A 47,122-nucleotide genomic window follows, 5' to 3' on the forward strand; every position below is an offset into this window, starting at 1 on the left:
CGCTGACCTCCTGCATGCCATGCAGGCGCTCTCCCAGCTGAGCTATAGCCCCACAATGTCGCGAGTTGCCGAAGCGCTGGCTGGGTGCCTGGCGTTTCATGTTGGCTCGTCGCTGTGGACGGGGCGCATATTAAAATCCGATTGCCTGTCTGTCAAACTTATTTTTTAAAATGACTTAAAAAATTTTCTCAGATAACAATCACTTAACGCCCCGCCCCGTCGCTCACCGGTTTGATTCTGCAGGTGACGGGTTCATCACCCCGAGGACACGGGCCTACCCTGCCCCCTCACACCCTTCAGGCGATGCTTGCGAGCAGCTTTTCCCACTCTTTGTTTTCTTTCTTCGAGACACCGCCCAGCAGGTCCAGCGCCTGGCGCAAACGGTAACGCGTGAGGTCCGGGCCGAGGATTTCCATGGCATCGAGCACCGACACCGAGCTGGCCTGCCCTGTGATTGCAGCGAACATCAGCGGCATGGCATCGCGCAGCTTCAACGACAACGCCTCGACCACCGCCTGGATGCAGCCGGTGATGCGCTCCTTCTCCCACTGACGCAGGCCTTCGAGCTTCCACAGAATCAGCTGCATGACCTGGCGTACCTGGTCTGCGCTGAGCTTCTTGCTCTGCAACAGGCTGGCATCGAGCGCCACGCCTCCTTCGAAGAAGAACCCACCCAGCGGCACGACCTGGCTGAACGTCTCGACACGGCCCTGCACATGCGGCGCGATCTTCATCATGTAATCGCTGTTGAACGCCCACTTCTGCAGTCGTGCGGCGAACTGCTCGACCGGCAATTCACGCAGCCACTGGCCGTTGAGCCAGGACAGCTTGTCGATGTCGAAGATCGGCCCACCCAGCGACACGCGAGACAGGTCGAAATGCTCGACCATTTCGGCCAGCGAGAACTTCTCGCGCTCGTCAGGCATCGACCAGCCCATGCGCCCGAGGTAGTTCAGCATCGCCTCGGGGAGGAAGCCCATGCGCTCGTAGAAGGTCACCGAGGTGGGGTTCTTGCGCTTGGACAGCTTGCTCTTGTCGGGGTTACGCAACAGCGGCATGTAGCACAGCACCGGTTGTTCCCAGCCGAAGTACTCATAGAGCTTGATCAGCTTGGGCGCCGAAGGCAGCCATTCTTCGCCCCGCAACACATGGGTGATGCCCATCAGGTGGTCATCGACGACGTTGGCAAGGAAATAGGTCGGCAGCCCGTCGTTCTTCATCAGCACCTGCATGTCCATGCGGTCCCAAGGGATTTCCACATCACCGCGCAGCATGTCCGGCACCACGCAGACACCTTCGCTGGGCACCTTCATGCGGATCACATGAGGCTCGCCCGCCTGCAGGCGCTGCTCGACTTCCTCAGCGCTCAATTGCAGGGCGCGACCGTCATAGCGCGGCGTCTCGCCACGCGCCATCTGCTCGGCACGCATCTGCTCGAGCTCCTCGGCGCTGCAGAAGCAATAGAACGCATGACCGGCCTCGACCAGCTGCTTGGCATAGCGAGCATAGATTTCACCACGCTCGCTCTGCCGGTAAGGGCCGTGCGGGCCACCCACATCCGGGCCCTCGTTCCACTCGATACCCAACCAGCGCAGGGCGTCGAAGATCTGCTGCTCCGACTCCCGGGTCGAACGCAACTGATCGGTGTCCTCGATGCGCAGGATGAACTCACCGCCGTGCTGCTTGGCGAAGCAGTAGTTGAACAAGGCGATGTAGGCAGTGCCGACATGGGGATCGCCGGTGGGCGATGGCGCGATACGCGTACGAACGGTGGTCATTGGGGGTCTCGGAGGGCAATGAAACAAAGGCGCGATGTTAGCAGGGAGCAGGCATGCTGCTCCAGCCATGGCAGCGCCTGGACCCCGTGCGGGCCCAGGCAACGCGCCTCAGCTGGCGAGCAAGCGGTCACGCAGCTTGCCGACTTCGTCGCGCAATTGAGCGGCGGTCTCGAACTCCAGATCGCGGGCAGCCTGGAACATCCGCTCTTCGAGTTGCTTGATGCGCTTGGTGATGTCGGCCGGGGTCTTGAGCCGGGCCTCGGCCTGGGCAGTTTCCTCGGCCGCCTTGGCCGCGTTCTTGCGCTTCTTGCTCCGTGCGCCCGGCACGACCGCGCCTTCGAGGATATCGGTGATGTCCTTGACCACGCCCTTGGGCACGATGCCGTGCGCTTCGTTGAACGCGATCTGCTTCTCGCGGCGACGGTCGGTTTCATCGATCGCACGCTGCATGGAGCCGGTGATCTGGTCGCCATACAGGATGGCGCGACCGTTGAGGTTGCGCGCCGCACGGCCGATGGTCTGGATCAGCGAACGCTCCGAGCGCAGAAAGCCTTCCTTGTCGGCATCGAGGATCGCTACCAGCGAGACCTCCGGCATGTCGAGGCCCTCGCGCAACAGGTTGATGCCGACCAGCACATCGAAGGTGCCCAGACGCAGGTCGCGGATGATCTCCACGCGCTCGACGGTGTCGATGTCCGAGTGCAGGTAACGCACCTTGACATCGTGGTCGGCCAGGTAATCGGTGAGGTCTTCGGACATGCGTTTGGTCAGGGTGGTGGCAAGCACCCGCTCGCCCACCGCCACACGCTTGCGAATCTCAGACAGCAGATCATCGACCTGGGTCCGTGCGGGCCGCACCTCGACGGGCGGATCGATCAGGCCGGTGGGCCGCACCACCTGCTCGATCACACGCCCGGCGTGCTCGGACTCGTAAGGGCCCGGGGTGGCTGAAACGAAGATGGTCTGCGGGCTGATCGACTCCCACTCGTCGAAGCGCATGGGCCGGTTGTCCAGCGCCGAGGGCAGGCGGAAGCCGTATTCCACGAGGGTTTCCTTGCGCGAGCGGTCGCCCTTGTACATGGCACCGACCTGCGGAACGCTGACGTGGGATTCGTCGATCACCAGCAGGGCGTCATGCGGCAGATAGTCGTAGAGGGTGGGCGGCGCCGCACCGGACGGGCGACCGGACAGATAGCGCGAGTAGTTCTCGATGCCGTTGCAGTAACCCAGTTCGAGGATCATTTCCAGGTCGAAGCGGGTGCGCTGTTCGAGGCGCTGCGCCTCCACCAGCTTGTTGCTCTTGTGCAGGTATTCCAGGCGATCCTTGAGCTCGGCCTTGATCCCTTCCATGGCATCGAGCAGCGTCGAGCGCGGCGTGACGTAGTGGCTTTTGGGATAGAAGGTGAAGCGCGGCAGCTTGCGAATCACCTCGCCGGTGAGCGGGTCGAACGCAGCGATGTTCTCGACCTCGTCATCGAACAGCTCGATGCGAATGGCTTCCAGATCCGACTCTGCCGGGAACACGTCGATGACATCGCCGCGCACACGGAACGTGGCCCGGGCAAAATCCATTTCATTGCGCGTGTATTGCAGGTCAGCCAGGCGGCGCAGCAAGGCGCGCTGATCGAGTTTGTCGCCACGGTCGATGTGCAGCACCATCTTCAGGTACGTGTCGGGGCTGCCCAGGCCGTAGATGCACGAGACGGTGGTGACGATGATCGCGTCCCGGCGCTCCAGCAGGGCCTTGGTGGCCGACAGGCGCATCTGCTCGATATGGTCGTTGATCGAGGCATCCTTTTCGATGAAGGTGTCCGACGATGGCACATAGGCTTCTGGCTGGTAGTAGTCGTAATAGGAAACGAAGTACTCGACGGCGTTATTGGGGAAGAAGGCCTTGAACTCGCCGTACAACTGGGCAGCGAGGGTCTTGTTGGGCGCCAGCACCAGCGTGGGCCGCTTCACCTGGGCAATGACGTTGGCAATGCTGAAGGTCTTGCCGGAGCCAGTGACCCCGAGCAAGGTCTGATGCGCCAGGCCTGCATGGATCCCTTCGACCATCTGCCGGATGGCCTCGGGCTGATCACCTGCAGGCTCAAAACGGGTCACGAGCTGGAATTCGGACATGGAACGACCTCTGCCACCTGTAAATTTAGCCAGTAGTTTATACCCATTTGCGCGCAACCCAGAATGCTTTCATGGGTGGCGCGACCGGCTGCTGTGCAGTGGACCTGGCAGATCGAGCAATGGTTGGAAAAAATTCACCCCAAAACCCGTAAAAGCTGCGCCAGACTGTCGCAGCGCAGCGGCGCTGTCTCTATACTGACTCCCCGTTTGTGCACCGCTTCAGTGCATGTCGGCTGAAGGGTGCGCGCGCTCCCATCCTTCAATCAGAGCCAAGGTAAAATGAGCCTGTTTTCCGCTGTTGAGCTGGCACCCCGCGATCCCATTCTGGGCCTTAACGAAGCATTCAATGCCGACCCTCGGACCGACAAGGTCAACCTGGGCGTGGGCGTGTACTCCGACGAACAGGGGCGGATTCCACTGCTGCGCGCAGTGATCGAAGCCGAGCGCCAGCGCACCGCCCAGCAAGTGTCGCGCGGTTACCTGCCTATCGACGGTATCGCCAGCTATGACCAGGCCGTGCAGACGCTGCTGTTCGGCGCGCAATCGGCACTGCTGAGCGCAGGCCGCGTCGTCACCGTGCAGGCCGTAGGCGGAACGGGCGCGCTGAAAATCGGCGCCGATTTCCTCAAGCGTCTGAGCCCTGAGGCCGTCGTCGCCATCAGTGACCCCAGCTGGGAAAACCACCGCGCGCTGTTCGAGACTGCCGGTTTCCCCGTACAGAACTACCGCTATTACGATGCTGCCAGCCACGACGTGAACCGTGCCGGAATGCTCGAAGATCTGCAGAACCTGCCGTCGGGCTCGATCATCGTATTGCACGCCTGCTGCCACAACCCGACGGGCGTGGACCTCAGCCTGGATGACTGGAAAAACGTGCTCGAGGTAGTCAAGGCCAAAGGCCACGTACCGTTCCTCGACATGGCCTACCAGGGCTTTGGCGACGGCATCCATGAAGACGCCTTCGCCGTGCGCCTGTTCGCCGAGTCGGGCCTGGACTTCTTCGTCTCCAGCTCCTTCTCCAAATCGTTCTCGCTGTACGGTGAGCGCGTCGGTGCACTGTCGATCGTCACAGGCTCCAAGGATGAAGCGACCCGCGTGCTGTCGCAGGTCAAGCGCGTGATCCGCACCACCTACTCCAACCCCCCCACGCATGGCGCGAGCATCGTCTCAGCTGTGCTCAACAGCCCCGAGCTGCGGCAGATGTGGGAAACCGAGCTGGGCGAGATGCGTCAACGCATCCACGGCATGCGCAAGCAGATGGTCGAGCTGCTGGCCGAGTATGGCGCGCAGCGCGACTTCAGCTTCGTGGGCCGTCAGCGCGGCATGTTCTCTTACTCCGGCCTTAGCGCTGAGCAGGTTGCAGATCTGAAAGAGCAGTTCGGCATCTATGCGCTGGACACCGGGCGCATCTGCGTGGCGGCGTTGAATCAGGCCAACATTCACGTCGTCACCAAGGCGATCGTCGAGGTTCTGAAGCCCTGACCGATGCACGGGGAAGGTTGACTTCCCCTTTGCAATCAGTAAGATACGCGCACATTCCGCGATAGCTCAGTCGGTAGAGCAAATGACTGTTAATCATTGGGTCCCTGGTTCGAGTCCAGGTCGCGGAGCCAGATAGAAAAAAACCTCCAGTTGCGTGAGCACTGGAGGTTTTTTTATAGCCTGACTTCAGCGCAGGCCGTGCGCATTGGCCGGACGTACCCTGGCCGGCCGCACCTAGCCGGCCACACCCATTCGGTAGAACACCCCGCTGCTCCACACCCCCAACCACTCCTGACCGTCGATAAGCCTCGGCACCGCCAGCTCGACCATCTGGTAGAACACATTGCGGTGGATCAAGGCGTGCAGATTGCCGTGCACCCGTACATACGGCGAGGGCTGTCCATCGAGCGGATCGGTGGTGATATCGATCGGGTGCTCCGGCCCCGCATCGATCTGCTCATCGACCTGGGTGGTGAAGCGCAGCACTTGCTGCTCGCCCTCTCCGATGACCTCCAGCAGAACGGCCACGAACGGCGCATCATCGACACGGATGCCAACCTTTTCAACGGGCGTCACCAGAAAGTAGTCATCGCCATCGCGGCGCAGGATCGACGAAAACAGCCGCACCATGGGCTTGCGGCCGATAGGCGTACCCAGGTAGTACCAGGTGCCATCGCGCGCAATGCGCATGTCGATGTCGCCGCAGAAGTCAGGGTTCCACAGGTGCACGGGCGCACGCCCCGAGCCCTTCGGGACCTGCGCCAGCAATTCACCGGCCTTGCCAGAATCAGTCATGCTGCCCTCAACGACTCATGCCTACGAGGCTTTGAGCGTACTCGCGCATGGGCGCGCCAAGCAAATCCTCAGGCCGGGTGTCGTGCAGCGTCAACAATCCGCCACGGCTCTTGATGCGCACTGAGTCGATGAGGTAACGGGTACCGGTTTCGATGAGCATCATCTGCACCACGCCAGAATCCCAGCCCAGACGGTCGACGGCTTGCTCGTCGTACCATTGATCGCCGTTGCCGATACGGTCGTCGGTACGGGCGTAGCGGGTATAGAGCACGTAGTGCGCACCCAGTGACCGCGCTTCGTTCAGCGCCTCTTCCAGCCCCAACGGGCCTTGGGCACGACGCACCAGCGGGAAATACTCGACGAACGCCTTGAACGCCTCCTCCGCCACCACATTCTGCCGGGGCTGCGGGCCTTTGCCCGGCGGTACGAAGGCACCCTGGCCGATGAAGATGAACGAGTCCGGCTGCAGACGTACCGACAGCGTGCGTCGAGTGTCGCTGTGATCGAGCAGGCCGGCGTCGCTCAGCTGATAGCGCACCCCCTCGCCCATGTCGCTGACCTTCATGCAGCCGCCTAGCGCCAACAGCGCCAGCAGCAAAAACAGGCTCCGCATCGTTCCTCCCCGTGTCGGTGTCGAAAAACCGACGATCAGGCGGCTGATGCAGCTTTTGCGCCATGTCCGGACGCGGAGCGCAGTTTCATGCAGCGGGTTCGGCGTCGCGCTTGCGCTTGTTGCCCATGCGCACGCCAATGTCCATGAGGAACTGGAAGAAACCTTCCTGATCTTCCAGCACATTGCTCCAGAAGGGCGAGTGGTAGAGGGCCACCGCGCCATGCACCAGAGCCCAGGCAGCGCAGTAGTGGAAATAAGGCGGCACGTCTTCGAGCTTGCCCTCGCTGATCCGGCCTTTGATCAGCAGGGTGAGCCGTTCGAAGTTGGAGGCGCGGATGCGGTGCAGCTCCTCGACCATTTCAGGCACCTGATTGCCCTTGACGACCTTTTCCTCCAGCCGATCGAACAGGCGATAGCGCTGTGGATCACGCATGCGGAACTCGAAATAGGCGCGCGACAGCGCTTCCTGATCACGGTCCACGTCATCGGAGTGCAACAAGGTGTTGAGGTCACGCTCGTAGTCGAGCATCAGGCGCAGGTAGATCTCGGCCTTGGATTTGAAGTGTTTGTAGATGGTGCCTTTGCCGATACCGACCGCATCGGCAATCATCTCGACGGTGACGCTGTCTTCACCTTGTTCGAGAAACAGCTTCAGGGAGGTGTCGAGGATTTCCTGCTCGCGGCGGCGAAATTCACGGACCTTACGAGGTTCTTTCTGCATGGGGGAAGACTGGCTGAAAATCGAAGCGGATTATTATGCCTAACTAGCCGCAAAAAGCACGGAACATCGACCATCGATCACTTTCCCGATCACCTTCATAGGGCTGAACCCGCCCGGGCGTGGGGCCGCAACACGCCCGTTGCTCGACCATTCGGCAGCTCGATGCCCAGCTGATTAAAAAACAACCAATGAACACTGGCACTGCGCCAATCCTGACCAATACTGAAAGTGTTGGCGCGTGGCACCCCCCAGCCATGCGCCAATGAAGGTGCCAAGGACCGCGCACCTTTGTTCAACTCCTAATGGTCTTGACCCGGATTCCGTCCCCCCAGAACCCGGGTTTTTTTTGCCTGTCGGGTCAGACCTGGTCGGCCACGCGGGCCAAGGGGAACAACCGCTTGAAGTTGTCCGTGGTCTGCGCAGCCAGCCCCTCATAGCTTTCGCTGCGCAGCGAGGCGATGAACTCGGCGACCTCGCGCACGTACTGCGGCAGGTTGGGCTTGCCGCGGTGCGGAATGGGCGCCAGGTAGGGGGAATCGGTTTCCACCAGCAGGCGGTCGGACGGCACCTTGCGCGCCACCTCGCGCAGCGCTTCGGCATTGCGGAAGGTGACGATGCCCGACAGCGAGATGTAGTAGCCCAGGTCCAGCGCCGCCTTGGCCATCTCCCAGTCTTCGGTGAAGCAATGCAGCACGCCGGCTTGTGGCAGGCTGAACTCGCCGAGCAGGGACAATGTATCGGCCTTGGCGGCACGGGTGTGGACAATCACCGGCTTGCCAGTGCGCCGTGAAGCCTCCAGGTGCAAGCGAAACGACGCCTGCTGCACCTGCGCAGCCTCAGGCTCGTAGTGGTAGTCCAGACCGGTTTCACCAATGGCCACCACATGGGGATGCGCCAGCTCGCCCAGCAACCAGTCCAGTGCCGGGGTTTCACCCGGCGTCAGGTCGAGGGGGTGGATACCGACCGAGCAGTCGACGTCGGCGTACCGCTCGCTCAGCGCCTTGACGGCAGCGGCGTTGTCGGCGCTGACGCCGATGCACAGGAAATGCCCTACCCCGCGCTCGCGCGCAGCATGCAGCGCGGCGTCGAGCGAGCCCTGATGGGCGCTGAGGTCCAGACGATCGAGGTGGCAGTGAGAATCTACAAGCATGGCGAAACAGACATCCGTTGATCAGTAGAGAGGGTCATCGCGTGCCGGGCAACTGCGCCCACTGGGCCAGCAGCGCCTCCAGCAGCAGCGCACGGTTGAGGTTGGCTTTGCCCAGCACCTTCTGGCGCTGGTCCAGAATCCAGGTCTGGGTGTCGAGCACACTGGCCTGGCGACTCTTCTGCGCCAGGTACTGCACGACCTTGCGCATGTCGGCCAGCCCCAGACCTTGCTCGTCCTGGGTCAGCTGATAGCGCAACACGCGCTGGGACCATTCGCAGAACCAGTCGAACAGGCGCAACAACGGCACGCCATTCCAGGCCTCGGCAAGCTGGCTTGGCGACTGTTGCTGCTTGAGCAACTTCTTCACCCCTTCGACCACCAGCGCACGCTGCTCGCGCACCCCTTGCTGGTGCAAGCTCAAGGCCATCAAGGCAGAGCCCGAGGCCAATGCCAGCAACTCCTGGCGCTCGTGTTCTTCAGCATCGGGCAAGGCCGACGCCAACCAGGCCTGGCTTTGCGCCTGGCTCGGCAGCGGGCAGGCGATCTGCTGGCAACGGCTCTTGACCGTCGGCAGCAACCGGCTGGGCTGATGACTGACCAACAGCAGCACGGTATCGCCCGACGGTTCCTCGAGGCTTTTCAGCAAGGCGTTGGCCGCATTGATGTTCATGGCCTCCACGGGCTCGATCAGCACCACCTTGCGCCCGCCCAACTGCGCGGTCTGCACGACAAAGGCCACCAGCTCACGGACCTGGTCGACCTTGATCGGCTTGTCGGCCTCTTCCGGTTCGAGGATGAAGTTGTCCGGGTGCGTGCCGGCCTTCAGCAACAAGCAGGACTTGCACTGGCCACAGGCGTCGGTATCGCGCGGTTGCTGACACAACAGCCGTGCCATCAGACGCTCGGCCAAGGCCCGCTTGCCCGTGCCCTGAGGACCGTGCAGAAGATAGGCATGGGCGTGCTGGGCACGGCCTGCCAGTTGCTGCCAGAGCGCCTCCTGCCAGGGATAGGCCTCAGCCACGGCAGCGGTCCAGAATGCCGGGCAACAGACCATCGAGGGCACGCTGCACCGCGTCCAGCGGCTGACCCGCGTCGAGCAGACGGTACCGTTCGGGTTGCGCGGCGGCACGGTCGAGGTAGGTCTGGCGGACGGCTTCGAAGAAGTCGCGACCTTCGCGCTCGAAGCGATCGAGACGACCGCGCGCTGCAGCACGAGACAGCCCCACCTCCACCGGCAGATCGAAAATCAGCGTCAGGTCGGGGCGCAGGCCCTGTTGCACGAACGCCTCCAAGGTCGCAATGCGCTCCATCGGCAGACCTCGGCCGCCGCCTTGATAGGCGTAGGTGGCATCGGTGAAGCGATCACAGATCACCACCGCCCCACGCGCCAGCGCCGGCAGGATCACCTGCGCCAGGTGCTGGGCGCGGGCGGCGAACATCAGCAGCAGTTCCGTGTCAGTGGCCATGGCTTCATCGCCAGGCTCGAGCAACAGCTCGCGAATGCGCTCAGCCATCGGCGTACCACCCGGCTCACGACTGAGCACCACATCCACACCCTGCTCGCGCAGGCGCGCGGCCAGGTATTCACGGTTGGTGGTCTTCCCGGCGCCTTCTGGCCCTTCGAGGGTAATGAACAAGCCGCTCACAAGCAGTCCTTAATGAGTGTTTTCGGGCACCGGCGCCGGCTCAGGGGTCGCTTCGCCGGACGGTGCGGCGGCGTCGGATTCTGTTTTGACGCCAGGAGGTGTGCTTTCTTGCGGTGACGCCGGCACCTGATCGGCAGGTGCGCGCTCGACCGGTGCCGATGACGAACTGCCCGGTGCTGCAGGGCTGGAACGGTAGTCGGCGCGACGTTTGAGCTGGAACTCGCGAACGGCCGAATTATGGTTGTCCAGGTCGTCGGAGAACACATGGCTGCCATCACCACGTGCCACGAAGTACAGGCTGGTGCCATCGGACGGGTTGAGCGCCGCGTGAATTGCCTCGCGGCCGACCATGGCAATCGGCGTCGGCGGCAGCCCGGTCATGGTGTAGGTGTTGTAAGGCGTGGGCGCGCGCAGGTCAGCGCGGGTGATCCGGCCGTTATAGCGCTCGCCCATGCCATAGATGACGGTGGGGTCGGTCTGCAGCATCATGCCAAGGCGCAAGCGCCGGATGAACACCCCCGCGATCTGCCCGCGCTCTTGCACGATGCCGGTTTCCTTCTCGACCAGCGAAGCCATGATCAGCGCCTGATAGGGATCGCGGTAAGGCAGGTCGGCGGCACGCGCAGCCCATTCCTTGGCCAGCACCTCGTCCAGGCGCTGGTAGGCCTGCTGCAACAGCTCGACATCGGACATGCCGCGCACGAAACGGTAGGTGTCGGGGAAGAAGCGACCTTCGGGGAACACACCGGCATGACCCAGCTTGTCCATGACCTCGGCATCGCTCAGGCCATCGAGGGTGTGTTCAAGGGTTTCGTGGCGCGCCAGCGCCGAGCGCACCTGACGGAAATTCCAGCCCTCGACCAGGGTGAGGGTGTATTGCACCACATCACCCCGACGCCAGGCCTCGAACAGCTCGCCCATGGTCATGCCGGGCTTGAGCCGGTACTCGCCGGTGTGCAGCGCGGTGCCGGCCATGTTGAAGCGCCAGTAGAGGCGCAGCCACACCGCTTCATCGAGCAGCCCGTCACTCTGCATACGGTAGAACATGCGATTGGGCGTGGTGCCGCTGGGCACATCGAGCATGCGCTCTTCAGTGAGCTGCAGAGGCTGGTCGACCACCGAGTGCACTTTCCAGGCCGCCCAGCCAAACGTCAGGCCGGCCAGGAGCAGGCCTATTTCCAGGAGCAGGAGGAGTTTACGTCTCACGAATCAGGTTTCCAGTAGCGTACGGGCAACGGCCTGCAGTTTACGGGTGAGCGGCCCTGGCGACCAGTTCAGCGTACCCAGGGCACGAACAGGCCAGATGCCATAGACGCTGTTGCAGACGAACACTTCGTCAGCCTGCTGCAGTTCTTCGATCGAGACATCGCGCACCTTTATCGCAATGCCCAACACGCCGGCCTGCTGCAGGAGCGCTGCGCGCATCACACCCGCCACGCCGCAGCGGGACAGATCAGGCGTGATCAACTGGTTGTCGCGCACCAGAAACAGGTTGCTGTAGACACCTTCGACCACCCTGCCCTGCATGTCGCGCACCAGGCCTTCGGCATGCTCAACGTCCTGCCATTCGGCACGGGCCATGACCTGCTCCAGGCGATTGAGGTGCTTGAGGCCGGCCAGCAGCGGTTGTTCGGCCAGGCGTGTCTGGCACGCAAACAGGCGCACGCCGGCTTCGGCATGGGCCTGAGGGTACTGCGGCAGAGGGCCAGCCTGGAGCAGGCGCCGGGGCGCAGCAGCTGGCGCGCCGGCATAGCCGCGCGCGCTGTCGCCGCGGGTGAGGATCAGCTTGACCACACCGTCGCCAACGGCCCTGGCATAGCGCACGACTTCATCACGCACCAGGGCCAGATCCGCAGGAATGAGCAGGCGCTGGCAACCCGACGCCAGGCGCGCGAGGTGCGCGTCGAGCAAACTCGGACACCCTGCCCGCACGGCGATGGTCTCGAACAGGCCATCGCCGTAGGCCAGCCCCCGATTCTGCAGGTTCACTGCAGTTGCGGGCTGGCCATCGAGCCAACTGTGCATCAGCCAACGAACCTGCGGAACACCAGGGCCCCATTGGTACCGCCGAAGCCGAACGAGTTGGACAGCACGACGTCGATCGGCATGCTGCGGGCCTGATGTGGCACGAAGTCCAGGTCACAGCCTTCGTCCGGCTCATCCAGGTTGATGGTCGGGGGGGCCATCTGGCTGTTGATCGCCAGCACGCTGAAGATCGCCTCGACGGCGCCGGCAGCACCCAGCAAGTGACCGGTCATCGACTTGGTGGAGCTGACCGCCACCTTGTAGGCGTGCTCGCCAAACACCTGCTTGATGGCCGACACCTCGGCAATGTCGCCAGCAGGGGTGGAGGTGCCGTGAGCATTGATGTAGCTGACATCCTGCGGGGCAACACCGGCATCGCGCAGCGCGTTGACCATGCAGCGGGCCGCACCCTCACCGTCTTCGGGCGGGGACGTCATGTGGAAGGCGTCACCACTCATGCCGAAGCCGACCAGCTCGGCGTAGATGGTCGCCCCGCGTGCTTGCGCATGCCCGAGCTCTTCGAGCACCAGCGCACCGGCGCCGTCAGACAGCACGAAGCCATCACGGCCTTTGTCCCACGGGCGACTCGCACGCGCAGGCTCATCGTTGCGGGTCGACAAGGCCCGCGATGCACCGAAGCCGCCCATGCCCAGACCACACGCGGCCATCTCGGCGCCGCCGGCGATCATCACATCGGCTTCGCCATAGGCAATGTTGCGCGCCGCCATGCCTATGCAGTGCGTGCCCGTGGTGCAGGCGGTAGAGATGGCATAGTTAGGACCCTGCAGACCCAGATGGATCGACAGGAATCCGGAAATCATGTTGATGATCGAACCCGGCACGAAGAACGGCGATATGCGCCGCGGACCTTGCGCATGCAATGTCCGACTGGTTTCTTCGATGTTGGTCAGCCCGCCAATCCCTGAACCCATGGCCACGCCAATGCGTTCCCGGTTGGCATCGGTGATGTCCAGCCCGGCGTTGCGTACGGCCTGGAACCCGGCCGCCAGGCCGTATTGGATGAACAGGTCGAGCTTGCGAGCTTCCTTGGGCGACAGATACTGTTCGACCTCGAAGCCCTTCACCGAGCCGCCAAAACGGGTGGAGTAAGCCGCAAGGTCCGTGTGTTCGATCGGACCGATACCACTACGGCCAGCCAGAATGGCCTGCCATGTGCTTGGCACATCGGTACCCAGTGGCGACAGCATCCCCATACCGGTAACCACGACGCGTCTACGCGACACAGAACTCTCCTTTTCAAATACCTACTGTTCTTGCAAAGAAAAAACCGCACGCCAGTAACGGCAGTGCGGTTTTTCCCGACAAGAAGCGTCGACTGCGAACGTCTTAAGCCTGGTGGCTGTTGACGTAGTCGATTGCAGCTTGAACGGTAGTGATCTTCTCGGCTTCTTCGTCCGGGATCTCGGTCTCGAATTCCTCTTCCAGAGCCATCACCAGCTCAACGGTGTCAAGCGAATCGGCACCCAGGTCATCGACGAAGGACTTCTCGTTGGTCACTTCCTCTTCTTTGACGCCCAGTTGCTCGGCGACGATTTTCTTGACGCGTTCTTCGATGGTGCTCATACCTAGTTTTCACTCCTAATGGACATATGTCAGGCAGCTGACCGGTGAGTAATTTTATAGAAAGACGCCCGCTTTTCAAGCGTAATGCGCCACCTCGTGGTCACCCGACCCACTGCCTGGAATCTGGTTGCAGCTTTATAACGGATTTTAGCTTCGCAGTATGACTATTTTTTGAAGCGATCCGTCACATTGCGCCGCAGTTTACATGTACATGCCACCGTTCACCGGCACCGTTGCGCCGGTCACGTAGGCTGCACCTTCCGATGCCAGGAAGGACACCACCTTGGCGATTTCCTCTGCCTGGCCCAGGCGACCCAGAGGGATCTGGGTCTGCAGTGCCTCGCGCTGCGCCTCGGGCAGCTCACGGGTCATGTCGGTGTCGATGAAACCGGGTGTCACCGAATTGACCGTGATGTTGCGCGAGCCGACTTCACGTGCCAAGGCACGGCTGAAGCCTTCGAGCCCGGCCTTGGCAGCAGCGTAATTGACCTGGCCGGCGTTGCCCATGGCACCGACTACCGAGCCGATGCTGATGATACGGCCCCAACGGGCCTTGGTCATGCCACGCAAAACACCCTTGGACAGACGGTAGAGGCTGTTGAGGTTGGTGTCGATGACATCGAACCACTCGTCGTCTTTCATGCGCAGCATGAGGTTGTCACGGGTGATGCCGGCGTTGTTGACCAGGATGGTCGGCGCACCGAACTGCTCGCCGATGGCGGCCAGCACGCTGGCAACCGACTCGTCGCTGGTGACGTTGAGCGCCAGGCCAGTGCCGGTGATGCCATGTTCCTTGAGGGTTTCAGCGATGCGCTGAGCGCCGGAGTCGGACGTTGCCGTGCCGATCACCGTGGCGCCCTGGCGGCCCAGCTCAAGCGCGATGGCTTGGCCGATGCCGCGGCTGGCGCCGGTTACGAGGGCAACTTTACCTTGCAGGCTCATGCAAGCTTCTCCTAGATCAGGCCAACGCCGCGCGGGTGGCGGCGAAAGCGTCGGGGGTATTGAGGTTGTAGGTGGTCACGCCATCGGCGCACCGTTTGTTCAAGCCAGCCAGGACCTTGCCCGGGCCGCACTCCACCAGATTGACCGCGCCTTGTGCGGCGAGGGTCTGCACGCACTCGACCCAGCGCACGGGCTGGTACAGCTGCGCCAGCAGGTTCTGCTTGAGCGTGTCCAGATCAGCCGCCACGCCGGCGCTGACGTTCTGCACCACAGGGATCGCAGGCGCTTTCCAATCGATGCTGTTGATTGCCTCGGCGAAACGCTCGGCCGCAGGCTTCATCAGCGCGCAGTGCGAGGGCACGCTGACGGCCAGCGGCAGTGCACGTTTGGCACCGGCAGCCTTGCACAGCTCGATGGCGCGATCGACGGCCGCCTTGTCACCGGCGATGACGACCTGGCCTGGGGAGTTGAAATTCACGGCACTGACCACTTGGGCTTCGGCAGCCTGGGCACAGAGCTCGATCACCTTCGCGTCATCCAGCCCGAGAATCGCGGCCATGCCGCCCTGCCCGGCAGGAACGGCCTCCTGCATCAGCTCGCCACGGCGCCGAACCAGACGCACTGCATCGGCCAGGCTCAAGCTGCCAGCGACGACCAGCGCGCTGTACTCGCCCAGGCTGTGGCCGGAGACGAACGCGGGCCTGGCACCGCCCTGCTGCTCCCAAAGACGCCACAGGGCAACCGATGCAGTGAGGATGGCGGGCTGAGTCTTGTCAGTCTGGGCCAACTGCTCCTCGGGACCTTCCTGGATCAGTGCCCACAGGTCATAGCCCAATGCCGCCGAGGCTTCCTTGAAGGTCTCGATGATACTGGGCTGCTCGGCGCCAAGCTCGGCGAGCATGCCCAGCGATTGGGAACCTTGCCCAGGGAAGACGAATGCGAGGGATGCAGACATTGAACACGCCCTTATGAAGAGGTCATGGATAGACATGAACAGGCGCCGGGCCTGGCATGCAACTTGGAAACTTGGATGCAGACGCCGACCAAGCGGTCACATTTAACCACTTCATCGACCTGTTGCCTGAGGCAGGTGGTTGTCGAGAAGCCCCTGCAAGCGCGCTGGCAGGTTCATGCGGACCTCGATCAGGGCGCGCTCAACGGCGCTTTGAAAGCCTTGCAGCCCTGCTGCACCGTGGCTCTTGATCACGATGCCCTGCAAGCCCAGCAAGCTCGCACCGTTATGCCGCGCGGGCGCCAGGTCCGCCTTCAAGCGTCGTAACAGTGGCAATGCCAGTACGCCCGCCAGACGCGCCAGCAGCCCTTGCCGGAACAGGGCCTGCAAGCGGTCGGTGATCATGCTGGCCAACCCTTCGCTGGACTTGAGCACCGCATTGCCGACGAAACCGTCACACACCACCACGTCCGCTTCGCCGCGGTACAACCCGTCACCTTCGACGAAACCGACGTAATTGAGCGTGCGCGACTCGCCCAGCAATACCGCTGCCTGCCTGACCTGCTGATTACCCTTGATGTCTTCGGTACCGCAATTGAGCAAGCCCACCCGCGGCTGGGCGATGCCCAGTGCCTGGGCGGCGACCGAGCCCATTACCGCGAACTGGTAAAGGTGCTCGGCCGTGCAGTCGACATTGGCACCGAGGTCCAGCAACTGGCAAAAGCCGGCGCGCGTCGGAATGGCCGCTACCATTGCCGGACGGTCGATGCCCGGCAGGGTCTTGAGAACAAACCGCGACAACGCCATCAGTGCCCCAGTGTTGCCTGCGCTGACGCAGGCGTGTGCCTTGCCATCGCGCACCAGCTCAAGCGCAACACGCATCGACGAATCAGGCTTGCCCCGTAACGCCTGACCTGGACGCTCATCCATGCCGATCACTTCGCTGGCCGCGACGATTTGCAGGCGCGCGCGATCGGCAGCAGAGAGGCCGCTGACAAACGGTTCGATAAGGGAAGGTTGACCGACGAGGGCCAGGTGCAACGAGGGCGTAGCTTTAAGGCAGGCGATGCTGGCCTTGACAATGAGACGGGGACCGAAGTCCCCGCCCATCGTATCGATCGCGATGATCTGAGCGGACAAGATTTACTCGTCAGCGCCCTTGTCGATCACTTTGCGGCCACGGTACACGCCTTCTGGCGAAACGTGGTGACGCAGGTGAACTTCACCGGTGCTCTTCTCTACAGACAGCGCGTTTTCCGACAGGGCGTCGTGCGAACGGCGCATGTCACGGGCAGAGCGGGATTTTTTGTTCTGCTGAACAGCCATAATTGATTAACTCCTAAACGTTTGGGTCACGCTTTAACTGCGCCAAAACACTGAACGGGTTGGACCGCGATACCTCGTCCTTGCTCGGCTCGGGCTCATCTGCGCCGGCCGGCTGCTGGCATTCTTCCGGATGATGAGCAGGCACGATGGGCAGAGCGAGCAAAAGCTCTTCTTCGATCAGCGCCTGCAGATCCAAAGGATCTTCGCCCAGTTCCAGCACGTCATAGCCTTTCGGCAACGACTGGGTATTCGCACCCTCCTTCACCACAGCGTAAGTACATTCGCTGTGGATCGGCAGGGTGACCAGCTCAAGACAACGCTGGCAAACCATCTTGACCTCGACATCCAGCGCCGTGTGGATAACCACCGTGTGCTGTTCGTCTCGTTCAAAATCGAACTTCGCCTGCACCGTACCGACGGTGTCGGAAAGCGGGTCGCAGAGTCTTTCCAAATCAGCGAGTTGCAACGAACCTTGAAGGGTTACGCCACGATCGGCTAATTTGCGCGGGTCAACGTGAGGTGGAATCGGGTCATTCAACATAGGCGCAGCATTCTAGGGACGACCCCTGCACCTGTCAAAGGAAATTAGCCGCAAGGTGCATGCTAGGATCCAGGTACCTGCCTTGGAGTTCACCATGCTTCCTTTATTACTCGCCTCCAGCTCTGCCTATCGGCGCGAACTGCTCCAGCGCCTGCGCCTGCCCTTCACCTGCGCAAGCCCGGACCTGGACGAAAGCCGTCATCCTCAGGAGCCACCCCGCGCACTGGTCCAGCGACTGGCCGAGCAGAAGGCGCGCGCCCTGGCCGACCGTTATCCCGACCACCTGATCATTGGCTCGGATCAGGTCGCCGTGCTTGGCGATCAGGTCCTGGGCAAACCCCACAGCGCCGAACGCGCGTGCGAGCAACTGCTGGCGGCCAGCGGGCGCTCGGTAACCTTTCTCACCGGCCTGGCAGTGCTGAATACGGCCACGGGCCGCTGCCAGGTTGACTGCATCCCCTACACAGTGACGTTCCGCACCCTTGATCAAGCGCGCATCGCGCGCTATGTCGAGACCGAGCAGCCGCTCGACTGCGCCGGCAGCTTCAAGGCCGAAGGGCTGGGCATCAGCCTGTTCCAGCGCTGCGAGGGCGAGGATTCAACCAGCCTGATCGGCCTGCCGCTGATTCGCCTGGTCGACATGCTGCTTGCCGAACAGGTGTGCATCCCCTGAATGCAAGCGGGGCGAGCCGATCACTCGCCTCGCCCCGCCTGTTCGCCGCGCCCAGAGCGCATGCACCTCAACGCAGCGAAGGCCCCTGAAGCCCCATCCACATCGCCAGACGCTCAGCCATGCTGGCGCCGAGGCGCTTGGAGAAGCGGTCGAAGGGTGAATCCTGAACGGTGAAATCGACCAGTTCCTTCTCGCCTACCACCTCTCGCGCCACGTAGCCGGCACTGCCCAGGCCATCCACCAGGCCAAGCGCCTTGGCCTGTTCACCGGTCCAGACCAAGCCACTGAACAGCTCGGGATGCTCTTTATCCTTGAGCCGATCACCACGCCCCTGCTTGACCATGGCAATGAACTGCTGATGCGTGGTGTTCAGCACACCTTGCCAGAATGCCGTCTCTTCAGGCTTTTGCGGCGAGAACGGATCAAGGAAGGTCTTGTGCTCACCCGCGGTGTACAGGCGACGCTCGACGCCGAGCTTCTCCATGGTGCCGACAAACCCGTAACCCGCAGCAGTGACGCCGATGGAGCCCACCAGGCTGGCCTTGTCGGCGTAGATTTCATCCGCCGCACTGGCAATGTAATAGGCGCCCGACGCCCCCAGGTCGGCAATCACCGCATACAGCTTGATGGCAGGGTACTCGGCGCGCAGTCGGCGGATTTCGTCATAGACGTAACCAGACTGCACGGGGCTACCGCCGGGGCTGTTGATACGCAGCACCACAGCCTTGGTATTGGGGTCCTTGAAGGCTTCGCGCAGGCCCTTGACCAGGTTGTCGGCACTCGCCGACTCCTGATCGGCAATCACCCCGCGCAACTCCACCAGCGCGGTGTGATTGCTACTGCGCGCAGCGGACTTGTCCATGTCCAGGATGGGCGTGAACAACAGCAACAGGCCAAACAGATAGGTAAAGGTCAGCAGCTTGAAGAAAATGCCCCAGCGCCGCGCCCGCCGTTGCTCCTGAACGCTGGCCAGCAGCGTTTTTTCCAGAAGCCTCCAGCTTTTTGCGTTTTCCTTGTCGTTCGGCTCAGGCTTGTCGCCTGACTCAGGCGCCTTCCATTGGTCAACCATGCTCACCCACCCTGAAGATCGACGCGGTGCCGGCCAGCCAGCCACTCACGCAATTGAGAAAAATGACTGATACAGGCCTGCGGACCGAACTCGGCAAGAGCCTGCAGTGACATCGCGCCATACCCTACCGCCACCGAATGCATCCCGGCATTGCTGGCCATCTGCAAGTCGAAGGCCGAGTCACCGACCATCAGCGCGCGTTCAGCCGGCACGGCGCAGTGCGCAAGGATCTCCTCCAGCATCAAGGGATGAGGCTTGCCGCGGGTTTCATCAGCCGCTCGAGTAATGTCGAAATAGTGCTCCCAGCCGTTGGCCTTGAGCACCCGATCCAGCCCCCGCCGCGCCTTGCCAGTGGCCACCGCCAGGCGATAGCCCTCGGCACGGAAAGCATCCAGCGACTCCACCACGCCCTCGAACAATGGCGAGGGCTGCTGGTCCAGAGCCACGTAGACGTCGGCATAATGCTGACGGAACTGCGCGATCTGCGGCTCATTCAAGTGCGGGTACAGCGTGGAAATAGCCTCATCCAGGGCCAGACCGATGATGCCCTTGACCGCCGCATCACTGCTGCGAGGCTCGCCTGCCCGGTCAGCCGCTTCAGCCATGGCCTGCACGATGCGGCCGATCGAATCGGCCAGCGTGCCGTCCCAGTCGAAGATCAACAGCTCGTAGTCACGGCGCACTGAGGCGTTCCACGGTCTGCGACCAGATCTCGTCAACCGGCGCTTCGAGCTTGAGCTCACCGCCATCAGGCAACGGCACGGTCAGCGCATAGGCGTGCAGGAACAGACGTTTGCCGCCCAGATCACGGATCTCGCGACTGAAGTCTTCGTCGCCATATTTGCTGTCGCCGGCGATCATGTGCCCGGCATGCAGGGTATGCACGCGAATCTGATGGGTGCGCCCAGTGATCGGTCGCGCCTCGATCAGGGTCGCGAACTCGCCGAAACGACGCAGCACGCGGAACATCGTCAGCGCATCCTTGCCTTCATCATTGACTTCGACCATGCGCTCACCCGAGCGCAGGTTGCTCTTGAGCAGCGGTGCATTGACCTGCTTCTTGGCCGTTGGCCAGTGCCCACGCACCAGCGCCATGTAACGTTTGTCGACACCATCACCGCGCAGCGCGGCGTGAAGGTGGCGCAGCATGCTGCGCTTCTTGGCGATCATCAGCAGGCCGGAGGTGTCGCGATCGAGGCGATGCACCAGCTCCAGCTCCTTGGCATCGGGGCGCAACTGGCGCAGCGCCTCGATCACCCCAAAGCTCAGGCCACTGCCACCATGCACCGCGATGCCGGCCGGCTTGTTCATGACGATCAGCGCCTTGTCTTCATGGACGATGGCGGCTTCCAGCCGCTGCAACAGCCCCTGGGCTACGGGCGCCGGGGCGTCGCGCTCGGGCAGCCGCACGGGCGGCACGCGCACGATGTCGCCTGCCTGGAGCTTGTACTCGGGCTTGATACGGCCTTTGTTCACGCGCACTTCACCCTTGCGCACGATGCGATAGACCAGGGTTTTGGGCACGCCTTTGAGGGCGGTGATCAGGAAATTGTCGATGCGCTGGCCGGCAAGCTCCGGCGGAACTTCGATCAGCTGGACGCCGGAAGTCGGGGGGGTATGGGTTGTCATGGACGGAATCATAGCAATTTTTGATGCAATTGAAGCACTTAATCATTGCTGCTATAGTCGCGAGCGTCGCCAAAAGCGACAGGTTGGTGGTGCACATGCGGTACATCGTTGTACGCCAGCCATCAACCTACGCAATTCTCTAGGACGCGAGGCCGTCCTACGGGGCTTTCGCCAGTTAAACGAACTGCCTGGAATCGCCACCAGCGCTGTGTAGAGAAGACCGAAAACAAACGACAAGTGCGGTGTAAAGCCTGCTTCCCGATTTTTTTCGCATCATTTCCCCTCTGCCCCCGCGACGTTTCCCTGCACCGTCCGGCGACTGCTTCGGAAATACCTGCCTTGGACATGAAATGGCGTCAGCTTCACAGCGAAGCTGGCGAAAAATGCAACCCGTTGCGGATTCAGCGCGCGGCAGCACCCGAATTTTCACGGGATACGTGCAGGGTGGAGATGCATAGCCACCGGACTGTGTAGCAGATGCCTCCTGGCGTCCACGGCCGGCGACTGATTCCTCCTCCTGACTGAGTGCACAGGGTTTGTTCGAGATGTCGCCCAGCGGCGATCAGACGAGGTGAGACAGGCAATGAACGCGGACCATGCCGGCGACAACGGGCATGCCGGGCCTGATTTCAATACAGCCTGACCGACACGCAAGCACTTATCGCCAATGCCCGGTCTGTAAGGTTGATCCGGATACCGCAGACCACGTGGCACCACAGCAATCAGGACGCGTCGTCGCGACCACGGCAGGCTGGGCAACCGGCTGGTGCCGAATGTCGCTGGACACGGGGGTAGCTCGCTACCCTTTGCGCACCCAGGCACCGACCATGGAAAGTCGTGTGTGCCGAACGCCGTTTCCGGCAGCCCGGAAACCGACGGTACAACATGAAAAGAATGCTGATCAACGCAACTCAACCCGAAGAGTTGCGTGTCGCTCTGGTCGATGGCCAGCGTCTCTACGACCTGGACATCGAGTCCGGCGCCCGCGAGCAGAAAAAAGCCAACATCTACAAAGGCCGCATCACTCGCATCGAGCCCAGCCTTGAAGCCGCCTTCGTCGATTTCGGCTCTGAGCGTCACGGCTTCCTGCCGCTGAAAGAAATCTCCCGCGAATACTTCAAGAAAACCCCCGAAGGCCGCGTCAACATCAAGGATGTCCTGACCGAAGGCCAGGAAGTCATCGTCCAGGTCGAGAAGGAAGAGCGCGGCAACAAAGGCGCCGCCCTCACCACCTTCATCAGCCTTGCCGGGCGCTACCTGGTGCTGATGCCCAACAACCCCCGCGCTGGCGGCATCTCGCGCCGCATCGAAGGCGAAGAGCGCAACGAACTGCGTGAAGCGCTCAACGGCCTGAACATCCCTGCCGACATGGGCCTGATCGTCCGCACTGCCGGCCTCGGCCGCAGCAGCGAAGAGATGCAGTGGGACCTCGACTACCTGCTGCAACTGTGGACCGCCATCAAGGAAGCCTCGCTCGATCGCAAGGCGCCGTTCCTGATCTACCAGGAAAGCAACGTCATCATCCGCGCGATCCGCGACTACCTGCGCCAGGACATCGGCGAAGTGCTGATCGACAGCATCGAGGCACAGGAAGAAGCCCTGACCTTCATCCGCCAGGTCATGCCGCAATACGCCAGCAAGGTGAAGCTGTACGAAGACAGCGTGCCGCTGTTCAACCGCTTCCAGATCGAAAGCCAGATCGAGACCGCTTTCCAGCGCGTGGTCGAACTGCCCTCGGGCGGCTCCATCGTCATCGACCCGACCGAAGCCCTGGTCTCCATCGACATCAACTCGGCGCGTGCCACCAAAGGCAGCGACATCGAGGAAACCGCGCTGCAGACCAACCTGGAAGCAGCCGAAGAAATCTCCCGTCAGCTGCGCCTGCGTGACATCGGCGGCCTGATCGTCATCGACTTCATCGACATGACCCCGGCCAAGAACCAGCGCGCCGTCGAAGAGCGTGTGCGTGAGTGCCTGGAAGCCGACCGTGCCCGCGTGCAGGTGGGCCGTATCTCGCGCTTCGGCCTGCTGGAAATGTCGCGTCAGCGCCTGCGCCCATCGCTGGGTGAAAGCAGCGGCATCGTTTGCCCACGCTGCTCGGGTACCGGCATCATCCGCGACGTCGAATCGCTGTCACTGGCCATCCTGCGCCTGATCGAAGAAGAAGCCCTGAAAGACCGGACTGCCGAAGTCCGCGCCCAGGTGCCGATCCCGGTGGCCGCGTTCCTGCTCAACGAGAAGCGCAATTCGATCACCAAGATCGAGCTGCGCACCCGTGCACGGATCATGATCCTGCCCAATGATCATCTGGAAACCCCGCACTTCGAAGTCCAGCGCCTGCGCGACGACAACCCGGAAGTGCTGAACAACCTGTCCAGCTACGAAATCGCCACCACCGAAACCGAGGAAGCCCAGCCACAGGCGGCCACGCGTACCCTGGTGCGTCAGGAAGCAGCCGTGAAGACTGCTCCGCCACGCACCAGCGCGCCGGTGCCAAGCACCCCGGAAGAGCAGCCGACGGCTGCGCCGGTCGCCGCCGCGGCACCTGCGCCGAGTGTCCCGGAGCCAAGCCTGTTCAAAGGCCTGGTGAAATCGCTGGTCAGCTTGTTCGCTGGCAAGGAAGAACCCGCCCCTGCCCCGGTCGCAACGCAAGAGAAGCCTGCCACCGAGCGCACCCCGCGCAACGAAGAACGCCGTAACGGTCGCCAGCAGAGCCGTAACCGTGGTGGTCGTCGCGACGAAGAGCGCAAACCGCGTGAAGAGCGCAGCGAGCGCCCGGCCCGTGAAGAGCGTCAGCCCCGTGAGGAACGTGCCCCGCGCGAAGAGCGTGCGCCTCGTGAAGAACGCGCCGCCCGTCAGCCTCGTGAAGACCGCCGCGGCAACCGCGAAGACCGTCCGACCCGCGAGCGCGAGCTGCGTGAGCCACTGGACGCAGCACCTGCCGCTCGTGAAGAGCGCGCACCTCGCGAAGAACGCGCTCCACGTGAAGAACGCGCTCCACGTGAAGAACGCGCGCCTCGTGAAGAACGCGCTCCGCGTGAAGAGCGCGCACCTCGTGAAGAACGTGCACCTCGCGAAGAGCGTGCTCCGCGTGAAGAGCGTGCTCCGCGTGAAGAGCGTGCTCCGCGTGAAGAGCGTGCTCCGCGTGAAGAACGTGCTCCGCGTGAAGAACGTGCTCCGCGTGAAGAACGTGCGCCTCGCGAAGAACGCGCTCCACGTGACGAACGTGCACCTCGTGAAGAACGTGCACCTCGTGAAGAACGTGCCCCACGTGAGGAACGTGCTCCACGTGAAGAGCGCGCGCCGCTGGAAGAAGCCATCGCACTGGCTGCCGATGCGGCCCTGGAGCAGAGCACTGACGAGCAGCAGGCACCTGTTGCCCGCGAAGATCGCCAGCCACGTGCCCTGCGTGAAGAGCGTCAGCCGGCCACTGCCGAGTCGACTGAGGAAGCCACCGACGAGCAACTGGCTGCAGACGATGCCCAGGGCGAGCAGGAAGGCAGCGATGACGAACGTCCTCGCCGTCGCTCCCGCGGTCAGCGTCGCCGCAGCAACCGCCGCGAGCGTCAGCGCAATGCCAATGGCGAGCTGATCGAAGGCGAAGAGGAAGGCAACGACGAGCAATCGTCCGAGCAAGCCAACACCGTTGTCCCGGGTGCCGAACTGGCTGCCGGTCTGGCCGTCACCGCCGCAGTTGCCAGCAGCCACATCAGCGCTGTTGCTGAAGCTCAGGCACAACAGCAGGCCGAACGCGCCACCGACGCCGTCGCTGACGTCGACGTGCAAGTGCCTGACGACAACCTGCAAGCGCCGGTCGACACCGTAGCCGCCGAAACTGCCGCCATCGCCCCTGCCGTCGAGCAACCGCTGACTGCATCGGTCGCCAACACGGACGCCGGTATCGCGCCTGTCGTCGAGGCTGCACCACAGCCTGAAGAGGCAGCGCCTGTCGAAGGCGGCGAAGCGCAGCACCCTGTGCAGCCCGAGCGCGGCATCGAGTCTGCCGAACGCCTGAGCCCCGCGCAGGATCGCTCGGCGCAAGCCAGCGAGACCGCTGAACCTGCAGGCAACTCGGTTGAAGTGAATGAAACCGCAAAACCTGCGCAAACGTCGGTAGCGCGCGGCGAAACCACCCAGCCTGTGGAAACCCCGGTTGAGGCACCAGAAGTCGCCAAGCCCGCAGTAACACCGGTTGAAGCACTTGAAGTGGCCAAGCCCGCAGAAGCGCCGGTTGAAGCCCACGAAGTCGCCGCGCCTGCGCAAGCGCCGGTTGACGCGCAACTGCCGCTGGCCGTCGAAGCTGAGCCGTCTGCTGTCACCCGTGATGCCACGCCTGAAACCGTGGACGCTGCCCCGGCAGTGACTGACGTGGTCCAGGAGCAGGCTCCGGTGGTCGCAGAACCTGCCCCGGTCACGCTGTCGAACGGTCGCGCACCGAACGATCCGCGTGAGGTGCGTCGTCGCAAACGTGAGGCGGAAGCCGCAGCCGCAGCGGCCCAGATCGCCGCTGATGCAGCGGTCAGCCACACCACCCCGGCTGGCGACTCGGGCGAGGTGCACACACCGCACCAAGGCTGATTCTTCGGCTGACTAAAAAGCCCCGCCAGTGCGAACTGAGCGGGGCTTTTTAATGTGACTGGATCGAAGGAGCGTCTGGGCTGCAAGCGCAAGGCTGAAGGCATGGGACCCTCAACGCCTAGCCTGCCATTGCCCAGTCAATACACATTCGGCTCCATCTCCAGCTCGACGCCGAAGCGTGCCCGGATGTCGTTTTGGATCTTCCCTGCCAGTGCATACAGCTGCGCGCCGGTGGCCTGGCCATGATTGACCAGCACCAACGACTGCAGGCAGTGCACGCCCGCATCACCCTCGCGATACCCTTTCCACCCCGCCTGCTCGATCAACCAGCCTGCGGCGAGCTTTACGCCGTCCTCACCTTGGGGATAAGCGACAAGGCCAGGATGTGCAGCACGAATGCGCTCGGCACAGGCCGCAGACACCACCGGATTCTTGAAAAAGCTCCCCGCATTACCCAGCACGGCCGGATCAGGCAGCTTTTCCCGACGGATGCTGCAGATCGCGGCGCTGATGGCCTGGGCATCAGGCTGCTCGACGCCTTGCTCCTGCAAGCGCTGGCGGACGGGCCCATAGGCCAACTGTGGATCCAGTGTGCGGCGTAGTGCAAAGCGTACGCGCAAGATCAACCAGCGACCCGGGTTGGCCTTGAACACGCTGGCGCGGTAGGCGAACGCGCAGTCTTGCAAGCTGAATGCCTGCAGCTCGCCTGTCTGTCGGTCCAGCGCGGTCAAGCCGGCGAACACGTCCTTGATCTCGATGCCGTAGGCACCGATGTTCTGCATCGGTGCCGCGCCGACGGTGCCAGGAATCAGGCTCAGGTTTTCCAGCCCGCACAGGCCTTGCGCAAGGCTCCACTGCACCAGTGAATCCCAGGCTTCGCCCGCCTCGGCTTCGACCACCACCTGCTCGCCGTCGTCGCTCACGATGCGCCGACCGCGACTGGCCATGTGCAGCACCAGCGCGTCGACATCACGGGTCAGCAACAGGTTGCTGCCACCACCAAGCACCAGCACCGGCAACTGGCGCTCGGCGGCGCCAGCCAGGGCCTGGCGCACCGCATCGTCACTGTCGGCGTGCACCAGGTAACGCGCCTTGACATCGATACCGAAGGTGTTGAATGGCTTCAGCGAGACCTGCGTCTGCCAAGGCGCCGTCATACACGCCCCTTGATTTCGACAAGCAGCGACTGGCATGCCCCTTCGATCAGGTCCAGGACCTGCTCGAAGCCATCGGCGCCGCCGTAGTACGGATCGGGCACCTCGTCCAGCGGCGCGTCGTAACGGCGCAGGAACAGGTCCAGCTCTGCGCCGGCATTGCCCGGACGCAGGGCCTTGAGGTCGCGCAGGTTGCTCGAATCCATGGCCAGGATCAGGTCGTAACGGGTGAAATGCTCAGGCTTGACCTGCTGCGCGCGCTGCTTCGACAGATCGTAACCGCGCGCCAGGGCGGCTTGGCAGGTGCGCCTGTCGGGGCCTTCGCCCACGTGCCAGTCACCGGTACCCGCCGAGGCGACCTCGACCCGGTCGGCCAGCCCTGCCCGCTCCAGTTGCTGACGCAGGACGCCCTCTGCGGTGGGCGACCGGCAGATGTTGCCCAGACACACAAACAGAATGCGCATCAGTGCTCCAGCAAGCGCCGAACGCGCTCCAGGTCTTCGAGGGTATCGACGCCTACCGCCGGGGCCTCGATTGCATCAGCCACATGGATGCGCACGCCATGCCACAGGGCGCGCAGCTGCTCCAGTGCTTCGGTCTGCTCGAGCCAGCATGGGCCCCAGCTGACGAAGTCTTGCAGGAATCCGACCCGGTAGGCGTACATGCCGATGTGCCGGCGGTACGGCACGCCTTCCGGCAATTGGTCACGTTGCTGGGCGAACAGGTCGCGTGCCCAAGGCAGCGGCGCGCGGCTGAAGCTCAGCGCCAGCCCGTTCTTGTCGCTCACCACTTTCACGGCATTGGCATTGAACACGGTTTCGGGCTCGTGAATCGCTTCGGCCAGCGTGGCGATGCCTGCCTCGGGGTGCGCGGCCAGGTTGGTCGCGACCTGGTCGATGATCACCGGCGGGATCAAGGGTTCGTCGCCCTGCACGTTGACCACGATGGCATCTGTCGCCAGACCCAGAGCGGCGGCCACTTCGGCCAGCCGGTCGGTGCCGGATTCGTGCTCCGCGCGGGTCATCACCACGTCGGCGCCAAAGGCCTGGCAAGCGGCAAAAATGCTCATGTCATCCGTGGCGATGACCACCCGTGCCGCGCCGCTTTTGCGCGCCTGTTCCCAGACGTGCTGCACCATCGGCTTGCCAGCGATGGGCAGCAGAGGCTTGCCCGGCAGGCGCGTGGAGCGCAGGCGCGCAGGGATGACTACGGTGAAGTCGAGGCTCATTTGTCCAACCGCTCCTCATCGGTGAGGGTGCGCGCTTCGGTTTCCAGCATCACCGGAATACCGTCACGGATCGGATAGGCCAGGCCGGCGCTCTTGCTGATCAGCTCCGTCTTGTCGGCGCTGAGCTTGAGCGGGCTCTTGGTGATCGGGCAAGCCAGGATATCGAGCAGTTTGGTGTCCATGAGTGCGTCCTAAAGGCCTTGGGCCAGATGTGACAGAATTCAGAGCAAACGTTGCAATTGCCCGTCGAGCCAGTCGCCGAAGGCGGCGCTGGGCTGGGCCTCGACGGCCAGGTAATACCAGTCGGCCTTGGCAAAGGCTCGGCATTTCACCGCATCCTTTTCAGTCATTACCACCGGCAGGCTGGGGCTGAAACTCAACGCCTGGGGCGTGAACGCAGCATGGTCAGCGAAAGCATGGACCAGCGGTTGCCAGCCGAGTGCCTGCAGGGTGTTGAAAAAACGCTGGGGGTTGCCGATACCGGCCACGGCGTGCATGGCCTGCCCTGCAGGAAAGTGGTCGAGGGGCTGCCGCTCGCCGGTCAGCAGGTTGACCAGCACACTGGGGCGCAACTGGAACGCGAAACCTTGCTCGGTATCGGCCGCTGCGCCGTTGTACAGCACGGCATCGACCGCCTGCAGACGCTCGACCGGCTCACGCAAGGGGCCGGCTGGCAGGCAGCGGCGATTGCCCAGGCCGCGAGCAGCATCGATCAGCACCAGCTCGAGATCACGGGCGAGGCGGTAGTGCTGCAGGCCGTCGTCGGACAGGATCAGATCCAGCGGCTCGGCTGCCAGCAAGGCCTGCACCGCGCGACTGCGATCAGGGTCGATCATCAGTGGGACACCTGTACGCTGCACGATCAGCAACGGTTCGTCGCCAGCCAGCTCGGCTGGCTGCTGCGCCTCGACCCGCCACGGCAGCTCGGGCGGCTTGGCGCCATAGCCGCGGCTGACGACACCCGCACGCAAACCGCGCTGGCGGCAATGCTCGATCAACCAGAGGATCATGGGCGTCTTGCCCGTACCGCCCACCGTGAGGTTACCCACCACGATGACCGGTACCGGAGCGCGATACGCGGGGCGCTGACCAGACAGGAACTGCGCACGCTTGCGCCGTACCACCCAGCGATACAGCGCCTCCAGCGGGCGCAGCAACGCCAGCGCTGGATGCCCCGCATACCAGGCCTGCGATACCCGCTCGCCCAGGCCCATCAAGGCGTACCCTGCACGGCCTCGACGGTGGTCATGCGCAGTTGGCTGAAGCCGAGCTTGCCGGCGGCATCCATGGCGGTGACTACGGCCTGGTGAGGTGTCTTGCCGTCGGCGCTGATCAGCAGGGGCAAACTGTTGTCCCCTGCGGATGCGCGCTGCACGGCGTCGATCAAGGTATCGAGATCGCTCTTGGGCAGCAGACTGTTGTTGACCGAATAGACGCCCTCGGCACTGATGGTGATTTCTACCTGGCGCCCTGCCTCTGCCGCCGCCGGCGTAGCACTGACGGACTCAGGCAGCTCGACCCGCAGCTGGTGCTCGCGGGTGAAGGTGGTGGTGACCACGAAGAACAGCAGCAGCACGAACACCACATCGATCAATGACGCCAGGTTGATGTCGACGTTTTCCCGCTGGCGGTTGCGCCGAAACTTCACGCCTTGGCTCCTGCGACTTCGACCTCACGATCCCCCTGCAGCACTTCGACCAGCTTGATCGCCTCCTGCTCCATGCCGACCACCAGCTCATCGATACGGCGTAACAGGAAACGGTGGAAGAAGACCGCGGGGATGCCGACCATCAGGCCTGCCGCCGTAGTCACCAGGGCTTTGGAAATACCCCCGGCGAGCACCGACGCGTTGGCGCTCATCTGCGAACCCATGAAGGCGCTGAAGATGTCGATCATGCCCAGCACCGTACCGAGCAACCCCAGGAGCGGGGCCATGGCAGCGATGGTGCCGAGGGTGCTGGTGTAGCGCTCGAGCTCGTGAATGACCCGGGAGGCGGCCTCCTCGATGCACTCCTTCATGATCTCGCGACCGTGGCGGGAGTTGGCCAGACCCGCCGCGAGAATTTCACCCAGCGGCGAGTCTGCGCGCAGCGCCTTGAGCTTGTCGCTGGTCAGTTGCTTGTCCTTGATCCACAACCACACCTGGCCAAGCAGGTGCGGTGGCGTGACGCGACTGGCGCGCAATGTCCACAGACGCTCGACGACGATTGCCATGGCGGCGATGGAGCTCAGGATGATTGGCAGCATCATCCAACCGCCCGACTTGACCAGTTCCCACACGTTAGGCATCCCCCTGAAAAAAGGTCGACACTTTACCATAGGAAGCCTGGCCGCTGACCGCTCGGCATGCGTCCATTCGGCAGTCTAGGGCGGCGCCTCATCGGCTGCTGGGCGATCTCGCCAGAAACGCGGTTCGCTGCGCAGGCGGTGCACAGTGCCGTGGGCGCCAAGTTGCAGGCGCAGCGCTCCGTGCAGGGCCGTGTCATGCACTTCCAGGCCATGGCGCCGATAACGCGTCAGTACCTGTGGATGCGGATGCCCGAAGCTGTTGCTGCGCCCTCGTGAGATCAGCGCACCCCGCGGCTTCAGGCTGCGCAGGAAGGGTTCGCTGGACGAGCTGCGGCTACCGTGATGGGGTGCCTGCAGCCAGTCGACGGCGGCCCGCCCAGGCCAGGCCAGCCAGGCCTGCTCGGCGCCCCGTTCGATATCGCCCGCCAACAGCAGGCGTTCGCCCTGCGCCTCGACCAGCAACACGCATGAACGCTCGTTGCTGCTGTTGGCGGCTGGCCAGTGCCAGAGTGAAAAGTGCACGTCATCCCAGGTCCAGCGCGCCTCGCCATGGCAGGGCTCTGCGGTGATCCCGTCCGGCAGTTCACCCGGCTCGCCGCTGATGATTCGCCTGACCGGCAGACCTCGCTGCAGGGCTCGCGCGCCCCCTGCATGGTCGGCATGGGCGTGGCTGATCAACATGAGATCAAGGTGCCTGACGCCCAGTTTGCGCAGGGTCGGCAGGACCACCTGTTCACCCAGGTCCACATTGCCGAACGCCGGTCCGGCGTCGTACAGCAGCGTGTGATTGCGCGTGCGCACCAGCACGGCCAGGCCTTGCCCCACATCCAGTTGCAGGACCTCGGCCTGCCCCACCGGCACCTGCGCACGAGGCACCCACAGCGCCAGCAGCATGACCCAGCCCAGCCCGCGCAATGGCACACCGCGTGGCAACAGCACGACCAGTGCCCCGGCCACCACCAGCAGCCAGGCCCAGGCTGGCAACGCCGGCGGCTGCCACTGCGCCACCCTGCCCAGCACGTCGAACAGCCAGGCCAACGCACCACCGGCCAACCATAGCAGCCACTGGCCCAGCGCCCCGCACCACAACAGGCCCGCACCCAGCAGCGCCAGGGGCAACACCACCAGGCTGACCCAAGGCACTGACAGCAGGTTGGCAACCGGCGCACTCAGGCTCACCGGCAGGCCCAGGGCTAGCAGCGCTGGCAGCAGGCCGATGGCGATCACCCACTGCGCGCGGCTCCAGGCCTGCCACGGGCGCCAGCCACCCAGCCGCGCGGAAAAACAGTAGACCAGGATCGCGACCGCAGCGAACGAGAGCCAGAACCCCGGCAGCAGGCTGGCCAGCGGTTCGATCAGCAGTACCCCATTGAGCGCCAGCAACCAGGGAACCGTGGCGCCCAGCTGGCGAAAGCGCAACCGCCAGAGCAGCACCACCGCGAGCATCAGGCAAGCGCGCTGCACGGGCACCTGAAACCCTGCAAGCCAGCCGTAGCCAAGCGCAGCGAGCAGCGACAGGGCGCATGCACAGGGCAGCCACGGCAACCGCTGGGGCCACCAGCCCAGGCGCGCCAGGCCTGCGACCAGTGCGTAGACCAGCCCGGCCAGCAACCCGATGTGCTGCCCGGAAATCACCAGCAGGTGCACCGCCCCGGTGGCCCGCAGCACCTGCCACTGGTCCTCGCTGATGCCGCTCCCGTCACCCAGGATCAACGCAACGAGGGTGGCTTGCTGCGCCTGCGCATCCACCGCAAGCAGGCGCTGGCGCAGTGCCTCGCGCCAACCTGGAGGCAGCGCCTGCAATCGCTCGCCGGCCTTGACCGTTGCGGTCGCACCGATCCGCCGTGCCAGCAAGCTGGCTTCGCGATCAGGACCGTGCGGATTGAGCAGACCATGAGGTCGTCTGAGGGTCACTGCCAGACGCCAGCGTTCACCCGACGCAAGCCCAGGCCCGTCGAACCAGTTCAGCTGCAACCGCGCCGGCAATTCGCCGCGCCGTGAGGTGGCCTGCTCCAGCTCGAAGCGCAGGCCGCTGCTGGTCTGCACGGGCAGGCCCGCCACCCGCCCCTCCAACCATAGCGTGCGCCCGTCCAGCTCGGCAGGCAGACGGTCGGCCAGCGCCAGGTGTGCCGAGGCGCTGGCCCAACACACCCCGAGCAGCAGCAATCCGGCAAACCAGCGGTGTGCGCACAGGCAACACCCGGCCAGAACGCCTCCGGCCGCCAACCAGCCGACCGACGGCAGTGCCGGCAGAAAACGCAGGCTCAACAGGCCAAGGGCCAGCGCAATCATCCCTGTGCGCATGGGTTGAGGCTCCCGAAGTGGAAAAGGCCTCTAGCAATAGCGCATGGGGAAGCAGCGCTCGCTTAACAATTGTCACAAACTCTGAGCGAGGCTGTACGACGATGCGGGCATACTGGTTCGCCTACACCCCGGGGGCTCCCATGCCGCGTCGTCTGTTCAAACGCTTCCTGCCGGATCCGGCCAGCATCCGCGAACACAAGCACTTACGGTTTTTCGGCCGGCTGCTGCACGAGCCCAACCTCTGGCACCTGAATCGACACTCCGTGTCACGGGCCATGGGCATTGGATTGTTCGCGGCATTGATCCCCGTGCCCCTGCAGATGCTCCTGGCCGCTTCACTGGCCATTCCCCTGCGCGGCAATCTGCCCATTGCCGTGAGCCTGGTCTGGCTGACCAACCCGCTGACCATGCCACCGGTGTTCTTTGTCACCTACCTGACCGGTGCCTGGTTGCTGCAGGTGCCACCGCGCACGCTGCCCGACAGCATCACCATGGAGTGGATAACCGGGCAGTTGGCCACTCTCTGGCAGCCTTTCCTGCTGGGATCGCTGGTGTGCGGGGTGGCACTCGGCCTGTTCGGCTACGGTGCCACCCTGCTCTACTGGCGCTGGTGGGTAGGCCGGCAGTGGCGCCGGCGCAAGCACAGGGCGTCAGGCACGCATGCCGCGGCCGCTGACCAGCAGACGCACGCACACCACGTACAACACGACCGTTGCCACCAGCATGAAGGTGATGGCAGTGCCGATGCTGATGTCCGACACGCCGAGGATGCCGTAGCGGAACGAGTTGACCATGTGCAGCACCGGGTTGGCCAACGACACCGTTTGCCAGAACGGCGGCAGTAGGTTGATCGAGTAGAACACGCCGCCCAGGTAGGTCAGTGGCGTAAGCACGAAGGTCGGAATGATGGAAATATCATCGAAGTTGCGTGCGAACACCGCGTTGACGAAACCCAGCAACGAGAAGATGGTTGCGGTCAGCAGCACCACCAGGACCGTGACGCCCAGGTGGTGCACCTGCAGATCGGTGAAGAAGAATGACAACAGCGTCACGATCACGCCCACTGCCAACCCGCGCAACACACCGCCCAATGCGTAGCCGATCAGAATGGTGTGCGGCGACACCGGCGATACCATCAGCTCTTCGATGGAGCGCTGGAACTTGGCGCCGAAGAAGCTCGACACCACGTTGCCGTACGAGTTGGTGATCACCGACATCATGATCAGCCCCGGCACGATGTACTGCATGTAGGTGAAGCCACCCATGTCACCGATCTGCCGGCCAATCAAATTCCCGAAGATGACGAAATACAGAACCATGGTGATTGCAGGCGGCAGCAAGGTCTGCGGCCAGATGCGCAGGAAGCGCCGCACTTCGCGATACACGATGGTATTCAGCGCGACCCAGTTGGTGCTCAGCTCCACACTCATACCGCCACCTTCGACAAGTTCTTTTCCACCAGTGACACGAACAGTTCCTCCAGTCGGTTGGTCTTGTTGCGCAGGCTCTGCACTTCCAGGTTCTGCAACGCCAACTGGCTGAACAAGGCGGTGATACCACTCTCCTTGTCGACCTGCACCTCCAGGGTATGCGGGTTGATCAGCCGCGACGGATAGCCGTGCAGCGTGGGCGCTGCAGTCAACGACTGCTTGATGTCCAGCACGAACGTCTCGACATGCAGCTTGCCCAGCAGCTGACGCATGCTGGTGTTCTCGACGATGGTGCCGTGGTCGATGATGCCGATGTTGCGGCACAGTTGCTCGGCTTCTTCCAGATAGTGCGTGGTGAGGATGATGGTCACCCCCTTCTGGTTCAGCTCGGTGAGAAAGGTCCACATCGAGCGGCGCAGTTCGATGTCCACGCCGGCAGTCGGCTCATCCAGAATCACCAGCCGCGGCTCATGAATCAGAGCACGGGCGATCATCAAACGTCGCTTCATGCCGCCGGACAGCGAACGCGACGGCACATCGCGCTTGTCCCACAGGCCCAACTGCGTGAGGTACTGCTCGGCACGTTCCTTGGCCAGTGCCGGCTTGATGCCGTAGTAGCCCGCCTGGGTGACGACGATGTCGAAGGTTTTTTCAAACTGGTTGAAGTTGAACTCCTGCGGCACCACGCCAATGTTGCGTTTCAACGCAGCCGGCTCGCGATCCAGGTCATGGCCAAACACGTTGACCGTGCCGCTGGTCTTGTTCACCAGGGTCGAAAGAATGCCGATGGTGGTGGATTTGCCGGCGCCGTTCGGGCCGAGCAAGGCGAAGAAGTCGCCTTCGGCAACGTCCAGATCAATGCCGCTGAGGGCCTGGAAGCCGTTGCCGTAGGTCTTGGTCAGCTGTCGAATGGACAGGGCAGAACTCATAGCAGGTCGAGTACCAAATAAGGGAAGTCGGGGCACGCCAGGACAGACCACCGGCGCAATCGGTGCAGGCATGGTGCTGGCCCATGCCGCGCAAGTACAGTCATGCGTATCGATAGTGACTATCGAAACCGCTGAGGTGTTCGATCAGGTCAATGCCGTCATTACCGCAGCCTGATAGGCCGGGCGTTGCTTGAGGCATTCGTACCAGGCCTCCAGGTGGCGCATCGACGGCCGCTCGACAGGCATCTCGAACCAGGCATAGGCGAAGCTGCCCAGGGGTATGTCGCCCATGCCAATGCGTTCGCCAGACAGGTACGGCTGAGTCGCCAATGTCTGGTCGGCCATCGACAGCAGATGGGCACATTGCTTGTGCGCCGCGTTGATCGCCGACCAGTCACGTTGATCCTCGGGCGTGCGCAGCAAGCCCCAGAACAGCGGTTTGAACGGTCCGGCCAGCGCCGATGTGGTCCAGTCCATCCATTTATCGGCGAGCGCACGTTGACGTGGATCGTCGAGATACCAGCCTTGCTCGGCGCCATACTGCGCGCATAGATAGCGAACGATGGCGTTGGATTCCCAGAGCGTCAGCTCGCCGTCTTCGAGCATCGGCACCAGACCATTGGGGTTCTTGGCGCGGTACTCCGGCTGGTCGACCACGCCGAACGCGCCGCCCGCGTCGATCGACTCGAACGCCAGGCCCAGCTCATGGGCAGCCCACAGCACCTTGCGCACGTTGCTCGAGTTCTTGCGGCCCCAAATCTTCAGCATGGCGATGTCCTCATCAGTGCACAGGACGCGCCAGTGTACGCCACTGCAACCGCCTTTGGCGGACATGGCCCGACACCTCACTCGCCTGACTGGCACCGGGAACGAACTCCCCGTGACACAACCTGTCACTGCACTGATGACTGCCGTTCCCGCAGGCGGGCTACGCTCTGTGGTTTCGGCTCCAAGCCTAGGTTCCACGGAGGAAACGCTCATGTTGCTGTTGTGGCTGGTAGTGCTGGTGCTCGGCGTTGCGTATCTCACGCATCGGCGTCTGGCGCCGTTGCAGATTGTCGCGGCGGTGGCCGCATACACGGTGCTCATGGGCATCTTCAGCAAGGCGCCAGGCCTGTTGTTGATCCTGCTGTGGGTCGCCATCGCGCTGGTCACCGCTCTTCTGGTACTGCCTGACTGGCGTCGCAAGACGCTCAGCGGGCCGACCTTCAACTGGGTGCGCCGCACCTTGCCGCCGATGTCGCAAACCGAACGCGAGGCCATCGATGCCGGCACCGTGTGGTGGGATGGCCAGCTGTTCAGCGGCCGCCCGGACTGGAACACCCTGCTCGCCTACCCTGCTCCTACCCTCACCGAGGAAGAGCAAGCCTTCATCGACGGTCCTACCGATGACCTGTGTGCCATGGTCAGCGATTGGCAGATCGGCCAGGACATGGACCTGCCGCCTGAAGCCTGGCAGCACATCAAGGATCACGGTTTCTTTGCCCTGATCATTCCCAAGGAATATGGCGGCAAGGGCTTCTCCGCCTACGCGCACTCGCAGGTGGCGATGAAGCTGGCTACCCGCAGCGGCGACCTGGCCTCTACCGTGATGGTGCCCAACTCCCTCGGCCCTGCAGAATTGCTCCTGCACTACGGTACCGACGAGCAACGCAACCACTACCTGCCACGCCTGGCCCGTGGCGACGACATTCCCTGCTTCGCGCTTACAGGTCCGCATGCGGGTTCCGACGCGGGCGCGATGCCTGATACAGGAATCATCTGCAAGGGCCAGTGGAACGGAGAAGAGGTGCTCGGGCTGCGGCTGACCTGGGAAAAGCGCTACATCACGCTGGGCCCTGTCGCAACGCTGCTCGGACTGGCTTTCAAGGCCTACGACCCCGATCACCTGTTGGGCGATCAGGAAGAATTGGGCATCAGCCTGGCCTTGATCCCCACCGATACCCCAGGCGTCGAAATCGGTAAACGGCACTTGCCGCTCGGCGCCGCGTTCATGAACGGTCCCAACAGCGGCAAGGATGTCTTCGTGCCGCTGAACTTCCTTATCGGCGGCCAAGAGATGCTCGGCAAGGGCTGGATGATGCTGATGAACTGCCTGTCGGTCGGCCGCTCCATCTCCCTTCCGGCAGTAGGCACCGGCGCTGCCAAATACACCAGCCTGGTCACCGGCCAGTACGCCAGTATCCGCGAACAGTTCAACGTGCCGCTCGCCGCCTTCGAAGGTATCCAGGAATCACTGGCACGCATCGGTGGCAATGCCTGGCTGATGGACAGCGCCCGCTTGCTCACTGCACAGGCCGTCGACCTCGGCGAAAAGCCTTCGGTGCTGTCGGCGATCCTCAAGTACCACCTGACCGAACGGGGTCGCGAGTGCATTCAGCACGCCATGGATGTGCACGGCGGTAAAGGCATCATCATGGGCCCGAACAATTATCTGGGTCGCAACTGGCAAGGCGCGCCGATTTTCATCACGGTCGAGGGCGCGAATATTCTGTCTCGAAACCTGATGATCTTCGGCCAGGGTGCAATTCGCTGTCATCCGTTCGTGCTCAAGGAAATGGCCCTGGCGGCGCGCCCCGATCATGAGGAGGCGCTCAAGGACTTCGATCCTCTCTTGATGCAGCACGTCGGCTTTGCGCTGAGCAATGCCGCCAGTACCTTCGTGCTAGGCCTGGGCCTGGGGCGTTTTGAAAAAGCGCCAGGCGACGCCTTGAGCCAAGGCTACTTCCGCGCGCTGAACCGGCAGGCAGCAGCCTTTGCGCTGATGGCTGACCTGTCGATGATGCTACTCGGTGGTTCGCTCAAGCGCCGCGAGCGGCTCAGCGCGCGCCTCGGCGACGTGCTGAGCTATCTGTACCTGTCTTCGGCAGCACTCAAGCGTTATCACGATCTGGGTTCGCCTGAGCACATGCAGGTACTGCTGCGCTGGGCAATGGAGGAAAGTCTCGGCAAGGCTGAACAGGCTCTCGATCGTTTGCTGGATAACTTCCCTCAACGCTTCGTGGGTGGAGCGTTACGATTACTGGTTTTCCCTTTTGGTCGCCGGCACACGGGGCCAAGTGACACCCTTGATTCAGCCGTTGCAGCATTGATTGGGCGCGACAAGGGTGATCCAACCCTGGAAGAGCTGCTGACAGGATGCTTTAGACCTGCAGGCAAGGACGATCCGGTGGCCATGTTGCAGCAGGCCAGTGATCTATTGACAAGGACAAGCGCGCTGCGCAAAACACTGCATGAGGCGATCAAGACTGGCAGTGTCCAGCCGGCGCCGGCTCAGTCAGCGATAGACGCTGGCCTCCAAAGCGGCGTATTGCAGCTCCAGGATGCACAGTTGCTACACCAGGCGGAAGCCGCTCGCAGGGCGGTGATCGATGTCGATGCCTTTGATAAAGCGCAATTGCTACCAGACCCTGGGAAAATACGTTGAATTCGAAGCAGGCAATCGCGGCGGGTTGCAGCCGCCGTGCTTGTCACTGCTGGCTTATGTAGTGCCTGCTCAGCAGGAACTGACCCTTCGTTAGCAAGCGCTGTCGTTCAGCGCCTGCTGCTCATGGTTTGCGTTGCGAGAAGGTCGTGAATCGAAGGCGGGCACCCGGGCATTCCTGGAAGCTGCTGCGGTAGTTAGCTTGAACTACCCTCTTTCTCGGCTGGCTTGTGACCTGCGTATAATCCGCCCTCGTTTCAACGCACTCGGAGCATCGTAATGTCCAATTCCCACCTGGAATATCATCTGCAACTGCTGAATCACCTGCGCACGATCTTGGTCGCCGTGGGTGATGCCGAGCAAGTGCCGGATGAAAGCCACGCGCTGTTTATCGAGCGCTTCGACGAACTGCTTACCCAACTTGTGGAAAATCCGCTGCAAAGCCAGTACCTGGGCCAGGATCTGCTTTGCCAGGTCATACAGCGTTATCCGCAAATCGCCCATCTGGTTCCCCGCGATCTGCTGTGGTTTTTTGGTGGGGACTGCCTTCACTACATGCCTGATGATGAAATGGACGTTTACCAGCAACTGGAAGAACGCCGTTATGACGCCGAGCAGAGTGGACGCCATTTCGACTGGCATGAGGAAAGACAGTTGTTGAGTTCGACGAGTGCTTCGACGCACCATTGATTTGATCGCCGATCAATCGACCCCCACCCCGTGATTGTCGAAGATTCACCCTCCAGAGCTACATTCTTCCTACATTCGTTTGCCCCTCATCTCCATACGATGAGCGTCGTTTCAAGGACGCTTCTGAAACTTGAAATGCTGCGTGCACCGCACGCAGCAATGCCAACCGTCAACGTATGGATGAACGATGAACAAAATTCTGATAGCACTCGCGCTGGGTATGGCGAGTAGTAGCGCCATGGCAGCCACTGAAACTGGCAAGATTCTCTTCAAGGGACATATCAATGGTGGTACCACTTGCCCAATCGAAGTGGTCGAGCCCTCTTTGGGCGGCTTGGGCTGGGTAGATCTGGGGGTTTATCCAGTCAAGTATTTCGCTACACAGAACTCTACGACCGACGTTGGCTTCGCCCTGCGGATCACAGCCGATCCCACCTGCGCCATTGCTCCAGGCACAAAGGCCACAGTGAAATTCGACTCCGTCAGCGGAGACGCAGGCACGGCGGGCGAGTACTACGCCATTCGCACTGCTGGCGCGGAGGGTATCGCCCTGGAACTCAAGGACGATACCTACACCTCGATCAAGCCGAGAACCGATTCCAAAGACTACGATATCGCGTCCACCGGGACCACTGACATGAAGTTCTACGCTTCATTGGTCAAAACCGGAACGGTAACCGATGGTGCTGCTAGTGCGGACGTGAACTTCACCGTCACGCTGCCTTGATGCCATGCCAGGTGCCTCGTGCACCTGGTCTCCTCATGCTCAGCCATTGGATCACCTCCCCATGCTTTCGCTTACTCGCACTTCGAAGCTGCTTGGCGGCTTCCTGCTGCTTGCCGTCTACCTGCCGAACAGCGCTCATGCTGCGCTTACGATCAGCACCACACGAATTGTCTATGAAAGTAGTCAACGTAGTGCCTCGGTGGTCGTTGCCAATCCCAGTCAGCGCCCTTTTGCAGCTCAGGCCTGGGTGAATACCGAGGCCGATGACACCACGACGGCGGTACCCTTCGTGACAGCCCCGGCCTTGTTCAGGCTTGGGGCAGGCAAGGAGCAGTCGGTTCAGATCAGTGCTTTGCCGAACGAGCTGCCTCAAGACCGCGAATCGCTGCTGTTCTTCAATCTTCAGGAAATTCCCCAGACCAATAGCGATCAGCGTAATGCCCTGAACATCGCACTGCGCACCCGAATCAAACTGTTCTACCGGCCTGAGCCGGTCAAGGGTGATCCTGTAAGCCGGCTCAAGGAACTGCACCTGAGCACAAGCCAGTGTGAGGGTCGATCGCGCCTGAATCTGCACAACCCTACGCCCTACTACTACACCTTCAGCCGTCTGGATCTGATTGCGGCCAACCAGCGGCACGCCCTGCCTAACTCGGACATGGTAGCGCCACTGTCCACGCTCAGCCTGGCGATGCCTGCTGGCCTGAAAGACAGGGCTGCAGAGGCAGTCGTGACCGTGATCAACGATTACGGCGGCACCAGCAAGCCGCTGACCCTCCCGGTGCACGAGTCCCGCTGCATCCAGCGCTAACCTCAAAAGGAAATCCTATGACCCTGCAACCCCAAGGGTGCAGGCGGCTTCGCCTGCGCCATGTTTGCCCAACAGCGTTCTGCCTCTGGGCCGGCGCAGTGCTCGCGGGCACCGATGCACAGCCAGACACGGAGTTCCAAGCAAGTTTCCTGTACCTGTCAAGAGGACAACCGAGGACAAGTGCCACCCATGCCTTGCAGGGGCTGTCGGAGGACAGAAAACTGCCGCCTGGACGTTATCCGGTCGAGGTGCTTGTCAACCTCAACTCCATGGGCCCGTACGAGCTGCAATTCGAAGCGGAGTCTGTAGACGGGCTATTGCGCCCGTGCCTGGCGCCTGGCCTGCTGAGCGAACTGGGCCTTCGGCTGGAAGCCATCGCGGACCCAGCAGCCGTTGAAAGCGCGTGCCTGGATCTACCCAAACTCGTCCCGGGCGCGTTGGTCGACTTCGATCCCGGGCAGTTACGCCTGGCGATCTCCATTCCGCAGATCGCGCTGCGCCGAGACAGAGTCGGACAAGTGGACCCAGCGACCTGGGATAACGGAATCTCCGCAGCATTCGTCAGTTACCAAGCCTCCGTGCAGAGCAGTGACAGTCGGCAACGCGGAAGCTACAACAGCCAGGATCTCTACTTGAACAGCGGCGTGAATCTGGGCGGCTGGCGATTGCGCAGCAATCAGTCCTGGCGGCGCGACATCGATGGTCGGCAATCCTGGACCCGCGCCTATACCTATGCTCAGCACGATCTGCCAGGCACATGGGGCAACGTCACGCTGGGCGAAACCTTCACCAGCAGTGATGTGTTTCCCGCTGTCCCGGTCTCCGGAGTTCGCCTGGCCACCGACTTCGACATGCTTCCCGATACGCTGCGCAGTTATGCCCCCACCCTGCGCGGTGTAGCGCAAACGCGTGCCAAACTCGAGGTGTGGCAGAACGGCTACCCTATCTACTCTACCTACGTCAGCCCAGGCCCCTACGCCATCGACGACCTGAACGTGGGCGCTTCCGGCGAACTGGAGGTGGTCCTCACCGAAGCCGATGGCCAGGTACGGCGTTTTACACAGCCCTACACCAGTATCACCAACCTGCTACGCCCGGGCACATGGCGCTACAGCACTACGTTGGGCCGCTACAACCCAGCGGTGGGCAACGACAATCCTCTTCTCTGGCAAACCACGATGGCATTGGGCGTGGCCTGGAGCGCCACACTTTACGGTGGAATAATGGCGAGCGAGGGTTATACCGCTGAAGCCGTGGGCATTGCCAAGGACCTGGGCAACCTTGGAGCGCTGTCATTCGATCTGACACATGCGACGAGCGACATTTCTCCTGCTGAACAGACCACCCTGCAGGGATTGAGCTACAGCGCCCGCTACAGCAAAGCCTTCGAAAGCGGTACGCAGCTGCGTTTCGCCGGCTACCGCTACTCGACGCAAGGCTACCGTGATTTCGATGAGTGGATCAGCCAGCGCAGCAGTGATCGATTGTTCTTCGGCAGCCGACGCAGTCGTCTGGAAGGTTCGATCAACCAGCGAATCGGCGAACGCAGCAACCTGAGCCTGACCTTTGCGCAGCAGTATTACTGGCAGCGCAGTGACAGTCATCGTCAGTTCCAGTTGAACTTCACGACCACACACAAGGGCATCAGCTACAGCCTGCAAGGTTCGCAGTCGTTGACGGCGAACGCTGCAGGCCCTGATCGCCAGTTCGGCCTGAGCGTATCGGTGCCGCTGGAGTTCGGCCGCAACAGCACATTGAGCCTGGACTTGCAGCATTCGGCCTATGGCACCTCGCAGCGCGCCGCATTGAGCGGTCAAGCCAGAAACATCGGCTACAACGCGAGCGTGGCAATGAACGAACGACAGCAGCAGAGCGCTGGACTGTCCGCTGCATACCAGGCCCCACAAGCCACGTTGGGAGCCGGCATTACAGCTGCCGAAGATCACCGCAGCCTGTCGCTTAACGTCAGTGGTGCAGCGCTGCTACACGCCGACGGCCTGGAGCTGGGCCCCTATCTGGGCGAAACCATCGGCTTGGTACATGTGCCCGACATCGCTGGCGTCGGGTTGCAAAACCATAGCGCTTCACGTACCAACGCCAAGGGCTATGTGTTGATCCCCCATCTGCGACCCTACCGGCCCAATCAGATCGTTCTCAATACCGACCAGCTAGGCCCTGATATCGAAATCGACAACGGCAGCGCCAACGTAGTGCCACGCCGTGGGGCTGTGGTCAGGCATCAGTTCAGCGCGCGTGAGACCAACCGGGTGGTGCTCACTCTGCTCGATACCCAGCGCAATCCGCTGCCCTTTGGCACCCCGCTGCATGACGCCGACAGCAACGTCGTGGCTGTGGTAGCCCAGGCGGGCCAAGCCATGCTGTCGATGAACCCAGGCCCTCAGCGCCTCGAAGCTCGCTGGGGCGAGTCGTCCACTGACCGTTGCCTGATTCAGGTAGACCCCGAATCGATCGCGCAAGTCCAGGGATATCGTTTGCAGACATTGATCTGTGAATGACCTCTTTCCTGCCCGTCACCCTCAAGGCCCCCGGTAACGGCGCGCCAGATCAGGACATACCCATGAAATACTCGCAGTACCTGGCACTTTGCGTTGCGATCGTGACCGGCCACCATGCCTACGCAGGCGATATCTGTACTTGGGAAGATGGCGTACCGCCGCTGAATATCACGCGTACGCTGGCGGGCGTGATGCATGTCCCCGGGAGCGCCCAGCCTGGGGATGTAATCGGCACCCCGGAAATGCGCGAGTTCACCCAGTCGTCCCCTGGCTCTGAGTTTCTGTGCTACAACGACGGCGACGTACTCTGGCGGTTCGACATGAATGCAACCGCACCGATCTTTCCGGACCCACTCCCACCCGTCGCCGGAGAGCCCTCCGACGGCTACATCTTGAAGACCAATATCGATGGCATTGGCGCACGCATCAGGCTGGATATTCCGTTCAACGGCTCGGCCAATGGGTATTTCATGCCAGACGATGGACCACACAACCCATTCATTCCCTTTGGCTCGACTCAGCAGGCTGCCAATCCATTAGGAGGGTTCCGGCTGCGAGGGTTCTCGAACCGCGTCACACTGGTCAAGACCGGTGACATCGCTCCCGGTCTGCATGTTATCGACACTGAACTGTTTTCCGGACAGTTCAACGGTACCGGCATGGGCCTGGTGGTTCGTTATCGTTTGCAGGCTTCGGTATTGCAGGCGCAGTGCAGCGTGATCGGCGACCCCGTTAGCGCCAATCCTATAGACCTGGGCACCTGGGACAAGACCGACTTTCCCGCGCAGGGCACGACCACCACGACGGTCCCCTTTACCATTACCTTGAGCAACTGCAAGACCGATCCAGGGGGCCTGACCAGAGCGACCATCGAGCTGGATGGCATTGACGGCTCGACCCCCGTTCCGGGAATCGACGGCGTTTTCAGTCTCACGAGCGACTCTGAGGTGGAAGGCGTAGGCATCCAGGTACTGAAAGAGGATAGCTCACCGCTTGCGCTGCAACAGGAAGTGGATCTGAAGGCCTTGGAGGACGGGACGACCGTGCTCAACTTCGGTGCCCGCTTCTATCAGACAGGTACACCCGACACCATCAAACCTGGACTGGCAAAAGGCGCACTCAACTTCACCGTGCGTTACCGCTGACGCCGCTATGACCGCCACCAGATCGCCCGGATACCTTGCAGTATCCGGGCGATCTGTTGATGGGAAAACGCTGTCAGACGGTGCTATCTGTCGAACTCAGGATATTCAGTGGATCGTAACCGTATACGCACTCGACTTGCGCCGCATCGGTCACTTTGGTCAAGCGGTTGAGTGCATCGTATTCCAACAAGCGCGCTTGATCGTCGCGCGTGAGGTTGCCATTGGCGTCGTAGTCGAGTTTGATCTCCTGTGGATAGGGCGCGCCGCCGCTGTTGGTAATCCGGCTGAGTTGTACCGGGTCCTGGTTTTCAAAATAGTAGATCGCATTATTCGATCCCCCCTCGAACTGCGTAAGCACTTGCGTAATATTGTCCAGCGCGTCGAAACGGAATACCTGCTTGCTGATCTGCTTGCCGTAGGGATCGACAGGACACAATTCGCCTGTGCACTCATACGTCGTCAGCCGACCGCGGACGTCATACTTGTACGTTTCTTCTCGCAGGGGCTCACCCGCTTCACTGAGCGTACGCGAGATGATTCTATCGAAGTCGTCATAGGTCTGAGCCAGCACCTGTTCGACAGGGCCTTGAAACGTGAAGACTCGAGTAATTTCACGCTCCAGGTCGTCATAATCCAGGGTCGTGGTCAGCGCGTTGATGACTGTGCCGCTCGGATCCGTCTCGACGGTCTTGTAGCAGCGCGTACGGCCCAACGCATCGTAGTCGAACTCGGACACCAGCAGACCGAGTGAAGTATTCATCAGACGCCCACACGTGTCGTAGCTGTAGTTCTGAGTCTGCCCCAGTACGTCAACGTAACTTTCCTGGCGCCCCCGGAAGCTGTAGGCATAGGTCATCTGGAACTCACCGCGCGTTTCAACCTTGACTTCGCCCGTACTGAAATAGGTGCGGGAAAACGCCTGCCCATCGACTTCATCACAACTCTCGAGCCGCGCATTCTGCTTGTCGAAGATATAGTTCGCTTGTTTGCCAGACAGCGTGCGTTTGACCGGTTCTTCGCTGAGGTGCGGCATGTACTCATACTGGACGTCGCCCATCGGCGTAGTGACCGTAGCGGGCTGCATCTGACCTGGCAGATACTCATAGGTCTGCTTGCGCCCACCAGTGATCGACATCACCCTTCGGTCAAGGCCGTCGAAGCCCTGCTCGCCCAGCAACACGTTGTTGACCTTGATCGTGATCGGCAGGTCAGCCTCGCTATGCGCCGCGTAACTGCGGACCACAACTTCACCTGGCTTGAGCTGATGCGTGAGCAGGCGGTCGAACGCGTCGTAGGTGAAGGCCTCAGAACGCTTGCTGGCCGTCGCCAGCCCAGTAACTTCCGTGGCCTTGCGACCAAACCCGTCATAGGTGAACACCGATTCGCTCATGAGCTCGGTCTCCTGTTCGTCTCCAGGGGCCTTTTTGGCCATGCGACGGATTCGAACCGGGCTCTGGAACAGATTCAACTGCGTCTCACTCACGGCCGTTTTCTTGCCGTTATCAAGCTCGTTACCTTGCTCATCGACCAGTTGCTGGCGCCACTCGCGCACGATGGGGCCTGTCTTGCCATCACCGATCGGGTCGTGTTCAGTGAACTGCGCCACCCCATCCGGCCCGACCGTACACTGTTGTTGACCCCAGGCGTCGTACCGCAGTTGATGTGTGAGGTGCAGTTCCGCGTTTTTGAACCAGTCGATTTCCGTCTCGCTGATCAGATTGCCCCAGGCGTCGTGAGCGGCCTGATAGATGGGCTTCAAGCCTCCTGCTGACCACTCCATTGCCGCATCATCGCGATCCTCCTGCACCGTACGATTCAAGCCGTCGACGTAGGCCACGGTTCGCACACCCTTGACATCGAACAGCGTCTGCGTCGCCTGCTCGTTGTCGTTGGCACACAGATGGTATTCATAGCGTCGCTGAGCCTCCTCAGGCTTGCCGGGGCTGACGATCTCATGGGTGACCCGACGAAGTTCGTCGTACAGATTCAGGATTTCCACATCATTGTCATCACGGCTCAGCAACACTTGGCCTGTTGCCCGTGAATGCTGAGCTTTCAGCGTTTTCGAGGCATCATCGTAACCGCGCAGTTCCTGGTCGATCTGCAAGACCGACACCCCTTTGAAGCCGAGCAGGTATTGGCGATCACGCGGATCTCCATCTGATGCAGGCTCATCCCAGTCCAACTGCACGAACGAGTAGTTATAGTCGATTCGAGTATCCAGGGTTTTTGGCGTGGCGTCGGGGTTCGGGAAAGCGGTCACTTGCGCTTGCGGGCGGCCGTGCAGCAGTGGCACCGAAGACTGCACGGTTTCGTCTGGCGCTTCGTAATAGCGAGTCGTAACAGACTTCAGCTCTGCACCGCTGACAAATGTCTCGGTCTGCACGGCCAGCCAATGATCTTTCTGCATGAATGCACTGGAACTGCCCAACACTGACAGGCGCTGGTAGCTGTAGCGGTTCGTACGCGCCGCGAGGCTCCCAGTAGCAGGCTTTTCGGTCTGTTCCTTGAGGTAACGCACGAACCCTTCTGCGTCACCCGGGAAGCCCTCCTCAGCCAGGGTGAACCATGAGTACGTCTGCTCGATGCCATTGGCTGCTGTATGGCAAGTGACGTTGCCGTAATCATCGTAGGTCGTGCTGGTGATTTCCTCACGATTGAGCGTCGAGTTATTCCTCAACGACCACTGAGTCACGACGCCATGAGGGAGCTGACAGTAATTGGGCTGCTCAGCGAAGGTCCGGTTGGCGAGCAGGTTGTAGCGCGTGGACACCTGATGAATGTTATTGCCCACGACTGTCTTGCCATCGTCGCTGAGCATGCTGCCATGGCAGGTTGTCTCGGCAG

Annotated in this window: 40 protein-coding genes, 1 tRNA gene and 2 pseudogenes; 11 read left to right on the forward strand and 32 right to left on the reverse strand. The window is 62.2% G+C overall.

The features are described from left to right. Positions 1-296: 296 nt before the first annotated feature. Positions 297-1,778, reverse strand: a complete 1,482-nt coding sequence (gltX, locus tag RT028_RS07220) for a glutamate--tRNA ligase (protein WP_312933989.1) — start codon at positions 1,776-1,778, stop codon at positions 297-299. Between the two features lie 108 nt (positions 1,779-1,886). Continuing rightward, the gene (uvrB, locus tag RT028_RS07225) at positions 1,887-3,902 is read right to left on the reverse strand and encodes an excinuclease ABC subunit UvrB (protein ID WP_312933991.1); all 2,016 of its coding nucleotides are present in this window, start codon (positions 3,900-3,902) and stop codon (positions 1,887-1,889) included. A 279-nt stretch (positions 3,903-4,181) separates the two neighbouring features. Between uvrB and RT028_RS07230 the strand changes: the two genes are divergently transcribed. Both RT028_RS07230 and RT028_RS07235 read left to right on the forward strand, forming a co-directional pair. Continuing rightward, positions 4,182-5,384, forward strand: a complete 1,203-nt coding sequence (locus RT028_RS07230; RefSeq protein ID WP_312933993.1) for an amino acid aminotransferase — start codon at positions 4,182-4,184, stop codon at positions 5,382-5,384. A 55-nt stretch (positions 5,385-5,439) separates the two neighbouring features. Beyond that, a tRNA-Asn gene (locus RT028_RS07235) sits at positions 5,440-5,515 on the forward strand. A gap of 103 nt (positions 5,516-5,618) precedes the next feature. On the opposite strand, the gene RT028_RS07240 is transcribed toward RT028_RS07235, so the two are convergent. From RT028_RS07240 to RT028_RS07310, 15 genes are all read right to left on the reverse strand, one after another. Next, positions 5,619-6,179, reverse strand: coding sequence for a DUF1285 domain-containing protein (locus RT028_RS07240; RefSeq protein ID WP_312933995.1), 561 nt, complete (start codon positions 6,177-6,179; stop codon positions 5,619-5,621). 7 nt (positions 6,180-6,186) lie between these two features. Further along, entirely contained in the window at positions 6,187-6,792 is a 606-nt protein-coding gene (locus RT028_RS07245; RefSeq protein WP_312933996.1) for a DUF4823 domain-containing protein, read from the reverse strand. Between the two features lie 85 nt (positions 6,793-6,877). Beyond that, complete coding sequence (locus RT028_RS07250) at positions 6,878-7,513, reverse strand: TetR/AcrR family transcriptional regulator (RefSeq protein ID WP_312933997.1); 636 nt, start codon at positions 7,511-7,513, stop codon at positions 6,878-6,880. A gap of 358 nt (positions 7,514-7,871) precedes the next feature. Then, positions 7,872-8,663 (reverse strand): TatD family hydrolase, encoded by a 792-nt coding sequence (locus RT028_RS07255; RefSeq protein WP_312934002.1) that lies wholly within the window; start codon positions 8,661-8,663, stop codon positions 7,872-7,874. A gap of 34 nt (positions 8,664-8,697) precedes the next feature. After that, complete coding sequence (locus RT028_RS07260) at positions 8,698-9,684, reverse strand: DNA polymerase III subunit delta' (protein ID WP_312934005.1); 987 nt, start codon at positions 9,682-9,684, stop codon at positions 8,698-8,700. Then, the gene (gene tmk / locus RT028_RS07265; protein ID WP_312934007.1) at positions 9,677-10,309 is read right to left on the reverse strand and encodes a dTMP kinase; all 633 of its coding nucleotides are present in this window, start codon (positions 10,307-10,309) and stop codon (positions 9,677-9,679) included. The genes RT028_RS07260 and tmk overlap by 8 nt, the downstream gene beginning before the upstream one ends. A gap of 9 nt (positions 10,310-10,318) precedes the next feature. Continuing rightward, positions 10,319-11,515 carry an endolytic transglycosylase MltG gene (gene mltG, locus RT028_RS07270; RefSeq protein ID WP_312934009.1) on the reverse strand — a complete coding sequence of 399 codons (1,197 nt, stop codon included), beginning with the start codon at positions 11,513-11,515 and terminating at the stop codon, positions 10,319-10,321. Between the two features lie 3 nt (positions 11,516-11,518). Beyond that, positions 11,519-12,334, reverse strand: a complete 816-nt coding sequence (gene pabC, locus RT028_RS07275) for an aminodeoxychorismate lyase (RefSeq protein WP_312934011.1) — start codon at positions 12,332-12,334, stop codon at positions 11,519-11,521. Beyond that, positions 12,334-13,578: a beta-ketoacyl-ACP synthase II gene (gene fabF / locus RT028_RS07280; protein ID WP_312934013.1), complete on the reverse strand. Its 1,245-nt coding sequence runs from the start codon at positions 13,576-13,578 to the stop codon at positions 12,334-12,336. The genes pabC and fabF overlap by 1 nt, the downstream gene beginning before the upstream one ends. Before the next feature lie 103 nt (positions 13,579-13,681). Continuing rightward, complete coding sequence (gene acpP, locus RT028_RS07285) at positions 13,682-13,918, reverse strand: acyl carrier protein (RefSeq protein WP_027914361.1); 237 nt, start codon at positions 13,916-13,918, stop codon at positions 13,682-13,684. Positions 13,919-14,119: 201 nt separating this feature from the next. Beyond that, on the reverse strand, positions 14,120-14,860 hold the full coding sequence (gene fabG / locus RT028_RS07290) for a 3-oxoacyl-ACP reductase FabG (protein WP_312934015.1): 741 nt from the start codon (positions 14,858-14,860) through the stop codon (positions 14,120-14,122). Positions 14,861-14,876: 16 nt separating this feature from the next. Beyond that, the gene (fabD, locus tag RT028_RS07295) at positions 14,877-15,815 is read right to left on the reverse strand and encodes an ACP S-malonyltransferase (RefSeq protein ID WP_312934017.1); all 939 of its coding nucleotides are present in this window, start codon (positions 15,813-15,815) and stop codon (positions 14,877-14,879) included. A gap of 111 nt (positions 15,816-15,926) precedes the next feature. Beyond that, positions 15,927-16,952, reverse strand: a complete 1,026-nt coding sequence (gene plsX / locus RT028_RS07300; protein ID WP_312934019.1) for a phosphate acyltransferase PlsX — start codon at positions 16,950-16,952, stop codon at positions 15,927-15,929. A gap of 3 nt (positions 16,953-16,955) precedes the next feature. Continuing rightward, positions 16,956-17,138 (reverse strand): 50S ribosomal protein L32, encoded by a 183-nt coding sequence (gene rpmF / locus RT028_RS07305; protein ID WP_008096416.1) that lies wholly within the window; start codon positions 17,136-17,138, stop codon positions 16,956-16,958. Between the two features lie 13 nt (positions 17,139-17,151). After that, positions 17,152-17,679, reverse strand: coding sequence for a YceD family protein (locus RT028_RS07310; RefSeq protein WP_312934021.1), 528 nt, complete (start codon positions 17,677-17,679; stop codon positions 17,152-17,154). A gap of 94 nt (positions 17,680-17,773) precedes the next feature. Between RT028_RS07310 and RT028_RS07315 the strand changes: the two genes are divergently transcribed. Further along, the gene (locus RT028_RS07315; protein WP_312934023.1) at positions 17,774-18,352 is read left to right on the forward strand and encodes a nucleoside triphosphate pyrophosphatase; all 579 of its coding nucleotides are present in this window, start codon (positions 17,774-17,776) and stop codon (positions 18,350-18,352) included. A gap of 67 nt (positions 18,353-18,419) precedes the next feature. Here the strand turns inward: RT028_RS07315 and RT028_RS07320 are convergent, their stop codons facing one another. The 3 genes from RT028_RS07320 to rluC are packed head-to-tail and all read right to left on the reverse strand — an operon-like array spanning position 18,420 to position 21,050. Then, positions 18,420-19,421: a S49 family peptidase gene (locus RT028_RS07320; RefSeq protein WP_312934025.1), complete on the reverse strand. Its 1,002-nt coding sequence runs from the start codon at positions 19,419-19,421 to the stop codon at positions 18,420-18,422. A 2-nt stretch (positions 19,422-19,423) separates the two neighbouring features. Further along, positions 19,424-20,104, reverse strand: coding sequence for an HAD family hydrolase (locus RT028_RS07325; protein ID WP_312934026.1), 681 nt, complete (start codon positions 20,102-20,104; stop codon positions 19,424-19,426). Further along, positions 20,094-21,050, reverse strand: a complete 957-nt coding sequence (rluC, locus tag RT028_RS07330; RefSeq protein ID WP_312934028.1) for a 23S rRNA pseudouridine(955/2504/2580) synthase RluC — start codon at positions 21,048-21,050, stop codon at positions 20,094-20,096. Before rluC ends, RT028_RS07325 begins: the two co-directional genes overlap by 11 nt. A gap of 885 nt (positions 21,051-21,935) precedes the next feature. Between rluC and rne the strand changes: the two are divergent. Next, a pseudogene (rne, locus tag RT028_RS07335) lies at positions 21,936-24,563 on the forward strand (ribonuclease E); the annotation flags it as partial. Positions 24,564-25,765: 1,202 nt separating this feature from the next. Here the strand turns inward: rne and murB are convergent. The 8 genes from murB to RT028_RS07375 all read right to left on the reverse strand — a co-directional run bounded on the left by murB (position 25,766) and on the right by RT028_RS07375 (position 32,603). Next, on the reverse strand, positions 25,766-26,785 hold the full coding sequence (gene murB / locus RT028_RS07340) for a UDP-N-acetylmuramate dehydrogenase (protein WP_312934031.1): 1,020 nt from the start codon (positions 26,783-26,785) through the stop codon (positions 25,766-25,768). Further along, a complete protein-coding gene (locus RT028_RS07345) occupies positions 26,782-27,246 on the reverse strand; it encodes a low molecular weight protein-tyrosine-phosphatase (protein WP_312934033.1) in 465 nt (154 codons plus the stop codon). The genes murB and RT028_RS07345 overlap by 4 nt, the downstream gene beginning before the upstream one ends. Then, on the reverse strand, positions 27,246-28,010 hold the full coding sequence (gene kdsB / locus RT028_RS07350) for a 3-deoxy-manno-octulosonate cytidylyltransferase (RefSeq protein WP_312934035.1): 765 nt from the start codon (positions 28,008-28,010) through the stop codon (positions 27,246-27,248). The genes RT028_RS07345 and kdsB overlap by 1 nt, the downstream gene beginning before the upstream one ends. Then, the gene (locus RT028_RS07355) at positions 28,007-28,192 is read right to left on the reverse strand and encodes a Trm112 family protein (protein WP_312934037.1); all 186 of its coding nucleotides are present in this window, start codon (positions 28,190-28,192) and stop codon (positions 28,007-28,009) included. The genes kdsB and RT028_RS07355 overlap by 4 nt, the downstream gene beginning before the upstream one ends. Before the next feature lie 39 nt (positions 28,193-28,231). Beyond that, a complete protein-coding gene (gene lpxK, locus RT028_RS07360; protein ID WP_312934039.1) occupies positions 28,232-29,224 on the reverse strand; it encodes a tetraacyldisaccharide 4'-kinase in 993 nt (330 codons plus the stop codon). Next, positions 29,224-29,658 (reverse strand): ExbD/TolR family protein, encoded by a 435-nt coding sequence (locus RT028_RS07365; protein ID WP_312934040.1) that lies wholly within the window; start codon positions 29,656-29,658, stop codon positions 29,224-29,226. The genes lpxK and RT028_RS07365 overlap by 1 nt, the downstream gene beginning before the upstream one ends. Beyond that, positions 29,655-30,290, reverse strand: a complete 636-nt coding sequence (locus tag RT028_RS07370) for a MotA/TolQ/ExbB proton channel family protein (protein WP_312934042.1) — start codon at positions 30,288-30,290, stop codon at positions 29,655-29,657. Before RT028_RS07370 ends, RT028_RS07365 begins: the two co-directional genes overlap by 4 nt. Positions 30,291-30,374: 84 nt before the next feature. Beyond that, positions 30,375-32,603, reverse strand: a complete 2,229-nt coding sequence (locus RT028_RS07375) for a DNA internalization-related competence protein ComEC/Rec2 (RefSeq protein ID WP_312934044.1) — start codon at positions 32,601-32,603, stop codon at positions 30,375-30,377. A gap of 140 nt (positions 32,604-32,743) precedes the next feature. Between RT028_RS07375 and RT028_RS07380 the strand changes: the two are divergent. After that, positions 32,744-33,244, forward strand: a pseudogene (locus tag RT028_RS07380) (DUF2062 domain-containing protein); the annotation flags it as partial. A gap of 9 nt (positions 33,245-33,253) precedes the next feature. On the opposite strand, the gene RT028_RS07385 reads toward RT028_RS07380, so the two are convergent. The 3 genes from RT028_RS07385 to RT028_RS07395 form a co-directional block, all read right to left on the reverse strand. After that, a complete protein-coding gene (locus tag RT028_RS07385) occupies positions 33,254-34,033 on the reverse strand; it encodes an ABC transporter permease (RefSeq protein WP_312934046.1) in 780 nt (259 codons plus the stop codon). Further along, positions 34,030-34,962 carry an ABC transporter ATP-binding protein gene (locus RT028_RS07390; RefSeq protein WP_312934048.1) on the reverse strand — a complete coding sequence of 311 codons (933 nt, stop codon included), beginning with the start codon at positions 34,960-34,962 and terminating at the stop codon, positions 34,030-34,032. Before RT028_RS07390 ends, RT028_RS07385 begins: the two co-directional genes overlap by 4 nt. Positions 34,963-35,106: 144 nt before the next feature. Continuing rightward, positions 35,107-35,730: a glutathione S-transferase gene (locus tag RT028_RS07395; protein WP_312934050.1), complete on the reverse strand. Its 624-nt coding sequence runs from the start codon at positions 35,728-35,730 to the stop codon at positions 35,107-35,109. A 211-nt stretch (positions 35,731-35,941) separates the two neighbouring features. On the opposite strand from RT028_RS07395, the gene RT028_RS07400 reads away from it, so the two are divergent. From RT028_RS07400 to RT028_RS07425, 6 genes are all read left to right on the forward strand, one after another. Beyond that, positions 35,942-38,389 carry an acyl-CoA dehydrogenase gene (locus RT028_RS07400; protein ID WP_312934051.1) on the forward strand — a complete coding sequence of 816 codons (2,448 nt, stop codon included), beginning with the start codon at positions 35,942-35,944 and terminating at the stop codon, positions 38,387-38,389. Positions 38,390-38,665: 276 nt separating this feature from the next. Further along, positions 38,666-39,076, forward strand: coding sequence for a PA2817 family protein (locus tag RT028_RS07405; protein WP_312934052.1), 411 nt, complete (start codon positions 38,666-38,668; stop codon positions 39,074-39,076). Between the two features lie 187 nt (positions 39,077-39,263). After that, a complete protein-coding gene (locus tag RT028_RS07410; protein ID WP_312934053.1) occupies positions 39,264-39,803 on the forward strand; it encodes a fimbrial protein in 540 nt (179 codons plus the stop codon). Between the two features lie 4 nt (positions 39,804-39,807). Beyond that, positions 39,808-40,614 (forward strand): molecular chaperone, encoded by an 807-nt coding sequence (locus RT028_RS07415; protein WP_312934054.1) that lies wholly within the window; start codon positions 39,808-39,810, stop codon positions 40,612-40,614. A 17-nt stretch (positions 40,615-40,631) separates the two neighbouring features. Beyond that, a complete protein-coding gene (locus RT028_RS07420) occupies positions 40,632-43,130 on the forward strand; it encodes a fimbria/pilus outer membrane usher protein (RefSeq protein WP_312934055.1) in 2,499 nt (832 codons plus the stop codon). Continuing rightward, positions 43,127-44,275: a fimbrial protein gene (locus RT028_RS07425; RefSeq protein ID WP_312934056.1), complete on the forward strand. Its 1,149-nt coding sequence runs from the start codon at positions 43,127-43,129 to the stop codon at positions 44,273-44,275. Before RT028_RS07420 ends, RT028_RS07425 begins: the two co-directional genes overlap by 4 nt. 73 nt (positions 44,276-44,348) lie before the next feature. Here the strand turns inward: RT028_RS07425 and RT028_RS07430 are convergent, their stop codons facing one another. Beyond that, positions 44,349-47,096: a hypothetical protein gene (locus RT028_RS07430; protein ID WP_312934057.1), complete on the reverse strand. Its 2,748-nt coding sequence runs from the start codon at positions 47,094-47,096 to the stop codon at positions 44,349-44,351. Between the last annotated feature and the right edge of the window lie 26 nt (positions 47,097-47,122).

The organism is Pseudomonas sp., from assembly GCF_032058845.1.
GTDB lineage: Bacteria > Pseudomonadota > Gammaproteobacteria > Pseudomonadales > Pseudomonadaceae > Aquipseudomonas.

Coding starts and splice junctions, on each gene's coding strand:
- RT028_RS07425 (WP_312934056.1), top strand. CDS start 43,127: ATGACCTCTTTCCTGCCCGTCACCCTCAAGGCCCCCGGTAACGGCGCG.
- RT028_RS07250 (WP_312933997.1), bottom strand. CDS start 7,513: ATGCAGAAAGAACCTCGTAAGGTCCGTGAATTTCGCCGCCGCGAGCAG.
- RT028_RS07430 (WP_312934057.1), bottom strand. CDS start 47,096: ATGCTCAGCGACGATGGCAAGACAGTCGTGGGCAATAACATTCATCAG.
- rpmF (WP_008096416.1), bottom strand. CDS start 17,138: ATGGCTGTTCAGCAGAACAAAAAATCCCGCTCTGCCCGTGACATGCGC.
- pabC (WP_312934011.1), bottom strand. CDS start 12,334: ATGCACAGTTGGCTCGATGGCCAGCCCGCAACTGCAGTGAACCTGCAG.
- RT028_RS07255 (WP_312934002.1), bottom strand. CDS start 8,663: ATGCTTGTAGATTCTCACTGCCACCTCGATCGTCTGGACCTCAGCGCC.
- RT028_RS07355 (WP_312934037.1), bottom strand. CDS start 28,192: ATGGACACCAAACTGCTCGATATCCTGGCTTGCCCGATCACCAAGAGC.
- murB (WP_312934031.1), bottom strand. CDS start 26,785: ATGACGGCGCCTTGGCAGACGCAGGTCTCGCTGAAGCCATTCAACACC.
- RT028_RS07315 (WP_312934023.1), top strand. CDS start 17,774: ATGCTTCCTTTATTACTCGCCTCCAGCTCTGCCTATCGGCGCGAACTG.
- RT028_RS07310 (WP_312934021.1), bottom strand. CDS start 17,679: ATGTTGAATGACCCGATTCCACCTCACGTTGACCCGCGCAAATTAGCC.
- RT028_RS07395 (WP_312934050.1), bottom strand. CDS start 35,730: ATGCTGAAGATTTGGGGCCGCAAGAACTCGAGCAACGTGCGCAAGGTG.
- RT028_RS07405 (WP_312934052.1), top strand. CDS start 38,666: ATGTCCAATTCCCACCTGGAATATCATCTGCAACTGCTGAATCACCTG.
- RT028_RS07245 (WP_312933996.1), bottom strand. CDS start 6,792: ATGCGGAGCCTGTTTTTGCTGCTGGCGCTGTTGGCGCTAGGCGGCTGC.
- RT028_RS07375 (WP_312934044.1), bottom strand. CDS start 32,603: ATGCGCACAGGGATGATTGCGCTGGCCCTTGGCCTGTTGAGCCTGCGT.
- RT028_RS07385 (WP_312934046.1), bottom strand. CDS start 34,033: ATGAGTGTGGAGCTGAGCACCAACTGGGTCGCGCTGAATACCATCGTG.
- kdsB (WP_312934035.1), bottom strand. CDS start 28,010: ATGAGCCTCGACTTCACCGTAGTCATCCCTGCGCGCCTGCGCTCCACG.
- RT028_RS07410 (WP_312934053.1), top strand. CDS start 39,264: ATGAACAAAATTCTGATAGCACTCGCGCTGGGTATGGCGAGTAGTAGC.
- RT028_RS07345 (WP_312934033.1), bottom strand. CDS start 27,246: ATGCGCATTCTGTTTGTGTGTCTGGGCAACATCTGCCGGTCGCCCACC.
- acpP (WP_027914361.1), bottom strand. CDS start 13,918: ATGAGCACCATCGAAGAACGCGTCAAGAAAATCGTCGCCGAGCAACTG.
- RT028_RS07420 (WP_312934055.1), top strand. CDS start 40,632: ATGACCCTGCAACCCCAAGGGTGCAGGCGGCTTCGCCTGCGCCATGTT.
- RT028_RS07390 (WP_312934048.1), bottom strand. CDS start 34,962: ATGAGTTCTGCCCTGTCCATTCGACAGCTGACCAAGACCTACGGCAAC.
- lpxK (WP_312934039.1), bottom strand. CDS start 29,224: ATGGGCCTGGGCGAGCGGGTATCGCAGGCCTGGTATGCGGGGCATCCA.
- fabD (WP_312934017.1), bottom strand. CDS start 15,815: ATGTCTGCATCCCTCGCATTCGTCTTCCCTGGGCAAGGTTCCCAATCG.
- RT028_RS07230 (WP_312933993.1), top strand. CDS start 4,182: ATGAGCCTGTTTTCCGCTGTTGAGCTGGCACCCCGCGATCCCATTCTG.
- RT028_RS07320 (WP_312934025.1), bottom strand. CDS start 19,421: ATGGTTGACCAATGGAAGGCGCCTGAGTCAGGCGACAAGCCTGAGCCG.
- rluC (WP_312934028.1), bottom strand. CDS start 21,050: ATGACAACCCATACCCCCCCGACTTCCGGCGTCCAGCTGATCGAAGTT.
- RT028_RS07415 (WP_312934054.1), top strand. CDS start 39,808: ATGCCAGGTGCCTCGTGCACCTGGTCTCCTCATGCTCAGCCATTGGAT.
- RT028_RS07240 (WP_312933995.1), bottom strand. CDS start 6,179: ATGACTGATTCTGGCAAGGCCGGTGAATTGCTGGCGCAGGTCCCGAAG.
- gltX (WP_312933989.1), bottom strand. CDS start 1,778: ATGACCACCGTTCGTACGCGTATCGCGCCATCGCCCACCGGCGATCCC.
- uvrB (WP_312933991.1), bottom strand. CDS start 3,902: ATGTCCGAATTCCAGCTCGTGACCCGTTTTGAGCCTGCAGGTGATCAG.
- fabG (WP_312934015.1), bottom strand. CDS start 14,860: ATGAGCCTGCAAGGTAAAGTTGCCCTCGTAACCGGCGCCAGCCGCGGC.
- RT028_RS07400 (WP_312934051.1), top strand. CDS start 35,942: ATGTTGCTGTTGTGGCTGGTAGTGCTGGTGCTCGGCGTTGCGTATCTC.